The organism is Bartonella sp. AU55XJBT, from assembly GCF_028618525.1.
On record NZ_JAQITC010000002.1, the window covers coordinates 115,343 to 173,013 of the forward strand.

The window sequence follows — 57,671 nt, forward strand, 5'->3', positions numbered from 1 at the left end:
TACAGAAAAACCTCTCGTAACGCGACCTTTGGTTGCTATTTTTTCTGGAAATCATGGTATCGTAGAAGAGAATGTTACACCATTACCACAATCTATGACACAAAAGATGGTTCAAAATTTTGCATCTGGAGGAGCTGCTATCAACCAAATTTGTATAGCTTATGATCTTGGATTAAAAATTTTTGATTTAGCACTGGAATATCCAACAATGAATATTACGAAAGATGCCGCAATGGATGAGCGGAGTGCGGCTGCTACAATGGCATTTGGCATGGAATCCATTGCTGGTGGGACAGATCTTTTATGTATCGGTGAAATGGGGATTGGAAACACAATAATAGCTTCAGCTTTATGTTTTGCATTATTTGGAGGAGAAGTTGAAGAATGGACAGGAAATGGTATGGAATCGGAAGGGGATTTGTATCAGCGTAAAATAACAGCGGTTAAGACAGCTATTGCTTTGCATAAGGAGCATTTTAACGATCCTTTTGAGATAATGCGTCGCTTGGGAGGACGTGAAATTGCTGCTATGGTTGGCGCTATTTTAGCAGCAAGAATGGAAAAAATACCTGTTATTTTAGATGGTTTTGTGGCAACAGCTGCTGCTGCTATCCTTTATAAAATGCATCCAAGAGCTCTTGAACATACCCTTGTTGGACATGTTTCTTCTGAGAAAGCTCACCATAAACTTTTAAAAAAAATCGGCAAAGAACCACTTCTGGATTTGGGGATGCGCCTTGGTGAAGGGGCAGGAGCCGCTATGGCTGCTGGTATCGTCAAAGCTGCTGTTTTAACACATGCGCAAACGGCCATTTTGGAACAAGAAAGTTTAAATACTTAAAAAAGAATGATGAAAAGGATATAAAAAACTTTTAAGTTTGTTCATTCGCTTTTTCATGTAATTTAATATAATTAAGTGGAAGTTCTGTTGTATATTTAATCTGTTCCATTGCAAAAGAAGATGAAACATCACGGATATCAATTTTAGAAATTAATTTTTTATAAAAAAGATCATACGCTTCAATATCGGGAACGACAACACGCAATAAATAGTCAATATCTCCACTCATTCGATAAAATTCAATGACTTCACGGAATTCTTGCACAATCTTTGAAAAACGCTTAAACCATTCATGGCTATGGGTGTTTGTACGAATAGAAACAAAAACAGTAACGTGCGCATTTACTTTTTCTGGAGAAAGAACGGCAACGCGACGCTGAATAACACCATCTTCTTCAAGTTTTTGAATTCTACGCCAACAAGGAGTGGTCGAAAGCCCTACTTTTTTAGCAATATCAGCGACAGAAAGTGTTGCATTTTCTTGCAAAAGATGTAGAATTTTTCGGTCAAGACGGTCCATATTTTTTCTCAATATTTTAGTTTATAAAAATTTACGCACTAAATGACGCAAATAGACAATAAGCTCATCGTTAAACCATGGATTTTTCTGTAACCAAGAAGTATTTCGCCAGGATGGATGAGGTAAAGGCATAACATTATAACCTCGAGGCTGAGAAATAGAAAGGATATTTCTCCAATCACGAACGGTTGCTGAAACGGTTTTATGTTTTAATTCTGTAATATGCCACTTTTGCGCATAACTGCCAATAGCAAGAACAAGCTTTATTTGAGGCATAGCTTGAAATATCTTTTCATGCCATATTTCTCTACATTCACGTCTTGGCGGCAAATCAGCTTTATTTTTGTCATAACCTGGAAAACAAAATCCCATAGGAACAAGTGCAAAGAGAGATCTATTATAAAATTCTTCTTTCGTTACATTAAGCCAATCACGTAATCTTTCGCCAGAGCGATCATTAAAAGGAATAGATGTCTCATGAACACGCAATCCTGGTGCTTGTCCTGCAATTGCAATCGAAGCCGTATGGGATAAATAAACAACAGGATTTGGTTCATGAGGAAGAGGAGGAAAATAATGTGGCTCTTGGATACAAACCCGACAGGAATAGATTTTTTTTTCAAGTTTGATAATTGGGCTACTTTGTTTCATTGGTCAATAAAATTTAAAAATACTTTTTTATTCTGTGCGAGGATGTGCTTTGCGCCACTCTTTGGGGCGTTGAAAACTTGATGCCCATATTCCTCTTTTTTTTCTTTTGGCTTCTTGCTCTTCTTTGGGGTAATCATAATAGCTTACAGCCCAACCATTCTGTACAAGTGTGGCGTTGATATTGCCCACTTGTTTCGTTTGACATGTTGCAAGGATACGGTGATATTTATCTATTTTATGCCAGTGACATGTAACAGATTGGTTTTCTACCAATCGTTCTAGATATTTTTTTGCCTCAAGCCCACAAGGGTATCGTACATCTTTTTTTCCACAAAATTGGCGAAGTTCAGGAGCATCAATGCCAACCAGTCGAATCTTGATGGAAGAAATCATGATAGAATCGCCATCCATAATAAGTGGCTTTCCTTCAATAGAATTTTTAGAAGAAAATTTTTCTTGTTGAGGAAACGGTTGAGTCTGCTTAAAATAAGTTGCCATAATGATAAGAATGCTAGCAGTGACAAAAATGCTAAAACCGATGATTTTTTTTAAGCTTCTTAAATTAAAATGGGAAAAAAAATTTTTCATGAAATAAAGAAACTGCCACTATCATTATAACGCATTCTATTGAGCATTGCTTATAATCGTTTCAAAAATTTTATTCACATGACGAAAAAACATTCCGTTTTAATGATAAAATTTTTGTTAGATATCACAAAAATAAAATATGCACGCAGTATAATATGTAAGTAACTTAAACAATAAATCAACTTAGCAAAATCTGCATAAATCATATAAATTTAAAGTTATACAGATTTTAAAATAAAATTAAAAAAAACACTCCTCAGAAAATAACTTTGAAGAGCAATAATCTCACGTTTCTTTTGGAGTATAAAATCTATCGATAATAATTGGCTGATTTATTTAATTTTTGTTTCCTTAAATTCAACGTGCTTTTTTACAACTGGATCATATTTACGTTTGCTCATTTTATCTGTCATCGTACGGCTGTTTTTCTTTGTTACATAGAAAAAACCAGTATCTGCAGTTGATAAAAGCTTGATCTTAATGGTTGCTGCTTTAGCCATAATGTAAAAACCCTATTTATACTGAAAAAAATATTATCGCTGTCAGAACTTATTTCCGACATCATCAAATTTTCCGGCAACAGTACGGATGTTCTCAAAAAAGTCAAGAGCTGATTAATTTTTTCATAAGTTGGACAAAGACCAAAATGACATATAAACCAAAAAAAACAGCCATGGCTATTGAAAAACCAAAGAGATCAAAGATATCCATGGATTTTCCGATAAAGGTCGGTCCTATGAGCATACCAATTCCATAGCAAAAAATAAAAGCAGAATTAGCAGCAGCAAGTTCTTGCCCCCTAAGACGTGCTCCTAGATGTGCAAGACCAATTGTATAAAGGCTCGCTGATACACCACCTAGAATAAATAGATCAAACATCAGAATCCATGGATATTGAATAATCCATGGTACTATAAAAGTTCCCACAAAACCTAATATAGCACAACCTATCAGCGGATAGCGTCGATCTTTGGCATAGTCGCTTAACATGCTGATAGGAATTAAGAGGAAAATATTCCCGAGTGCAAGGGTTGCCATAAAGTGTGCTGCTTCATTCTCATTATAACCAATGGATAAACTAAAGGGAATTATAAGCGTTAATGTGCCCATTTGAATGGCTCCATAAACAAGGGCCGCCATCATCGCGCTTGGAACGTGAAAAAGATAACGAAAAAATGGCGTATATTGATTTTTTTGAAATTCTGGACTTAATTTCCAAGCTGCAAGAATTGGTATAGTAGCAAGTATAATAAGGCTACAGCCAACAGCAAAAGGAATAAATCCTTGTGTTCCTACTTTTGCTAGCAGTGTTAGACCTATCACAAACCCTAATCCTAAGACAATAGCATAAATAGACAGGATCAAACCGCGTTTTTTGGGGGGAGCATAACTGTTGATCCAAAACTCTGATAGGATAAACATAACTGTCATAGTAAAATGTAATATAAACTTTAAAATGAACCAAACCCATATGAATTCAAAAAAATAGAATCCTAAAAAACTTAAAGATCCTATCGCCATCATAAGCAATATTGTTTGAGCGATGCCTAAACATAAAGCAATTCGAGACGTAAAAATAGCGGCAATAATTGTGGCGATTCCACCAACTGTTCCACTATAGCCGATCGTACTGTTGGAAAGTCCTTTTTCTGCCATGAGAAGAGAGACAAGTTGTGTTCCCATTACTAATGCTGTTCCAACAATACCAATGGTTGCAATAGCGGCAATAATTGCATGTAAAGAATTATTTTGAAAGTCAAAATTTTTTTTCATGAAAATGGCTTAAGGTACTTTTGTTTATCCAAACAACGAAAAGGTGAGCTGAAATGAAAGAAAGATCAAATCAACTTTTGCAGATTTACTCACTTCATTGAGTATAAAAAATCTGCAATACTTTCAATACAAATTAAAATATATGCTCTTATATGTTAAAGAAAGCATATTGTATACATAAAATAATATAGATACTCAATATTATAGACAGTTTCTTAGTTTAAAGCATTATGAGTTTATTTATTATTAACCATTGAAGAGGAGATAAAAAGCTTAAATTATTTTCAATAAAACTTTTTATCATTTAAAATAAAAAAAGACGATAATAAAAATTTAAAGAATATTTTTTTATTTTTAACTAATATTTTCTTTTTCCATAAAAACGGCGCTTTTGTTGTTTTAATTTGTTTTTATGGTAGGATGTCGATGAAAATTTGATTGGACGAGGCTCTGTTAAGAGTTCAAAGCCTAAAGAACCAGCAAAAGGTTGTACAGTTATAAGTTTTACTTCTACAATATCACTGAGCTGATAGCCTTTATGGCTATGTTGTCCTACAAGAATATGTTGCGCTTCATCAAAATGATAGTAATCATTTTTAAGTGTAGAAATATGGACAAAACCATCTGTATTGAGTTTATCAAGTGAGATAAAAAGGCCTGCTTTTGTGACTCCAGAAATGCGGCCTGTAAAAACACGGCCGATTTTATTCGTTAAATAGTGAGCAACAAGCCGATCAATCGTTTCTCTTTCAGCCATCATTGCACGACGCTCATATAAAGAAATTTGCGTAGCAATTTCTGCAAGATTCTGTTCTTGTGTATCCGTTAATTGATCATTTCCTAGTTTAAGAGCTTTAATGAGTGCTCGATGAATAATGAGATCAGCATAACGACGAATTGGTGATGTAAAATGTGTATAGTTCTGCAAATTCAAACCAAAATGGCCACTATTTTTAGGATTGTATTCTGCTTGTGATTGTGAACGCAAAATAACTTGATTGACTAGTTCTTTTTGTTCGGTATGAGCAACCTTTTCTAAAATTCTATTAAGGCGTGCTGAAGTTAATTCTGCACTTTTGGAGAGGGATATCCCTAAACTTCGAAGGAAATTCCGCAATATTTCTTGTTTGGCAAGAGAGGGTTTGTCATGAATACGATAGATGAGGGGCTGATGATGTTTTTTTAATGTTTCAGAAGCAGCAATATTGGCTTGTATCATAAACTCTTCAATCAAACGATGAGCTTCTAAATGTTCTTCACTCACAACATCTTGGATGCATCCATTTTGATCAAGAATAATTTTTTTTTCTGCTATTTCTAATTCTAGTGGTTGTCGACGATCTCGCGCTGCTTCAAGGCATGTATAAGCTTCCCATAAAGGGTGCAAGATATTCTCAAGCAGGGGAGCGATTTTTTTATGGATATGTCCTTTTTTTGCCAATTGTACTTCTTGATAGGAGAGTTTAGCTCTTACACGCATCATAATACGATGAAAACTATGTTTTTGTTTATTACCGTTTGCATCAAAAATCATACGAACGGCTAAAGCTGGTCTTTCTTTTCCTTCATGCAGAGAACACAAATCATGAGAAAGGGGTTCAGGCAGCATTGGTACAACGGTATCGGGAAAATAAATAGAATTTCCGCGTTTTAATGCTTCTTTATCTAAAGCACTTCCTGTTTTGATATAATAAGAAACATCCGCAATGGCCACAATAATAATCCAACCACCATTATTTGTAGGGTCTTCATCCTTGCTTGCATAGACTGCATCATCATGGTCTTTTGCATCTGGTGGATCAATCGTAATAAATGGCAATTGTCGCCAATCTTCGCGATTATCCATATTGGCAGCTTTGATATGTTTAACTTGCTCAAGAACGCTTTCAGGAAAAATATAAGGAATTCCTTTTGAGAGAAGAGCAATCATTGAGAGCGTTTTCTCACTCTTAATATGCCCTAAAACATTTTTTATTTGCGCACTTTTCAGTCCATAACCAGTATTTTTTTTTATTTCAACTTCGACGAGATCACCCGTTTTAATCTTCATTTCTGGAGACATTTCAACGATGAGCTCATTGGTTTTTCGGTCTATAGGCTCAAGACGCCATTGATTATTTTCCAACTTGCGTACAATACCAAATGTGCTCTTTGGGGATACATCAATTTTACGAATAATTCGCCCTCTATAAGAGGGATTTTGAGAATTTTTATTTCGAAAAACTTTTACAAGAACATGATCTCCAACGCCAATGCTTCCTCCCTTTATGTGATGAAAAGAGTGTATTTCAATATTGGGCTTTGAAGTATCTTCCCATTCAAGAGGTTGTGCAATAAAATCACCATCTTTATCACGACCGCTAATTTTTACTAAAGCAACAGGGGGTAATTTTCCTTTGTTTATTCCTCTTTTGCGCTGTTTAGATATAAGATTTTGATCCTTTAATGCACGTAATATATCTTTAAGCCAGATATGAGAATCGCCTTTTAAATTAAAAGCTTTAGCTATTTCTCGTTTACTTAATCGATCAGGGTTTTCATTGATAAAGGAAAGAATTTCTTCCCTATTGGGCAATCTTTCTCCCCTGACTGAGGAGAGGAATTTTACGTTTTTTTCACCTTTAGCCAAATTTTATGTCTCTTTTGTTTTTGCTTTTGTTTTGGAAGAAGCTCTTTTTGACGTTGTCTTTTTACGCGATGCTTTAGCCGATATAAGTTCTAATGCCTCTGAAAGTGTTACACTAATGGGATCTTTATCTTTTGGCAATGTTGCATTAACTTTACCCCAATTGGCATAAGGACCATAACGTCCATTGCGCACGGTGACAGTTCCTCCTTCTGGATGCTCTCCTAATGTTGCCAATGCTGCAGATGTTGTTCTGCTTTGCTTTGTTTTATTTTCTTGTTGTTCTGCCAATACTGTAACAGCGCGATTGATACCAATATCAAAAACTTCATCTGCATGAAGAAGGCGCGCAGATTTTCCATTATGGCTAAGGTAGGGACCATATCGTCCAATTGTCGCCGTGATTATTTTTCCAGTTTCAGGATGGACACCAATTTCACGGGGAAGAGATAGTAAAGCCAAGGCTTTTTCAAGGGTTATATTTTCTGCCTGCCATTCTTTTGGTAGTCCTGCACGCTTAACTTCTTTGCTTTCACCCAATTGAATATAGGGACCAAAACGGCCATTGCGAAGAGAGATATCTTTTCCGGTTTCAGGATCAAGACCAAGCATAACAGGTTCGTCATTGCGCACAGCTTCATTCTCTTCTTCTGTATCTGTACCAAGTTGGCGTGTGTATTTACATTCAGGATAATTGGAACAGCCAACAAACGCACCATAACGACCGAGTTTTAATGATAACTGACCATTTTTACACAGAGGGCAGGAACGCACATCACTTCCGTCTTCGCGTTCAGGAAAGGCGAGAGGTGCTAATGTCACATTTAAAACATCAAGAACATTGGCGATACGGAGTTCTTGGATATTGCTAATAGATGCATTAAATCCATCCCAAAAATCGCGTAATACGTCTTTCCAAGAAAGTTTGCCATCAGAGATAAGATCCAGCTTTTCTTCAAGATCTGCTGTAAAACCATATTCTACATAGCGATTAAAGAAATTTTCAAGAAAGGCTGTAACAATACGTCCCCTAGCATCAGGAATAAGTTTGCGCTTATCAATGAAAATATACCCACGATCACACAATGTTGCCAATGTGGAGGCATAAGTTGAAGGACGACCAATTCCTAATTCTTCAAGCTTTTTAATTAAGGAGGCTTCAGAATAACGGGAAGGGGGCTCTGTGGTATGTTGTACAGATTCAACCTTTTCTTTTGTAAGTGCTTCACCCGTGTTTATTTGTGGTAAACGTGTTGATTCATTTTCTTCATTATTTTCTTCGTCTCGTTGATCCGTATAGACGGAAATAAACCCGTCAAAACGAACCACAGATCCTGTTGCACGAAGATTTGCACGGTTGTCTCCTTGTTGAGCCTCAATTTCAACAGTTGTACGTTCAATTTCAGCAGAACGCATTTGGCTGGCAATAGCGCGCTTCCATATCAGCTCATAGAGCTTTGCCTGATCACTGTCGAGAAAATTGCGGACTTGGTCGGGGGATCTTTGAAAATCTGTTGGACGGATTGCTTCGTGTGCTTCTTGCGCATTTTTTGCCTTTGTTGAATAAAAACGCGGTTTTTCAGGAACATAGTCCTTTCCAAAAGATTCATGAATTACCTTTCTTGCTGCATCAATGGCTTCTGGCGCTATTTGCACACCATCGGTACGCATATAAGTAATAAGTCCCGCCATTTCACCGTTAATTTCAATTCCTTCATAAAGCTTTTGGGCAATTTGCATCGTGCGAGAAGCTGAAAAGCCTAATTTTGAAGAAGCCGCTTGTTGTAGTGTAGAGGTTGTAAAAGGAGGAAAAGGATTTCTTTTTGTAGGTTTTGCTTCAACACTGAGTGTGTGATATTGGGCCTTCTCCAATATAAGGCGAATTTGATCTGCTTGTTCTTGAGATTGAATATCAAGTTTGCCAATTTTCCTTTGATTAAACATTGTCAATCTTGCTTGGAAATGATCATTTCGAATGGTTTTTAACTGTGTTGTAATGGACCAATAATCTTCTTTGACAAAATGTTCTATTTCTGATTCACGATCACAAATAATCCGTAAAGCAACCGATTGAACGCGCCCAGCTGAACGTGCACCAGGGAGTTTACGCCATAAAACAGGTGAAAGTGTAAAACCAACGAGATAATCGAGAGCACGACGTGCAAGATAAGCTTCGACAAGTGATGTATCGATATCACGTGGATTGTTCATAGCATCAAGCACAGATTTTTTGGTAATGGCATTAAAGACAACTCTTTTAATAGGTTTATCTTTTAAAACTTTTTTTTGATGAAGAACATCCAGAATATGCCATGAAATAGCTTCCCCTTCACGATCAGGGTCTGTTGCTAAGATAAGGCTATCAGCTTCTTTAACGGCTTTTGCTATTTCATTTAAACGTTTAGCAGCAGCAGAATCTATATCCCATTTCATCGAAAAATCTTGATCCGGTAAAACTGAGCCATCTTTTGCAGGCAAATCACGAACATGTCCAAATGATGCGACAACTTTGTATTGAGACCCAAGATATTTATTAATTGTTTTTGCTTTTGCTGGAGATTCAACGATAACGATATTCATAATTTTACCCGAATATTGAAATAAAGATTTTTTTTATAAACGCCTTTCACGCGAATAGCTAATAGCAATTGCTTAAGAACACATAAAAAAAATATTAGCCATATAAAAAACATGAATATTGTACAACTTGTGATTGTTATTATTAAAGTGCACCCTATATAGAATTACACGATTTATTTTCCACTGTTATTACAAAAACGTACGGCGAAATACTAAGATAACGTCTATTGAGAGGTAGGAGGGGAAATGCTCAAGGATAGAGGATTATGTTTATAAATCATTTGAAAGTTATCCAATATATTACAGACATGTCAAAGCAAATGAATCAGATGGCGCGTCAGGCGCATAGTCCGCTTTTAGCATTGCTTTTGGATATGGTTGCCAAAGAAGGGCAAAGTATTATTAATAGTGCTGAGGCTCTTGGGGAAGATCAAGATTCGACAATGACACACAACCACCAGAGTGTCGAATAAGCTTTCCAGCAAGCTCAAGTTCTACCAATAAGAGGTAGAGAGCTGGAAGTGGAACACCTGCGTGGGTACTGAGTGTATCTATGTCGATTGGCGTTGTTGAAAGAGCACAGAGAACTGCTGCGCGTGCTGCATCATCATCTGTTAAAGAGGGATAAGTTTTTTTTTCGTCTGCTGAATTAAAATTCTCCTTTTCAAGTTGTAAAGAGGATGGTTCCTCAAAAAAATTGAGTTGGGAATTTGGAAGCGGTGAAATTAATGGTGTAAGTGTTTCGATGATGTCAGAAGGATGTGTGGTGAGGAGAGCGCCGTCCTTGATGAGATTGTTTGTACCAACAGACCTTGGATCAAGTGGAGAACCGGGGATGGCAAAAATCAACCGTCCCATTTCAGCTGCTTGGCGTGCGGTAATTAAGGACCCTGAACGCAGGGCTGCCTCCACAACCAACAGACCAAGTGATAGAGCTGCAATAATACGGTTTCTTCTTGGAAAATCGATAGCACGCGGCTTCCAAGAGATGGGCATTTCGCTGATGATGGCTCCACCATTGGCGATGATATCTTCATGCAACTTTTTATTTTCAGGAGGATAAATATGATCAATTCCCCCAGCCATGACTGCAACAGTTCCTGTTTTTAAGCTTGCTTGATGCGCAATGCTATCAATTCCACGAGCAAGCCCAGAAATTGTTACAAAGTCTGCTTCTCCGAGAAAATGCGCAAATTGAACTGTAAGCTTTTTTCCAGCAGCTGAAGCATTTCGAGAGCCTATAATTCCAATCGAAGTTTTTTGAAAAATTGAAACATTCCCTTTGATAGCAATAAGTGGCGGAGGGGCTTCTGTAACTTTCAGAAAAGCTGGATAATCTGGTTCTCCCATACCGATAAACCGAACACCTAATCTTTCAGCTTCTTGTATTTCTTTTTCTGTATCTTCTAAGCTTGCTATTTTAATAGATGCAGAACCACCCCCTTTTCTAATAAGCTCTGGCAGCGCTGCTAAAGCATTTTCTGCTGTTTTATAATGATCAATGAGACTTCGAAAACTAACAGCTCCAATATTTTCACTGCGCAATAACCGTAACCAGCTTAGACGTTGACGATCAGTAAGCAGGATTCCTTTATTTATCTCTGTTGTGCGTACCAATCTTACTTTCTTCCCCACTTAATAATCTACTGATATTCGCAGAATGTTTTATGAACACAAATAGGCTCATCGCGATCAGCATACAACAGAAATAAGAATCGGAAAAATAAAAAACAAATATCGGCGTGACTGTAACGGCAATAAGCGCAGATAATGAAGAATAACGCGTGAGGAGAAAAATCGCACTCCATACAATAATAAAAATAATTGCTGCAGGCCAATAGATTCCTAAGCAAACTCCTAGATAGGTCGCAACACCTTTGCCACCTTTAAATTTAAGCCATACGGGAAAAAGATGTCCTAAGAAAGCGAAAAAACCCGCTAGAGAAACAAGGATACTATTGTCGAGCGGATCACTAAAAAACTTTATAACGAAAACAACGATAGCTCCTTTTAACATATCACAAAGAAGTGTTAGAGCAGCAACTTTTTTATTTCCTGTTCGTAAAACATTTGTTGCTCCAATATTGCCGGAACCAATTGTTCTTATATCGCCAAGTTTAGCTAATCTCGTAAACAGAAGACCAAATGGAATCGAGCCAATGAGATAAGATACGAGGAAAATAAACCATGGAGTGGACTGAAAAAATATTTCTGCTTCATTCATTCAAAAATCTCATTACGTTTGTTGGTCAAGTTTAAAAACGGATTTCCCTTTTACAAAGGTTTGGAGTACACGTCCTTGAAAACGTGCATTTTCAAAAGGGGTGTTTTTTGAACGTGAATGGAACTTCTCTGTCGAAACAACCCATGGTTCTTCAAGATCAACCATAATAAGGTCTGCATAAGCACCCTTTTTGAGTGTTCCTGCATTGAGTCCAAAGAGCTTTGCAGGCGTTGTTGACAAAAGTTCAGTTATCCGGAGAAGAGATAGGCTCTCATCATGATAAAGACGCAAAGTTGCACTCAATAAGGTCTCCATACCAATAGCACCAGCTGCTGCATCATTGAATGGTAAATGTTTTGTGTCGATACTCTGAGGGTCATGGGAAGAAACAATGATATCTATCGTCCCATCTCTTATTGCTTCAATCAGTGCTATCCGGTCTTCTTCTGTACGCAATGGGGGCATGAGGCGGAAAGAAGTTTGATATTGGCCAATGTCATTTTCATTGAGAGATAAATGATTAATCGATACACCGGCTGAAATTTTCTCACCGCGTTGTTTGCTCAAGCGAAGGGCATCAACAGAGAGCGCTGTCGAAATCTGAGCGGCATGATAGCGTGTTTGCGTTAATGCCGCTAAGCGCAGATCTCTTTCAAGTGGGATAACTTCTGCTTCGCGGGGGATGCCAGAAAGACCAAGCCAACTGGCAAGCAGTCCTTCATTCATTACGCCTTGTCCTGTAAGATCTTTATCTTGCGTTTCGTGGATCAATGGGACATCAAAATCGCGTGCATAAGTCATTGCACGTCGCATAACAGATGAATTTTGAAGTGTTTTTTTCCCTTCACTAAAAGCAACGACTCCTGCATCCTTGAGCAAACCAAATTCGGTTATTTCTTGTCCGTTGAAACCTTGTGTGATTGCCGCAACGGGATAAATATTGACCGATGACATTTCTCCTGCTGTGCGCTTAATAAATTGAACGAGAGCGACGTTATCAATAACTGGACGCGTGTCTGGCATCATAAGAAAGGAAGTAATACCACCGGCTGCGGCTGCTTGACTTGCAGATGCAATTGTTTCACGATTTTCATTTCCTGGTTCTCCAACAAAAACACGCGCATCAACAAGTCCAGGGAGAATTGCTTTGTTTTGTGCGTTAATAACTTCTGCTCCTTCAGGATTTCCCTGATTCAGTGCTTCTTTTCCAGCGGCTATAATCCGTCCATTTTCAACAATAACTGTACCAATTTCATCAATTGCGCGTGAAGGATCAATAATACGAGCCTGTTGAAAAACAATTGGTTTTATCATTTTTTTTCTCCATTGATCTTCAAGCGTGAATCTAACAAAGCTTCCATGACAGCCATACGCACTGCAATTCCCATTGCTACTTGTGTATGAATCATACTTTGTGATCCATCGGCTATATCGGATGCAATTTCCACACCACGGTTTATGGGCCCAGGATGCAAAATAATGCAATTGTTCTTGGCATAGGCTAAATTTTCTTTATGTAAGCCAAAATAATGAAAATATTCACGCGTAGAAGGAATAAAAGAACCAGTCATCCGTTCATGCTGTAAGCGTAACATCATGATAACATCAGCATCTTTCAGGCCTTCTTTCATGGTGTGAAAAACCTCAACACTCATATGATTAATTTCGGTGGGTAAGAGTGTTGAAGGGGCAACAGCACGAACACGAGCACCCAAAGCATTAAGACTAAGGATATTAGAACGTGCAACACGTGAGTGCAAGATATCTCCGCAAATGGCAACCGTTAATCCTTCAATACGACCTTTTGCTCTTTTAATGGTGAGAGCATCTAATAAAGCTTGAGTTGGATGTTCATGGGCACCATCACCGGCATTAATGACACAACAATCCACTTTTTGTGCTAATAAAGCTGCTGCTCCTGCACTGCTATGGCGAAAAACCAGTATATCTGGCTTCATCGCATTAAGCGTTGCAGCTGTATCAAGTAACGTTTCTCCTTTTTTTACAGATGAGTTGCCGATCGCGACACTCATCACATCTGCTCCCAACCTTTTGCCTGCTAATTCAAAAGAAGATTGTGTTCGCGTAGAGGCTTCAAAAAAGAGATTAATTTGAGTCCGTCCGTACAAAATAGACTTTGTTTTATCAATTTTGTTAGAAAGGATAACGTTTGCTTCTGCACGATCAAGCAATGTATTAAGGTCTTGGACGCTCAGATCTTTAATCGCTAAAAGATGTTGATGAGGGAAAAGTGAAAAAAAATTATCTTGAATCATAGCATTCTTCTTTATCTCTCTTTAAAACGGATTAAACAAGCATTTGTTTGAATATGATAAATGTTTCTTAACTCTAAAAAGACAAATAGTCTATGATATGAATGATTTGAATATAGGAATAGACCTATGAGTGCTGTCTCTGCGCAAAATGCTCGTCGAAAAAATACATTTCTTAGCGATACGCTTATGTTTCGTATGGCTTCTACTTTGCCTAAGTTTTTACTAGCAAGCTTTGAAGAAATAGGGGATTTTGCCGCGAGTCGAGAAGCATGGAAGCTTTCTTGCTCAGCGAATCGTTATAAGCCTTTATTGTGTTATAACGATGAATGGGGACAGCAGGTAGAAAAATTAGAAATACATTCTTCCTATCAAGACCTTCAACAATATTCTAGACAAGCGGGGTTGGTGACCTCGCTTTGGGAAAATACTTCTTCAGAAAATGGAGTACGTTATCAAGCACGTGCGATTCGTTTGGCTTTATCTGCTGGTTTAGAAACAGGGCATTTGAATGAGGTTATTATAACGAGTGCAGCGATTGCTGTCTTAATTAGTGATAGTGAGCTCTTCAAAAAATGGCAAAATGTCCTTTTGTCACGCCAATATGATTCTTCATCAAAGCCTATTCATCATAAAAAATCTGCTTCTCTGACGTGTGCCTTTGATGATATTGAACAATACGCTTTCAATTTTCCAAGTGTTAAGAAAATTTCTTTCGATGAAAATATGGAACGCGATCTGTATCGCTTAAATGTCGTAAAAACCAATGTTATTAATCCTACAGCTGATGGATACCTTGTTAGTGCAGATTTAAATGGTCATTTAAGTTGCTTTTTTGTTCCACGTATACAGGAAAATGGTGCATTAAATGGACTGATATCGATTCGTCATTTAATTCAGCGTTCTGGAGAACTTTTAACACCAGAGGGGGTTGTTGATTTTCAAGGCAGTTATGGCTGGCTTTTGGGAAATGCTGGAGAAGGTCTTAAAGTTATTAAAGATATCGAGACGATGATGCGTTTTGATCAATCTGTCATATCGGCAGGTGTTTTGCGCGCTGCCCTTCAATTTGGTATAGATTTTTTCCGGAAAAAAATGCCAAATCAGCCTTTACCACCACTGACAGAACGTATTTTTGCAGATATTGCATTAGATATTGCTGCTTCACAAGCATTGGTTTTGCGTTTAGCGCGAGCCTTTGACAATGCAGCAAATGACCGTTCTGAAGCCGCTTTCGCGCGCATTATGACACCTATTATTGCTTATCACGTCAGTCAGTTGGTTATGCCTATTATTGGTGAAATTATTGCACAACTTGGTATTGAAAGCTTTATAGAAAATAATCCATTATCACAAATGTTGCATAATGGGCCTGCGCGAATTGTGAGAAATAGTTCTGCTAATCAATTGGTAAAGGATGCCATTCTTATTGCTGAAAAGGCACCGGGATTGTTTCAGAAATTGTTGGAAAAAATTGCTCTTGATATTGGACCAGCAGGACCACGCGCCATTGAAATTATTAAGTCTGCCGGTGATATGGCCGCTGCAAATGAAGGTGCAGGAAGGTTTTTTGTTGAACAAGTAGCCTATGCAGCAGCTGCTGCGTCATTACGTTCTACGGATATAGAACATGTTGCAAATGCCTATATGGAAAGCCGACTTGGAGGACAATGGAGATCTTCTTACGGGATGCTCATTGCGCGCTATAATGCAGGGCATTTGCTTAATGTTCTCTATCCTTCCATATGATGAAAGTTTTGAATTCTATCGAGAGCACCTTGCAATATAAAAGCAGCTGCTGCCGAATCAATTCTGCTTGCTCTTTTAGTGCGCGATACATTCATTTCTAAAAGAGAACGTTCTGCGGCAATGGTTGATAAGCGTTCATCCCAAAAAATAAATGGAATTTCTGTATACGCTTTCATATTACTTACAAAAGCTTTAGTTGCTTGAACACGAGAGCCACTGCTTCCATTCATGTTAAGGGGTAAGCCAATGATAACAACGCCCACATTTTCATGATCAAAAATTTTAATCAGTGTGTGAGCATCTTCTGTAAATTTTTTCCGCTGGAGAACAGGACGCGGATTTGAAATAATTAGCCCCATATCAGAAATCGCAATTCCAATCGTTTTTGTCCCTAAATCTAAGCCTGCTATTGTTTGTCCAGGCAAAAGATGTGTCATAACTTCATTGATATTAATAACAGTCATAAGAATTATAATACGTTTTTTAATGTTTCAGATCTATAATTATATTCTTTATTCATGTTATCTAATATCCTTGCGCTTGTAAGCGCAGCCTTGTATAGCCAGAATAAAGATTAATAAATAAAAGAAAACAGAAAGGCGTAAAGAGTATGTCTGTTGATCAAGAAACCGTTAAGCGGGTTGCACGTTTAGCGCGGATTGCCATCCACGATGATGAGGTGGAACCTATGACAAAAAAATTTAATGCTGTTTTAGGTTTTGTAGAGCAATTGAATGAAGTTGATGTCAGTGAAGTTGAACCATTAACATCTCTGATACCGATGACTCTACGAATGCGTGAAGATCGTGTTACAGATGGCAATAAAGCAGCAGATATTGTCGCCAATGCCCCTGTTACAGAAGAAAATTTTTTTCTTGTCTCAAAAATTGTTGAGTAACTTTTTATATTTTTGAAATTTGAGAACCAATATGACTGATTTAACAACCCTCACAATTGCACAAGCTCGTGATGCTCTCGTAAAGAAAAAGCTCAAAGCAACGGAACTAACGGAAGCCTATTTAAAAGCCATAGAATTGGCTAATCCAACTTTGAATGCTTATGTAACAATAACAGCAGAACAAGCAAGAAAAATGGCTGTTGAATCGGAGGACCGCTTGGCGAGAGGAGAGGGGGGGCTTTTAGAAGGAATTCCCTTAGGAGTTAAAGATCTTTTTGCAACCCGTGGTGTTCATACTCAAGCTTGTTCAAATATCCTCGACGGTTTTAAACCCCATTATGAATCAACTGTTACTGCTAATTTATGGCAAGATGGTGCCGTAATGCTAGGAAAACTTAATATGGATGAGTTTGCTATGGGTTCCTCTAACGAGACATCGTATTATGGTCCCGTTATTAGTCCATGGAGAAAAAAAGGCTCGAATGAAAAACTTGTTCCTGGTGGTTCTTCGGGTGGATCGTCTGCCGCTGTTGCCGCACAAATTTGTGCGGGTGCAACAGCAACAGATACAGGTGGCTCAATACGTCAACCAGCAGCTTTTACGGGGACTGTAGGAATAAAGCCAACTTATGGACGTTGTTCACGATGGGGCGTTGTCGCGTTTGCTTCATCTCTTGATCAAGCTGGACCTATTGCTAGGGATGTTCGTGACTGTGCTATCTTACTCAGATCAATGGCCTCTTTTGATGAAAAAGATTCTACTTCCATGAATTTACCAGTTCCTGATTATGAAAGTTATCTTGGTCAATCAATTAAAGGAATTAAAATTGGTATTCCAAAAGAATATTATCTGGATGGAATGTCTTCTGAAATTATTGAACTTTGGCAAAAGGGTATAAATTGGTTAAAAGATGCAGGCGCTGAAATACACGATATTTCTTTGCCTCATACAAAATATGCTCTACCTTCTTATTATATTATAGCGCCTGCAGAAGCTTCTTCTAATTTAGCGCGTTATGATGGTGTCCGTTTCGGTTTGCGTGTGCCTGGAAAAGATATCATTGAGATGTATGAAAATACGCGTTCTGTTGGTTTTGGTGATGAAGTCAAGCGTCGTATTTTGGTTGGGACTTATGTTCTTTCATCAGGTTATTATGATGCCTGTTATCTAAGAGCTCAAAAAGTAAGAACACTCGTAAAACGTGACTTTGATCAATGTTTTGATTCAGGCATTGATGCTATTCTTACACCAGCAACACCAACATCTGCTTTTGGTATTGCTGATGAAAAAATAAAAAATGATGCTGTCGCAATGTATCTGAATGATATTTTTACGGTACCAATTAATATGGCTGGTTTACCAGGAATTTCTGTTCCTGCCGGTTTGTCATCAAATGGTTTACCTCTAGGATTGCAACTGATTGGTAAACCTTTTGCTGAAGAAATTATTTTTCAAATAGCATACATTATTGAACAAGCCGCAGGAATATTCTGTGCAGAAAAATGGTGGATATAATCATCAAATTTCACAAGAAGGCATTTCTCATCAATGCTGAAAAATGCCTTCTTAAAAGGAGGAGAAATAGCTTTATATTTTCTTAATTTCTCGCCCTTATCCACCAAGATAGGCTTCTTTAACACGCGGATCAGAAAGCATAGCTTTGCCTTCACCGTGAAATAAAATATGTCCTACTTCTAAAATATAAGCATAATCAGCGATAGAAAGTGCAGCAAATGCATTTTGTTCAATAAGAAGAACAGTTTTTCCCATATCATTAATTTTGCGAATAATCGAGAAAATCTCCCGAACAAGAAGGGGGGCTAACCCCAACGAGGGCTCATCTAAGATGACCATATCAGGATTGCTCATGAGGGCGCGCCCTACAGCAACCATTTGTTGTTCCCCACCTGACATTGTTCCTCCCAATTGTTTTGATCTTTCACGCAGGCGCGGGAAAAGATCAAATATCCATTCAATATCACGAGAAATTCCCTGTTTATCATGACGGATATAAGCGCCTAAATGGAGATTTTCTAAAACAGTGAGATGGGGCATAATACGCCGCCCTTCAGGACTAAGAGCAATCCCTAATCGCAAAATCTCTTCTGGTGATTTTTTAACAATTGATTCGCCATTATAGGTAATTTCTCCATAAACAGAGCGATTAAGTCCTGTAATAGAACGTACAATACTGCTTTTTCCTGCACCATTGGCTCCAATTAAAGTAACAATACTTCCTTTTTTTATGGACATAGAAAGATTTTGTACAGCTTTAATGGCGCCATAATGAACGTGAAGATTTTTTATTTTAAGAATATCCATAAACATCTCCGCCAAGATAAGCTTCAATAACTTTAGGGTTATTACGAATTTCATCTGGTGTGCCATTGGCAATGCAACAGCCATGTTCCATAACCAAAATATGTTGACAAAGCCCCATAACCACTTTCATATCGTGCTCAATAAGAAGAATTGTAAGATCGAAGTCTTTTTGCACTTTTGCTATGAATTTTCTAAGATCTTCACTTTCTTGTGGATTCATGCCAGCGACAGGTTCATCAAGAAGAAGCAATTTAGGCTTTGTGGCTAACGCGCGTGCAATTTCTAAACGTCGTTGCACACCATAAGGTAAAGCTGTTGCCAATTGATTGGCAAGATGATCAAGTTGTAACCGTTCAAGAAGTTCCATGGAATTTTTATAAACTTCCTTTTTTTCTTTCATTGCTTTTGAAAAAAAGAGAGCTGAAGAAAACCAAGGATATTTTTGTCGAACATGCGCCCCCACCATAACATTCTGCAAAACCGTTAATCCTGAGAAAAGGCGAATATTTTGAAATGTCCTGGCAATATGACGCCTACAGATAATATAAGGAGGTTCTCCAGAAATTTTTTGTTCATCAAAAAGAATGGTGCCGCTTGTAGGGGCATAAAACCCAGAAATCATATTGAAAACTGTTGTTTTTCCAGCACCATTGGGACCAATTAACCCAGTAATACTCCCTCGTTTAATGGCCATATTAACTTTATTGACAGCCACTAATCCGCCAAAACGCATTACAATATCATTGAGTGAAAGGATGGCGTCGTTCATAGCTTTCCCTCAGTATTAGAAAGCTTTTTGCGTGTCAAAAAGCTATAAATTCCATTCCATGAGAATTCACGTTGTCCCATCAACCCTTTTCTCCAAAATAAAATAATTACCAGCAATAAAAGAGAAAAAACAACCATGCGAAGTCCTGGTGTTTCTGGAATATGTATAAAACCTAAGTCAAAAGGACTTTCAATAATACGAAGCCATTCAAGCATGACTGTAATAATAATGCTCCCAATAATGCTTCCTGTAATTGAACCAAGACCACCAGCAACAACGATCATCAAAATATTAAAAGTGAGCAAAAAATTAAACATTTTCGGATCAATGGTTGAAATAAGAGCAGCCATTAAGGCGCCACCTATACCTGCAAAAAATGCTCCAACAGTAAAAGAAAAGCTACGATAGAAAAAAGCGTTAATTCCCATAGTCTTCGCAGCGATTTCATCATCACGAATAGCACGTAATACGTTACCAGTATTGCTTCGCAGTAAGAGGACAATAAAGAGAACTGTAAATGCTAACCAACCATAGTTCCACCATAATGTTGCATTTTGAGGTATTCCTTTGATTCCCAAAGAGCCGTTTGTGAGTGATGTTGCGTTCGTAATGATGATGCGAATAATTTCCGCAAATCCCAATGTTGCAATTCCAAGATAATCGCCACCAAGACGCAATATTGGCAAAGCAATCAATAAACCAATAACAGCAGCACACAAACCGCTTACAACAACAGCGACAAAAAAAGGTAACTGCAGATAATACAATGGTTCAGCGATAGGCTCCAAAATCCACATCATCTCTTTTTGTTCAGGAGAAAGAAGTAAAATTGCGCAGACGTAAGCACCAATAGCCATAAAGCCGGCATGTCCAAGAGAAAACATACCTGTGAAACCATAAATCAAATTAAGCGAAATTGCCAATATAGCATTAATAGCAATCAGATTGATGATACGAAGCGTATAGTCATTAAAATGGCTGTCCGCATAAAATAAAAAACCTATAAGAACTAAAATACTGACACACGATAAAAAAGTTGTCGCTGACTTTGCCATTAGATTTTCTCCTGATTTTTTTTACCCATTAATCCCGTGGGCAATACCAATAAAATCAGAATCAATAAAATGAAAGCGAAGGCATCACGATATCCAGATAGCGCGGGAAAAAATGCGATAATCATAATTTCAATAAACCCTAATAACAATCCTCCCAACATTGCTCCTGGTATTGAACCAATACCTCCAATAACAGCAGCAATAAAGGCTTTAAGACCCGGGAGAACGCCCATATAAGGCTGAATTTGAGGATAACGTAAAGACCACATAATGCCAGCTATAGCGGCAAGCGCCGAGCCTATCCCAAATGTAAATGCAATGACTTTATTGACAGAAACCCCCATCAAACGCGTTGTTTCAATATCATGAGAGATTGCACGCATAGCAAGACCAGGTTTTGTTTTATGGATAATCCATAACAGTAAAACAATAAGAATCAATGATACAATGGGAACAATCAATGACATGGGAGCAATTCTAATGATAGCTTCTGCTTCTGATCCTAGGTGCCATAAAAATGGTGTTACCAGAAAATCTGGTTGTTTTACACCTTTGGGAACACCACTAAAGAGTACAGTAGCAAGATTTTCAATAAAAAAAGAAACACCGATTGCACCGATAAGTGCCGAAATACGCGGTGCATGGCGTAAAGGTCTATAGGCAAATTGATCAACAATAATTCCCACTGCACTTGTAATAAAAATGGAAAAACAAAGAGCTAAAACCCAGATTGGTGTAAAATTTTGTGGGGAAATTTTAAAATAATAAACACATCCTAACGCAAGAATTAAAAAGACAGCAATCCAGTAAGTTGGAGGACGCCTTTTAAATCCTATAAAGACTGAATAGTAAATAAGAGCAGCAAGAAATAAAAGAAGAAATGCTGCCCAAGCCGGCATAAAGCTAATTGTGGAAAAGAAAACAAAATAAGCCCCCAGCATAAAAATATCACCGTGAGCAAAGTTAATCAGTCTCAATATACCGTAAACCATGGTGTAACCAATTGCGATAAGTCCATAAAGAGACCCCAATGCCAGTGCATTAAAAAAATACTGGATGAACATTTCAGTGCTCATCTCTCATCCTTCCACATTTGTTAATTTACATAGGATAATAAGAAATCCCTCAGCTCTTGGTTGAGAAAAACCTTCTCAACCAATTCTTGCGTTCCAATTTCAATAAGTACAACTTTAAATTAAAAAGCAGGTTTAACTTCTTCTAAATAAACACGTTTTCCATCCTGTATTTTAATGATACCAATCGGAATCGTAGGGTTGTGATTTTCATCCATTGACATATCACCAAAAGGCGTTTGAAAGTCTTTTAATTTGCTCAGTGCAATCGTGATTTTTTCACGATCAGCGCTACCAGCATTTTCAATAGCCTTCATGAACATCATATAACTTGTATATCCCAAAACTGAATTGATATTTGGCTCTTTGTCAGGATAAGATTTTTTCCATTCTTCTGTAAATTTTTGGGCAGCAACTGACATATTTGGCATATCCTCACTATAGGGAAGTGTTGTATGTAAGAAACCTTCTGCAGCACTTCCTGCAATCGTAATGGTTTCTGGATTATCCATTGCATCTCCACCCATAATCTGAAACTTCGCCCCTAATTCACGCGCTTGTTTCATGATGATTGCACCTTCAGAAAAGTAAGATGGAATGAATAAGATATCAGGTTTTTGCGCGATAATTTGTGTGAGAACAGCTGAAAAATCCTGATCTCCTGAATTATAATTTAAATTTGAGATAACTTCACCCCCTAATTTTTTGAAAGCACGTGCAAAATAACTTGCAAGACCAATGGCATAATCGCTTGAAATATCTTTGAGAATAGCTGCCTTTTTTGCATGTAAAATCTGGCTTACATAAGTCGCGATTCCTATGCCTTGATAGGAATCAATAAAACAAGCGCGGAAATAATATTTTTTACCTTGTGTAACAAGGGGACTCGTTGAAGAAGTTGCAATGGTCGGAGTCTTTGCCTTTTCAGATATTTCACCACCTGCTAGTGAGAGTGAAGAACCATAGCTACCAATGATTCCACTTACCTTTTCACTTGCTGTTAAACGCATAACAGCATTAGCCGCTTCCACTTTATCAGACTTGTTATCAATAATAACGAGTTCTACTTTACGTCCCAAAATTTCTGGAACTTGTTTATGGGCTAATTCGATACCTCGAATTTCAAGCTGACCTCCAAAAGCATTTTGACCACTTAACGGAAGATAAACACCAATTTTGATAGGTTCACTCGCATAAACATTTGCTGTAAGTGCCATGAAAGCGGTGATTGTCGTAAGGATTTTCTTCAATTGCATTGCGCACTTTCCTTAATTGAATTGTCGTTTTTGCACCTTATATTGAACTTCTTCATCATGCAAGTTACACATTAATGAAAACATCATTATGTAAAAAAACTTTTATATGACCTTTTTTCTAGCGCACTCTTTGTAAGATATGTAAAGCGTACAATCAAATAGTTTTATAAATATTTTTTATAAATTTCATGTTGATATTAACATGTAAGAGAGACGACAATATGGGGAAATCTTATCTTGGGACTTGCGTGTTGATACAAGAGCAATGTTTACTTAAACCTAGAGAATCAATATCGTGCAATTTATAAGCTACAGGATCACTTTATTATGACGAGTAAGGATGCATTAAAGGATTGTTCCCTATCTGAGGATAGTATAGGTGCTTATGGGGAGATTATCGAAATCAGTGGTGTCATTAAGTGGTTTGATGGAAGTAAGGGATATGGGTTTATTGTACCTGATTTACCTCATTTCCCCGATATATTATTGCATGTTACAGTCATGCGAAGGGATGGCTTTCAAACAGCTTTGGAGGGTGCTAAAATTATTTGTGCAGTGGAAAAGACGGAACGAGGATTAAAGTGCGTTCAGGTGAAATCTATCGATTGTTCTTCAGCGGTTCATCCATCAGAAGTTCCAGCTCGTACTCATGTTGTTGTTACTCCAGAAAGTGGACTAGAACGTGCAATTGTTAAATGGTTCAATCGTGACAAAGGTTTTGGTTTTCTTAGCCGTGGGCAGGGAACAGAAGATATTTTTATTCATATGGAAACGTTGCGCCGTTTTGGTTTAGCAGAGCTTCGTTCAGGACAAGTTGTTCTTGTCCGGTTTGGTAAAGGAGAAAAAGGCTTAATGACAGCAGAAATTTATCCAGATATAGGGTTTCCTTTTGCAACACACTAAATCTCTGCGCATTGAACTTTACGAGTGATATCTGTATTTTTTGCATTTTTTAAGGGTGGTTATTGCATAAATAACTAGAGGGAGTCTTTGTTATGCCTCTCGTGAATCTATGAACTAAATAAAAAAAATGTGCGTATTCTATTGAATAAAATAAAGAAAATAAGGGAAGAGCTCTCTTGTTTTTTTGCTTTTAAACTCTGATATTTTTTATTTTAGAACAAAATTAAAATTTTTCTGTGGTGGAGACAAGAATGTTAAAGCCTTTTAAAAAAGGGTATATTGTTTTATTGGCGATACTTTTTATGTTAGAAATGCCTGTTATTGTCGCGAAGGAGCCTATGAAGATTCCTGTTCATCCGATTCCTTTAGAAATACACACAAACCAAGGTACGATTTCTTATAAGGTAGAGATTGCTTTTACTCCCTCTCAAGCAGCAGCTGGTTTAATGTATCGGACTGATTTTCCACGCGATCGTGCAATGCTTTTTAAGCAGCAAAAGAGTTATCAATCGGAAGAGGAACAGAAGTTTTTTATGTGGATGGCCAATACACCTTTGCCCTTAGATATGATTTTTTTAAACTCTGAAGGGATTATTGTATCGATTATTGAAAACACTTCTCCATTTTCAAAAAAGACCATTTCATCAGGTGTTCCTGCAGCTTTTGCACTTGAGATTAGCGCTGGTGAAGTTTCTGAAAAACAGATACAAAAAGGGCAACGTATTATTCATCCTGTTATTTGTGGAAAATGTGATAAAAAATGACAGCTGAGGACGTTTGTTTTTTTGAATATGATGGTTTGCGATTTGCTTATCGAGAAGAAGGGCAGGGCGCACCTATTTTGTTGATTCATGGTTTTGGATCTTCTGCTCGGGTGAATTGGTATGCGACGGGTTGGTTTCGTATTCTCACTGAAGCAGGGTATCGTGTTATTGCTCTTGATAATCGGGGCCATGGGGATTCAGTTAAAAGTTATGATCCTAGCTTTTATACACCTCAAGCTATGGCTGGCGATGCGGTCAAACTCTTACAGCATTTAGAATTATCTAAAGCTCATGTTATGGGATATTCTATGGGAGCTCGTATTAGTGCTTTTATGGCTCTTTTACATCCAACATATGTGAACAGTGTTATTTTTGGTGGTTTAGGTATTGGTATGGTAACGGGAGCAGGAAATTGGGAACCTGTTGCTGAGGCCCTTCTAGCCGAAGATCCCTCTACCATCACTAATACACGTGGTTTAATGTTCCGTAAATTTGCTGATCAAACAAAAAGTGATAGACGTGCTCTGGCTGCTTGTATTATCACATCAAAACAGGAATTAACGGCGTCCGAAATTTATAAAATCAAACAACCTGCACTTGTTGCCGTTGGTTCATTAGATGAGATTGGCGGTGCTGCAGAGCCATTAGCAGCTTTATTGCCTTGTGGCGAAGCTTTATCAATCCCTAGTCGAGATCATATGCTTGCTGTAGGTGATAAAGTTTATAAAAAAGGTGTTATCAATTTTCTTTCTCGTTATCCTATAAAATAAAAATTTTTGATAGATCTTAGCATTTATAAAAATACCTAATGTTTTCGCGTATAAACTGAAAAGCTTATTTAAAAACTTTTCTATTTTGACGTAAGTTTTTATAAAAAATAGGCAGAAAAATAAACTCTTATTCATTTATTTTGTATACTTCTTAAACTATGTAATTATTTTAAGGTTAGATAAATATATTTAAAATTCGTTGAAAAGAATTATTTTTGGGTAATGTAATAATATTTTTTTGTTAAAAATGTAGTTTTAAATAAAAAATTATCATTATTTTAATTTTTTATAGAAAGGACAAAATTATAAATCGTTGATTAACTTTTCTTCTAAACATGCCTCATAAATGCAGATGCTAAAATTGGAGATAAAGTAAAAATTATTTAAAATATACAGTTTTCTGCCATTTTTTTATCTATACGGGTATATTTAATAATGATAGACTCCTCTTATAAAAGTTCTTTATGAATATATAAAGAAAGAGCTGTAAATATATGTAATATTAAGCCAATATTCAGATTAAGCTTTTTTACTGCCTTTACAGAATCAGAGAAATATCTTATTCGCGCGATGCGCAATTATTTTAATCGTCTCAAAAAACAGGAGAGCATAGTGAATGCTGATGAAATAAAAAAACTTGATAATTATTTAAAAAATACATTCCAAAACTCAGCATTGCAAGTCAGAGCACGGCCTAAAAAGGATGATTCTTGTGAGGTTTATATGGGGGATGAGTTTTTAGGCGTTATCTATCGAGATGAAGATGAAGATGAGCTATCCTATAATTTCTCAATGGCTATATTGGATATTGATTTAGAGAATTGATTGGCTATTCGTCCTTGAATGAAGTCTTTTTTCCCATAAGGTTTATATGAGTTTTAATGCTTTAAAACTTGTGTGATTATGGCGTGCGATAATAAGGTGATCATGGATTGTGATCCCTAATGCATTTGCTGCGTCTTTTAATCTGTATGTCATTGTTATATCTGCATCGGAGGGGGTGGAATCACCAGAAGGATGATTGTGGACTAAGATAAGTCCTGATGCGGATAATTCTAAAGCTCGAGAAATAACTTCACGAGGATAAACAGGGGTATGATCAATGGTTCCAGTTTGTTGTACTTCATCGGCAAGTAAGCCGTTTTTCTTATCGAGAAATAAAATACGAAATTGTTCACGTGTTTCGTGAGCCATAACCGCTTTACAATACGCTAACACTTTATCCCATGATGAAAAAATATCACGTTTAAACAATTGCGCACGAGCAAGACGTCCAGCAACATCTGAAATAATTTTTAAATCAATTGCCGTTGCGGGACCACATCCTTGAACCTCTTGAAGTCGATGAATATCAGCGCCTAACACATCAGCTAATGAACCAAAATGTGCTATCAAATTTTTAGCTATAGGTTTTGTGTTTGTGCGGGGTATTGTGCGAAAAAGCAATAATTCAAGATATTCATAATCTTCAAGTGCATTTCCTTTTGATTTTAAATAGCGTTTTCGAAGACGCTCACGATGTCCTTGATAATGTTTATCAAGCTGTGTGTTTTTCTTAGGATCTTTACTTTTTCTTTCTGATACTGGGGTGAGTGGAGAACTTGATGTTAATGCAAAGTGATTACTTTGAATATCTTCCTTTTGATTTATTTTTTTAGCCATAACATCTCTACAGTGGATTAGGTCTGAGAATTTTGAATATAAAAGATATTTTTAGGCGATTGTGTAAATATTTCATACCCTTCATTTGTAACACCAATTGTATGCTCATATTGTGCTGTCAGAGAGCGGTCACGAGTAACAGCAGTCCAACCGTCCGATAAAATCTTAACTTGTGGCTTACCAAGGTTAATCATAGGCTCAATTGTAAATATCATCCCTTTTTTTAATTCGATTCCTTCTCCAGGATTTCCATAATGGAGAATATTGGGGGCATCATGAAACAGCTGACCGATACCATGTCCGCAAAAATCTCTCACAATTGAGCACCGTTCAGATTCTGCATATTGTTGAATGGCTGCACCAATATCACCTGTCGTTGCTCCAGGTTTAACCACAGCGATTCCTCTCATAAGACTTTCATAGGTTATTTGTAAAAGGCGTTCTGCAGCACGTCTGATTTTTCCAACAGGGTACATGCGGCTTGAATCACCATGCCAACCATCAAGAATAAAGGTTACATCAACATTCACAATATCGCCTTCTTGCAAGGGTCTTTTATTGGGAATACCATGACAGACAACGTGATTGATAGATGTACAGCATGAATGGCTATATCCATGATAATTTAGGTCAGCAGGAAGAGCTCCTTTTTGGGCACCAAAAGTAAATACAAAATCATCAATTTCTTGCGTAGTGACGCCAGGTTTAATAATATCCATAAGAGCATCAAGGCATTCTGCCGCAATAAGACCAACTTCACGCATTTTAGCGAAAGCATAGTCATCGAAAATGCGAATTTTCCCGTTAAATTTTAAAGGGATTTTATTATATTCAATATACTCAATCATTGTCTTTTCTATTTTCTATTTTTACTCTCTGAATCGGAAAAATACCTTCTACACTTACGTGACACTTTACAGCATAACATTCTACCCCTGATTTTAATGCTAAATCAAACTTACGTCCATAGAGTGGATCAAGATCGTGACAGATTGTAAAAGCTGCACAATCCTCCCGTTGAATAACATAAAGCATAGCAGCTCGTTTTCCTTGTTGTACGACTTGTATGAGTTCTTCAAGGTGACGGGCGCCCCGTTTTGTTTCGCTATCAGGAAATTCTGCTAATCCTTTTTGACGAATAAAATGAACATTTTTGATTTCTAGGTAACAATCAGGAAGAATGTCATCCCGTAAAAGAAAGTCAATGCGTGATTGTGTCCCATAGCGTTGTTCTTTTAAAATTGTTTTATATCCCTTTAATTCTGGTAGTAATCCGTTTTGAATTGCTTCCAATGCAAGTTTATTAGGTAAAGCGGTATTAATACCAACTAAAATATTATCGGATTCAACAATTTCTAATTGATAGGCATATTTTCTCTTGGTGTTTTTATGATATGAAAGCCAAACATTGGCGTTGGAAGCCGTCAATCCAAGCATTGATCCTGTGTTTGGTACCGACACAGTGAAGATATGTTGGTCATCCTGTTTAACATCTGCAAGGAAACGTTTATAACGACGGATAAGCTTTGCAGGAAAAAGTTTGGGAATAAAGTACATATTTCTTTTTTAGGATTTATGATTTCATAATTCAACTGAGATTATGATTTGTAGGTACTATTCCCTATTAAAAAAGATAAAATGGATGTAAAAAAACGCTACGATATCTTATATAAATTGTTATAAACTTCATCGTTCACTTTAATGGCTTTTTAAATTTTTATGAGAGAATCTACACTCATTGAGTGAAAATATTTTGAGTAAAAAATAGCATTGTCTATAATTTATTATTAAACAGTATTAGCGTACTGTGAAGAAGATTGCATTAAAAAATAGGGGAGAGGGAGATTATTTAAGTGAAACTAGGTAAGGTTGATGGCTGGAACGAATAAGAATCGTGAAAATTTAACAAATGGACCCATTATTATTTTAGTTGAACCGCAGCTTCCGGAAAATATTGGTATGGTCGCAAGGGCAATGGCAAATTTTGGGCTTTCTAAGCTTCGGCTTGTCAAACCGCGAGAGACATTTCCAAATGAAAAAGCTAGAGCCGCTGCTAGTAAAGCTGATCATGTCATTAACAATACCGTGATTTTTGACACATTGCGTGATTCAATTGCAGATTTGCATTATGTTTTTGCTACAACAGCCCGTGAAAGATGTGGCTTTAAAACTGTAAAAAGTGCTATCGAAGCAGCAAATGTACTCCGTCAGCGTGAGAATATCGGACATAAAACAGGTATTGTCTTTGGAAGAGAAAGATGGGGACTAGAAAATGATGAAATCAGCCTTGTTGATGAAATCATCACTTTTCCGGTTAATCCTGCTTTTGCATCACTTAATATTGCACAAGCGGTTCTTTTGATGTCTTATGAATGGATGAAAGCAGGTCTAGAACATGTGAGCGATACGGCATTTCGTGCAGTGGAGATGGAGCCTGCAAATAAAGCAGTGCTTCATGGTTTTTTATCTCAATTGGAAGAGGCTTTGGATATCCGTGGGTATTTTAGACCCCGAGAACGAAAAGAGGTTATGCTTACAAATTTACGCTCTGTTTTTACACACGCTAACTTTAGTGAATCTGAGATTCGCTTATTGCGAGGTGTTATATCTTCATTGGATCATTTTTCTCCACAATATCCACGGGGAAGTAGAGCGCCTCAAGAGCGCGATCGTCAAAAAATTAAAAACAAGTGTGAAAACTGATGGATGAGAGGCCTGTTCTTTTTTTTGATAGTGGTGTTGGTGGTTTAACAGTGTTGAGGGAAGCGCGCATTTTTATCCCTGAAATACAATTTATTTATGTGGCTGATGATGCTGGATTTCCTTATGGTATTTGGGAAGAAAATGTTTTAAAAGAACGTATTTTAAAGATTTTTACAAATCTTTTAACACACTATAATCCCGCCTTATGTGTGATTGCTTGCAACACTGTTTCTACATTAATGATGGCAGATCTACGACAGAATTTTCCTCATGTCCTTTTTGTGGGAACGGTTCCTGCAATTAAATCAGCTGCTGAACAAACGAAATCTGGTTTTATTTCCGTATTAGCGACTCCTGGAACAGTTAAACGTGCCTATACAAATGAATTAATTAACTCTTTTGCTGGACAGTGTCATGTTCAGCTTGTAGGAAGTGAAAAGCTTGCTGGATTTGCTGAAGATTATTTACGAGGAAAATCTATCGATTTAGAAGAGTTAAGAAAAGAAATCATGCCATGTTTTGTAGAAAAAAATGGCAAATATACTGATGTTATTGTTTTAGCCTGCACTCATTATCCTTTTTTGATTAAATTCTTTCGTGAACAAGCTTTATGGTCCGTTAAATGGATTGATCCAACAAAAGCGATCGCCAAACACATCAGATCATTATTACCTTTGTCGGAAAAAATACATCAGCACCCTATAAAAAAATATCAAGATTTTGCGTTGCTGACATCGAAAAATATCACCTCTTCAACGGAGCATATGTTAAAAGGATTTGGCTTAAAACTTATGAAAGGTGTTGACTTTGAGATACAGGATCAATAAAGATACTCCAGCTTTTTCTTTCAAGAAAATGGCTGTCATTGACGTGTCCCGTGGATAACTTCGCATCATTGGTATGTTAAGTTATTCTGTCAGTCTTTTGTGTTTAAAGGCAGAGGAGGGCGCGTTTCCTTGGGATCTTCAGGTCTCGTGTTTTATTTTAAAGGAAATGCGATGAGTAAACGCGAAACAACAAAATATAAAATTGATCGACGTATGGGAGAAAATATTTGGGGTCGTCCAAAATCTCCTGTCAATCGTCGTGATTATGGTCCAGGTCAACATGGACAGCGCCGTAAAGGAAAACTTTCTGACTATGGCGTGCAATTGCGCGCTAAACAGAAGTTGAAAGGATTTTATGGCGATATTTCAGAAAAGCAATTTCATAAAACTTATGTGGAAGCTGCTCGTCGTCGAGGTGATACAGGTGAAAATCTTATCGGTCTTTTAGAATCACGTTTGGATGCTGTTGTCTATCGTGCAAAATTTGTGCCTACGATTTTTGCTTCTCGCCAATTTATTAATCATGGTCATGTGAATGTAAATGGGCGACGTACAAATATTCAATCGTATCGTTGTAAGCCAGGTGATGTTATTGAGGTTCGGGAAAAATCAAAACAACTTGTGTTGGTTTTAGAATCGGTGCAATTAGCAGAACGTGATGTCCCCGATTATATTGAAGCAGATCATAAACAGATGAAAGCGACCTTTACACGTATTCCTGCTTTTGCAGATGTTCCTTATGCTGTGCAAATGGAACCTAATTTGGTCGTTGAATTTTATTCTCGATAATTCTTTATGAGAAAAGTTATTTCTCTTCTATTATTATAATTTTTTGAATTAACAAATATTTTCAAATGGTTCTATATTAAGCTTATTGCATTATTTTAGTGTTATAAGCTTATATAGTTCCATTTCTTTTTCTTATATCTGTTTTTATAAATTCAAAAAATTTAAATGTAAGCTTACTTTATATTTGTTTCTGTCTTTGCAAAATGAGCTATTACTTGTGCAGGATATGGTCTTATGAATGATGTTTCCGTTGAATATCAGACAATAGAAGAAAACGAAGAGAAAGATGATCTTTTGGCAAGCAAAGCAGATGATTATCATCCAATATTTCGGCGTGCTCCTTCAAGTGTAGAATTTAATAAATTGCGCAAACGACTTTTGCGTCATATGCGGCAGGCTTTGGAAGATTTTTCTATGCTCTCTACTGGAAAAAAATGGCTTGTTGCTTTATCAGGCGGAAAAGACTCTTATGGTTTATTAGCACTTCTTTTAGATTTAAAGTGGCGTGGTCTTTTACCCATTGAAATTCTTGCTTGTAATCTTGATCAAGGACAACCAGGTTTCCCTAAACATATTCTTCCAGACTTTTTGAGTTCTTATAAAATTCCCTATCGTATTGAATATCAAGATACTTATTCCATTGTTACAGATAAATTGGCAGAAACACAGACATATTGTTCACTTTGTTCTCGATTGCGACGTGGTAATCTCTATCGCATTGCACGTGAGGAGGGTTGTTCGGCATTAATTTTAGGGCATCATCGTGATGATGTTTTGGAAACATTTTTTATGAATTTGTTTCATGGTGGCCGATTAGCCGCTATGCCCGGAAAACTTAAAAATGATGAAGGTGATCTTTTTGTGTTACGTCCTCTTGTCTATGCTGCTGAGGAAGATATGGAAAAATTTTCTCAAGCAATGCAATTTCCGATTATTCCTTGTAATCTTTGCGGTAGTCAAGATGGTTTACAACGTAATGCAATGAAAGAAATGCTGAAAAATATCGAAAGACAAATGCCAGGACGTAAAGATACAATGATTCGCGCTTTAACGAATGTGCGCCCAAGTCATTTACTTGATAAGAAATTCTTTGATTTTAAAATGTGTTGATAAAAATGATATATTAAAAAATAAGTTCAATGACTTTAAGATAAGCTCCTTATTTATAATGATAATTTATTACTTTGCAATTTAACAATCGTAGGAGTTTTATTTCAAATTTTCTTGTTGTATCCATAAAAAACATCCTCCCGCATATCACAAGTGGAGCTCTTGTATGTATAAACACAATTTAAAAAGCTTCCTTTAAATAAGCAATGACTGTCGCAATATGGAAAAATGCGAAATGGTATAATGATCGTTTTTCTCTTCTATTAAGTAAAAATGAGAGAGCTTTGTAGATTTTATATTATCCTGTTGTGCCGTAAAATACCATTATTTAGGGCAGCAAACTAAGAGAATATATATTATTATTTTAACAGTCTATAGTGAACATTTAGGCAAGAATTACCCGTAAATTTTCATGAAATGAGTTACATAAGTGAACAGGCTCGATTGTGAACAACCAATTTTATAAACTGAAATCTTATAGGAATCTTCATCATTGAGAAGGGGGAAGAAATTCAATTTTTAAACGGCTATACCATAAAGGTCATAGGCATCTGATTGTTCGATTTTAACGGTGACAAATTCACCGACACGCAAGGGGCGTCGTGATGATATATGGACAACACCATCTATTTCTGGAGCATCGTATTGACTACGTCCTTTGGCGGCTTTTCCTTGACTTTCATCTATAAGCACTTGGAGTCTTTTTCCAATTTTTTTCTTTAAAAGATGTGTAGAAATTTGTTGTTGTTTTGCCATAAAACGATGCCAGCGGTTTTCTTTTATGTCTTCAGGAATATTTTCTAAGCCCAAATCATTTGCAACCGCTCCTTTTACTTCTTCATATTTAAAGCATCCAGCGCGTTCAATTTTTGCTTCTTCTAACCATTCTAGCAGCATATTAAAGTCCTCATTTGTTTCGCCTGGAAAACCAACAATAAATGTTGATCGCAAAGTAAGATCTGGACATATTTTTCGCCATTTTTCAATTCTACGGTTTGTTTTTTCCATAAGAGCAGGACGCTTCATATGACGCAAAACTGTCGGTGATGCATGCTGAAAAGGTATATCCAGATAAGGGAGAATTTTTTTTGCAGCCATAAGTTCGATAACTTCATCAACATGGGGATAAGGATAAACGTAATGCATACGTACCCAAATGCCCATATCACCCAGTTCGCGACACAGATCAAAGAATTTCGTTTTGATTGTGCGATCTTTCCAAGAATTTTCGAGATATTTAAGATCAATACCATAAGCACTCGTATCTTGTGAAATAACTAAAAGTTCTTTTACACCCGCTTTTACTAATTTTTCAGCTTCGCGAAGAACATTACTGATAGGACGTGAAGTGAGATCACCACGCAGTGTAGGAATGATACAAAAACTGCATCGGTTAGAACATCCTTCAGAAATCTTTAAATAGGCGTAATGGCGAGGTGTTAAACGAATACCTTGAGGAGGAACTAAATCAAGAAAAGGATTATGAACAGGGGGAATCGCTGTATGAACAGCTTGTATAACACTTTCATAAGCTTGTGGTCCTGTAATGGCCAATACATTAGGGTATGCTTGGCGAATAACATCAGGATCTGCACCAAGACACCCTGTTACAATAACTTTTCCATTTTTTTTGAGAGCTTCATCAATATTGGCTAGTGATTCTTTTCTGGCAGAGTCGAGAAAACCACAGGTATTCACAATAACAACATCAGCTCCTTGATGTTGACGTGAAATTTCATACCCTTCAGAGCGGAGACTTGTAATAATTCGTTCAGAATCTACCAGTGCTTTTGGGCATCCAAGGGAGACAAAACTAATACGAGGTGCTACCATGATAATCCTATAATTACTATGAAAATTGCGTTCCGCTTTTATTGACTTAAAAAATAAAAAAATGTTCTTTATTTTTACAGATAACAATCTGTTATAAACTGATTTGATTTTTTTCTACAATATTTTGTGTATGCTTACAATTTTATCTTATTATACATACTATTATTGAGAGCGATGATATAAGATAGACTCCTGCAAAGCATTCAAGCTCTTTTTAATACAATAAAAAATACTCAATAGTTTTTTACTGCACTTTATTAGCGTATGTATAGCGGATTATAATAGGATTGTTTTTTAATATTTGCGAATAAGTCCGGTAAGTTTTCCTTGTATTTCTACACGCTCGGATTTGTATGTACGTACTTCGTAGTGAGGATTAGCGGCCTCTAATGCAACAGAGGTTCCTTTGCGTCGATAACGTTTTAATGTTGCTTCTTTTTTATCAATAAATGCGACAATAATTTCACCTGATATTGCTGTATTTTGGCGTTTTACAATAATCGTATCTTTATCAAGGATACCAGCCTCCACCATAGAATTATCTTTAACTTCTAATGCATAGTGCTCACCTGTATTAACCATATCGTGTGGGAGAGAAAGTGTGCTTGTTTGTTGCAGTATAGCAGAGGCAGGCACACTCGCAGAAATACGTCCCATAATGGGGATCGTGATATTTTTTTTTTCTTCCTCCTCAAAACTTCCAAGATCAGCTAAGTTTTTTGATATTTCTCTTTTATTTTTTTCTATCATACTGGGAGAAATCTTACGGGCTAAAGAAAGGTTAAATGTTATTTTTTCAGGGAGTCGAATCACCTCCACTGCACGAGCACGATTGGGCAAACGACGTATAAAACCCCGTTGTTCCAAGGCGATAATGAGCTTATGAATACCAGACTTTGAAGAAAGTTCTAAAGCATTTTTCATTTCTTCAAAAGAAGGAGGAACACCTGTTTCTTTTATATGATTGTGAATAAACAAGAGGAGCTCATATTGTTTACATGTCAGCATTCAATGTTCCAATCAAAAGAATAAAAAAATTACACTAAAAAATACGTATATATATAATAATTCTACAATTTTTTTCGCTAAATAAAAATCATTTGCTTTATTTTTGATCTTATAAGTAAAGTTAATTAGGCAATATGTTTATTTATAGACATATTTAATATATGATAAGTATGAAATTTTACTTTTATAAATTTATCATAATATTGTTTATATATTATAAAACTACACTAATATTAAATGATATATAAAAATATTTTATAGCTCTAACTGAATTATACGACACTCAATTTTATGGCCAGTGTTATCCTTCTATTTTTTTAATATATCTATGTGTTTTATCATTTTTTCATATAAAAAGTTAAATAAAATATATTCTTTCAATAGCCTAACGGATCACTTTATGTGTATTCAGAATCATTTTGCACATTGTTTCTGTTTTTTTATTGTTTAGTTAAATTATCTACAACGACAATAATGAGCATCAGTTATAGTCATGCCTGATATTTTCAATAAGACTAATTTTTTTGTTTTACGTTTGCTTTATTCTATAGAATAATTGACTGTTGTTATAGAATCATTGCACGTTAATAAAAATTTACGTCCTCAAAATGCTATTGTTGCTCATTGTCATATTTATTTTAAAAAGAGATCTCTCAGTGTGCTTGCTTCCCTCAAGATGGTCTTGCAAATCACGTAAAATCTATTAGGCAATGGCTCTTCTCTTCACATCTCAATAGTCTACAGCCCCCCGCCGTACTTATTTTGCCCATCCCTTATGTTGCAATAATTTTTGGTTATTAAAAAAATACAAGAGGTATTTTCATTTTTTTTAATCGTTTTATTCTTCTCTTTATATTGAGCAAACAAATGATTTTTATGAGTTCAATATAAAAGGAACAAAAAAAATCAGAAATAAGAAAACCTTACGCTATTCAGATCTCTCATTCGAGTGAGAAAAAATAATTATTATAAATCTCTATTCATATTTAAAATTAAAAACTAAAACATAAAGTATAAAAAATAACATAATAATATAGAGTAGGAAGTATTTTCTCTGTTCTCCCCATGATGCTTAACAAGCCATGTGTGGAGGAAGAGGGGTGCTTCTTATATTTTAGCACTTCGAATCTATGAAATGTTTTTATCATTAGATTACTTCTTTATCGAGATTTCAAAAAGAAGCTCAAAAAACTCTATCTACAATGACGAAGAAAGGGGAGAAAACGGAAAATTATTGATAACTGGCAAAAATAATAATATTTTTTTCCAAAAGGTGTTGACCAAATGAAAAGTCAACCGTATGTTCCCTTCACTTTCTACAAATTAGATAGTCTGCAAACTAGATAGCTTGTGTGAGAGCGCGTAGCTCAGCTGGTAGAGCAACTGACTTTTAATCAGTAGGTCCAGGGTTCGAATCCCTGCGCGCTCACCAAATTTATATGATATGGATGAGCTATACAGAAGTTTGAGAATCTTTGTTATTTTGATTCTTTTTGGTTTTTTGATTGATTCTACACTCAATCGTTTTCTGCCATTATTTTTACGTAGAGTGCTCTTTTCTCCACCCCCAAAGTGCTTTTTGTTTATGACACAATCACACCCGCGGTGATAGCGCGTATAGCTGCTCGTTTTCGTAATTCATGGGCTGTGTTTTAATGCCCACCGCATTATGAAACAAATTGGTAAAATCATCATACTTATTTACAGTTTGTGTTTATTCACAGCTTATCTTATAAGATGATTTTCTATAACATATTGATTTATCTATCTTTTATCTTCTAACGTTTTTATATAGTGCATTTATTTCTTATAACAATCACAAAATGGTTAACAATGTGTTAATTTTTTGATAAAAGAAGCGAATTCAAGGTGGTATATGCGCGAGGGATGTCATTTAGAAACGTGAATACTCCTCTCGCGTACAAAAAGCGTGACGTGGTTTTTACAGTAGTGCTTAACAAAAATAAGTGGACTGAATAGATGCCTTCAAATAGTGAAAATAAATTTACTTCTATTATCAAACAGACATTTCAGTTATTTTCTATGATCGTTATTTCTCAATCATTGGTGTCTTGTTGCGCAAGCGAAACCGCACATTTTTCAATAAAAGATTCCTATCATAATAAACCAATAGACGTAAATACTTCTGTTCTACCAAAACAAATATCCAATAATAAAAATCAATCAGAAGCAAAAAAACGTGGGCGGGCGATTGTTGGTAAACCTTACCAGATAAAAGGAAAGTGGTATTATCCTGAAAATGATCCAACGTATAAACGTGTTGGTGAGGCATCATGGTATGGTTCAGATTTTCATGGGCGTTTAACGGCAAACGGTGAAATTTATGACATGAATCTTTTGACTGCTGCTCATCCTACAATGCCTTTACCTAGCTATGCTCGTGTTACTAATTTAAAAAATGGATCTTCACTCATTGTTAGAGTGAATGATCGCGGACCTTTTATGAAAGAACGTATCATTGATTTATCAAAGCAAGCTGCGACAATACTTGGTTATGTAGATAGGGGCGTCACAGATGTTAAAGTAGAATATATTGCTGAAGCACCCATTGGTTATTATGATGGTGCATATTTAATGGCCTCTTATACTCCTGGAAATCCTGGAAATAATGCCTCATACTCATTAGCGTCAGGAAACATTTCGAAAAAAAGAGAAACTGTTTTGTTCAAGGAGCGCAATACAGAGAAAAAAGAAGAATTAGCTAAAGAAAATCCTGTTTCACAGGAACAACGTAATACAAATGTTGCAGTGAAATTGCCAGAAATTGGTCCTATCATGGTTGATAAGCCGGTGCCATTCGATCAAGTTGCTTCTGTAAATAAGCTCAACAAAAGAACCAAGGTCAACTGGCTACAACTGTTTTAAGAAAAAATGCGTTAATTTTTAATCAATATCATTTTCAAATAGAAAGAGATAAAAAGGGGGGGAGTGTTATTGTTAATAATGATTTAATGCGTCTCTCCAATTGATTGCCAGTCTATTCTTGCTTTTATGACAGTGTGTGCTGATAAAGCGCGTGTTTTTTCTGTTGTAATAGCTTTTGCCAAATTGAGGGAAAGTAAACTGCGTGAACCTGTTTATGTAATCTCTGAAATGATTACACAATCTAATCAAGAAAGAATATAAAATCTAAAAAGAAAAACAATATTCCCTTTTGATTCGTCTTTGCGACCCTCAAAAGCATATAAGGTAATTATGAAGAGATTACGTGTTGCCTCATGCTTTTTTCTCGATTTCTTAATGGAGTAACTCCCTTCACGTAAACTGGAAACCTCATACAAAATACACTTTTTATTGCCAATTCACACGTGCTCATTTCAAAGAAACATATATGGCTCTCAAAGCTATTTTATGACAGCGTCCATGAAGAGGAGAACTGTAAAGCTATTAGGTATGACTCTCTTTACACGTATGAAAATATAAAGATACATCACACATTTTGCAAAGCTCTTATGTTTTGCAAAAATCCTTAGTATTTAAGAGATTTATAAAAAGTATTTTTACCCTCTCTTTAATAATCTTAATCTTTACCCTGTCCTAATCTTACTTATGAAAGGTAAAAAGTGATCATTTATTATAAATAAAGCAATATACTACTAATAAAAAAGTTTTTTCCTATATAATAATTCTTGATGCTGATCTTTGGATGGGAGGAATGGCTCATGTATACAGTATTAAGGATCTTATTGACCTTATGCGGAATATTGGCATTTAACACGTGGGGGAAAGCGCAAGATTTTCAAATTTCCGCTTCACAAGTGTTGTTACTCGATGATGATACGGAGACAATACTTTATGAAAAACAAAGTGATATTCCTTTTTTTCCTGCTTCATTAGCAAAATTGATGACAGCGGAAGTTGTCTTTCATCAATTAAAAGAAGGATTGTTAAAAAATACCCAAAAATTCAAGGTCAGTGAAAATGCTTGGCGCAAGGGTGGGGCCCCTTCCGGTACAACCACGATGTTTGCAAAAATAAAGACAGAAATCAGTGTTTCTGATCTTTTGCGTGGTTTAATTATTATGAATGGAAATGATGCTGCTATTATTCTTGCTGAAGGAATATCAGGAAATGAGGACCATTTTGCGCAACTGATGAATCAGCGCGCTAAAATAGTAGGATTATCTCAGAGCCATTTTGTTAATGCAACAGGGCTTCCCGAAGAGGGACAATTTGTAACAGTGCACGATATGATTATATTAGCACGTCATATTGCTCAGGAATATCCAGATTATTATGCACTTTATCGTGAGCCTCATTTTACGTGGAATAATATTTTTCAACGAAATAAAAACCCTCTTATTTCTAAGGAAATTGGTGTAGAAGGTTTTGGTTTTGGCTATAGCCAAAAAGAAGGATTTTCAATGGTTGCCACCATTTATAAAAATCATCGGCGTCTTTTTTTAGCAATCAATGGTTTGCAAGATAGTAAAAAACACACAAAGGAAATAGAACGCATTCTTCAATGGGGAATAACAGCTTTTGATCTCAAAAGGATTTTTACAAAAGGAGAAACGGTTGGTCGTGCTTCTGTTTATGGCGGGAAAGAAAATTTTGTTCCACTTATTGTTAAAAAACCGATAAGTTTTATGCTTTCAAATGAAAAAGAAGTTAATGTTAAGGCAAAAATTAAATATCATGGTCCATTGAAAGCGCCCATCCTTTCAGGGCAATTAGTTGGCGTTATTCAAATTTTGGAAGATAAAAAGATTCTTTTGGAAAAACCAGTTTTTGCTGGCGTGAATGTTCAGGAAGGAAGTTTCTTTACAAAAGTAAAAGATGCATTCTATGAAATAACAATTGGATGGTTACGGAAATATTTATAGTTACGCGCTAATAAGATTAAGGTTTATACGTGTCAGGTTATTTTATCACATTCGAAGGAGGGGACGGGGTAGGAAAGACAGTGCAGATTGCTTTACTTGCTGAATATCTCTCTTGCCAAGGTTATGATGTTGTTACAACACGAGAACCAGGCGGAACACCAGGAGCAGAAGCAATCCGGCATATTTTGTTGTCAGGGCAGACACAACAATATGGACCGTTGATTGAAGCTGTTTTGTTTACAGCCGCACGCACCGACCATGTTGCTGAGATTATTGCGCCTTCTTTGCAAAAAGGTAAAATCGTTTTATGTGACCGCTTTATTGATTCTACACGCGTTTATCAAGGACTCAATGAAACCGTTAATTCTTCTCTTCTTTCTGTTTTAGAGTGTATTGCGCTCAATGGTATCATGCCTCATTTAACATTTTTATTAGATATGCCAGCAGAGTTTAGTATAAAGCGTGCCAATTTGCGAAGAAAACAAACAGAAGAAATCGATTATTTTGAAAAAGATCTGTTGGAAATTCAAGAACAAAGGCGTGAAGCTTTTCTTCGATTGGCCAAACAGGAACCCTATAGATTTCGAGTCATTGATGCGACTGGCTCAGTAGAAGTCATTGCGCATCAGATAAAAAATATTTGTCATCAGGTGTTGTTGGATCAATTTTCATGAATGATGTCATAAATATCTTACGCCAATATGATGATATTGATACAATTTTATCTCCATCCCAGAATAATGTTATCTTTGGTCATGAGGATGTTCGTCACTTTTTGACACAAATGCTTAAAGAAGAGCGTTTGCACCATGCGTTATTATTTGAAGGAGAATATGGAATTGGAAAGGCGACGTTCGCCTTTCATCTTGCTTGGAATATTTTAAGTTCTCAAAAAGGAAATTTCTTAGAACCCGATCCTCATTCTATTCCATGGCGCCAAATTACACAGGGGAGTCATCTTGGTTTTTTGTATATTTCACGTCGATTTGATGTCAAAACACAAAAGTTTAAAACAGGAATACTCATTGATGATATCCGTGATATTATGCATTTTTTAAGCCGGACATCGCAAGATAATGGATGGCGTATTGTTATTATTGATTCTGCAGATGATATGAATAGAAATGCTGCAAATGCACTTCTTAAAATACTTGAAGAACCTCCTGCAAAGACGCTCTTTATTATTATCGCACATTCTTTAGGAAAATTACTTCCAACCATTCATTCACGGTGTCAAAAAATTTCTTTTCGCCCGTTGAGTCATGATGAAATGAAAAAAGTCATTACACATATTTTTACTAATCAGGATTTACCTGATGAAAAAACGATTGAAATGATTATTAAAAAATCTAAAGGAAGTCCTCGAAAAGCAGCTTTACTTATTCGCCACGGCGGTCTTGAAATTATTAAAACAATTGATGCCCTCCTAGAGAAACCTGTTTGTAACGCAACGATTGTACACACGCTTGCACAAACATTTTCATCTGTTTCTTCCCCATTCCAATTTCAACAATTTTGTGATGAAATTCTTGATAAAGTTCAACAAAAAGCTATCACGCTCGTTGAAAAAGGAAATTTATTTCTCTCAAAAAAATATGCGCAAAAATGGCAGGAGATTCATAAAGAAATAGAGGAGATACAACTGTTTAATCTCGATAAGAAGCAGTTTGTTATTAACTTACTCTTTAGAGTTCATAAGCTCATTCATGAGGATTAGTTTTTCCGTGACAATGTGATAAACAGACGTTATGTCATTATATCTTTTATTCAATATATTTTATTTATAGCGTTTTACAACGAGTATGACATGCGTGACACATATTACATAACAACCCCCATTTTTTATCCTAATGGTAATCCACATATTGGGCATGCCTATAGTGCCATTGCAAGCGATGTCTTAGCCCGCTTTCAACGATTAAACGGAAAAAATGTATTTTTTCTTTCTGGTACAGATGAGCATGGTTTAAAGATGCAACAAACCGCAGCAACATTAGGCATGACACCTCAGCAACTTGCAGATCGTAATAGTGCTGTGTTTCAAAAAATGCTTGCGGTATTAAATTGTTCTAACGATGATTTCATCCGCACAACAGAAGAGCGCCATTATCAAGCTTGTCAAAAAATTTGGAAAAAAATGGAAGAGAATGGCGATATTTATCTTGGTCGTTATAAGGGATGGTATTCGGTTCGCCAAGAAGCCTACTATGAAGAGAAAGACACGGAAATTGGACCCGATAATATTCGTCGCGAGAAGGAATTAGGCTCTCCTGTTGAATGGAATGAAGAAGAAAGTTATTTTTTTAGACTTTCTCGTTATGAAAAAGCTCTTCTTGAATATTATGACAAATATCCTGATTTTATTGCTCCCATTGAGCGGCGTAATGAGATTATAAGTTTTATCAAATCGGGGTTAAAAGATATTTCTATTTCACGCACAAGTTTTAATTGGGGAGTTGCTGTTCCTGATAATCCCAAACACGTGATGTATGTTTGGGTTGATGCTCTGACAAATTACCTATCAGCAATTGATTTTTTTAATGAAAATTCAAAAAAGCGTGATTTTTGGCCTGCAAATACGCATATTATTGGTAAGGATATTATTCGTTTTCATGCAATCTATTGGCCAGCATTTTTAATGTCTGCTGGAGTTGAATTGCCCCAAAATATTTTTGCACATGGTTTTTTACTTAACCGTGGTGCAAAAATGTCAAAATCTGTTGGAAATGTCGTTGATCCTTTTGAAATGGTTGATCATTATGGTCTTGATCAGGTCCGTTATTTTCTTCTCCGTGAGGTGCCCTTTGGACAAGATGGGAGTTATAACCATGAAAGCCTTGTGAACCGTATTAATGCCGATCTTGCTAATGATCTTGGTAATTTAGCACAGCGTTCTTTATCTATGATTGCCAAGCATTGTGATGCAAAAGTTCCTAGACCCGCTGCATTTTTAGTTCAAGATAAACAGCTTTTAGAACAATCTCTTCAAGTGCTTGAAACTGTACACCAAGCAATGTCTTCTCATAGTATGCATTTAGCCCTTTCAGCTATTTTTTCACTTGTGGCAGATGCCAATCGCTATTTTGCCAACGAACAACCTTGGAGTTTACGAAAAAATGATCGAGAAAGGTTTTTTACAGTTCTTTATATAACTGTCGAAATCTTGCGACGAATAGGAATTATGCTTTTGCCTTTCATCCCCCAATCCGCAGCAAAACTTCTTGATAGCCTTGCGGTTGCTGAAGATGATCGGTTGTTGTATCATATAAGCCATACAAAAATTCAAGAAGGGTTTGATCTTCCAGCACCAGAACCGATTTTCCCTCGTTATGTCTCGAAGAAAGAAGATTCTCATCATGCTCATTGATACACATTGTCATCTTGATTTTGAAGATTTTTCACAAGATTTGGATAATGTTATCCAACGGGCTTTGGATGCTGACGTTAAACGTATGATCACAATTTCAACCCATGTTCGTAAGTTAGATAAGCTGTTAGCTATTGCGCAAAGCTATGATCAAGTCTTTTGTTCCGTTGGAACCCACCCTAATCATGCGCATGAAGAACAAGATATTACAGCCAAAGAGCTTATACAGCTCTCAAAACACCCTAAAGTTGTTGCGTTTGGGGAAGGGGGGCTTGATTACCATTATGATTATTCTACTCCAGAAGAGCAACAGAAAGTTTTCCAAGAACATATCATTGCTTCTCGAGAAACACAGATTCCTCTCGTTATACATTCACGCAACGCAGATATCGATATGGAAGACATCTTACGCAAACAGATAAAGGAAGGAGCTTTCCCCTTTATTCTTCATTGTTATTCGTCTGGAATGAAACTTGCTCGTGCTGGCATTGAACTTGGTGGTTATCTTTCTTTTTCAGGTATTCTTACTTTTAAAAACGCATTTGAAATCCGTGAAATAGCAAAAATTGTGCCCCATGAACAGTTGCTGGTGGAAACAGATGCACCATTTTTAGCCCCCACTCCTCATCGGGGAAAAACCAATGAACCATCTTTTGTATGCTATACAGCAGCCGTTTTGGCTGAAACAATTGGCTTAAGCATTGAAGAAACAGCTCAAATAACAACCCAGAATGCTTTTCGTTTATTTAGCAAAATGAAATAAGGCAAAAAGCTATGTACGATCAGTACCGATTTACAATATTAGGCTGTGGTCCCTCTCCAGGCGTTCCACGACCTAATGGCGATTGGGGTATATGTGATCCCAATAACCCTAAAAATAAACGCTACAGAAGTTCTTTATTAGTTGAACGCATTAAACCATCAGGAAAAAAAACAACAGTCGTTATTGATACAGGTCCAGATTTTCGCTCACAAATGATTGATGCGCGTGTGAGTCATCTTGATGCTGCTCTTTACACGCATTCTCATGCAGATCATATCCACGGTATTGATGATTTACGCAGCTATGCACTTGCACAAAAATGTTTAATCGATATCTATGCAGACAGGTTTACACTAGAGCATCTCAAAAATGCTTTCGGATATTGTTTTCAAACACCAAAAGATTCCTCTTATTCACCTATCTTAAAAGAGCATCTTATCGATGAAGATAGCCAGTTTATTATTCAGGGGCAGGGGGGAGCAATAAGCGTCACTACGCATTTACAATACCACGGAAATATTCATTCCTTAGGTTTTCGTATTGGGAATGTCGCCTATTGTACAGATGTTAGTGAATTTCCTGAAAAAACATTACCCAGATTAATGGATTTGGATGTTCTTATTATTGAAGCCCTTCAATTTAAACCTCATCCGAGCCATTTTTCTGTTGATCAAGCATTACAATGGATAGAATATTTAAAGCCAAAACGAGCCATACTTACGCATATGGACAGATCGCTAGATTACAATGAGGTTGCCAATTACGTTCCAGCCTATGTAAAACCGGCACATCAAGGTCTTACTTTTGAAACAAAGGCATAAGTCTATTTAACGCAATATTATTCTACGTAAATAAAAATGCTTTCTAACAGATTATCCTTTATTTTGTTTTATTTTTGTCGTAGTTAGTGCTTTTTCATATCGAAAGTGAGGTTTTTATGCATAAGAGTTTTAAGCGGGGAATATGTATTGTGGTTTTAGCGGTTTCCTTGACAGCATGTGGGGGACGTTTAGAAAAAAATATTTCAACGACAACATTACATGATGGAACAATGAGTTGTGCCGATATTCAACGGGAATTTTTTGCTAATAAGCGTCAGATTAATGATACAATTGCGGAGCGTTCTAAAGCAAGAAATAAAAATGTAGCTTTAGCAGCAGCAAGTGTTATCTTTGTACCTGCTTTGTTTTTTATGGATGTAAAATCAAACGAAAGTAATGAAATTGCAGCTTTAAATAATCGTAATGCTGTTTTGAGTGATCTTGCACGTATAAAACGTTGTAAAATAGCACAATAATTTTTCTTATTTATTTTAATATTTAAGAAAGATAATTTAAATACCTATTTTTTTAATAGTTTATTTAAATTAAAAGGATAAAATACTTTATTGTATTATTTTTGCCTAATTATCGCCATAATTTTACTTTAAAAGGGAAACATGCGACGTAAATATGATGCATCTATCAAAAATGGAGTCGCTTGTTTCTATTGGGATCAGATTTTTGTTTTTGCATCATATTATCGCATAATATATATTATGGAACTTTTATAGAGAGGGAGTTATTTTATGGCAATGGCACTTTGGGGAACAATAGCATCATTACTATGGATATTCTGTACAAAGGCAGAGAGTCCTTGGCAATTATGGTGGGTACCTTTTATTTAAAAAAAACTTATAAAAAAGATTAAAAAAAACTTAAAGACGGGCTAGTCATTCTGGCCCGATTTTTAATTATAATTGTTTTTTATTTTTTATTCTTTTAAAAAAAATCATCATAATTTGTAGGATGACAAAGACTAAAAATAATATCCCATGAAATAATGGTACAAATGGCTGATCAACAAAATTGGAATAATAAAGTGTTATTGTTTCAATCAATGCTGCAAGACACCATAAAATGATGCCCCATAAAGAGTACATCCAAAGTCCAATTAAGGCAATAGGATAGAGAATAGCCAATATCGCTGATGCAAATTGCCACTGCCAAGGCATAAGGTCAAAACGCCATAGAATACCTGGAAAAACACCAACAAGGCGTATCCAATAAAAAATACTCAAACTCAAGCAAATAAGCGCCAAAAACCGTAAATAACAATTATAAATTAAGTTGATTTTTGAAATCCGTTTGCGAGAACTATTTTTCACAATAATAACTCTTGTTCAACAGGTTGAAAATAAGAATCTACCATTTCATCTGTTACATTTGAAAGTTTGTCAGGCTGCCATTGAGGTGTTTTGTCCTTATCGATTAACATAGCCCGTATTCCTTCATAAAAATCGTGTGAATTAATCATATGATGTGCAATGCGGTTTTCAATTTTCATACAATCTTCCAAAGTTTGAGCTGTATTTTGTCTCATTTGTTTCCAGATAACTTTTAAACTTATCGGAGAACGTGACTGCAAAATATCATAACATTCTTTAGCAAATAAAATACTTTCATTACTTTTTTTATGAAGCAATTCAAGACATTCTTCTAATGTCTGGGCACTAAAACAAGTGTTAATAATACAACGTATTTCATGACTCGTTTCATAGTCTTTTGTAACTGCGTGCTCATTTAAAGCTAAAGTAGGATCTCCCTGTTCAATAACTGCTTTCCTAATCATATCGAACTTAACTTCAGGAACGGCATGTGTTGCTAATCCTAAATTAAAACAATCCCCCCATTTTATATGTGCACCAGTCAATGCAAGATAAATACCAAAATAACTGGGAAGAGATGGTAAGAAAAAACCTGCACCAACATCTGGAAAAAACCCAATCGCAGCTTCTGGCATAGCAAAAACTGTATTTTCTGTAACAATTCGATGAGAACCATACAGAGAGATACCTACCCCTCCTCCCATCCAAATACCATTTAAGAAAGAAATATAAGGCTTTGAAAAACGTTTAATATAAGCATTTAAACTATATTCCTCTCTAAAATATTGATAAGCAGAGGCACTTTTCCTCATATGATAGATTTCTACAACATCTCCACCTGCACAAAAAGCACGTCCCTCCCCTTCAATTAAGACACATGAAATATCATTATCCGTTTCCCATGTCTTGAGAGCTTTTTTTAAAGCGGAAACCATTCGCCCATTAAGAGCATTTAATGCTAAAGGGCGTGTGAGCTTTATAATACCAGCACACCCTTCTTTCGTAAAGGAGATATCATTATCTGCTCCAAAATCAATTTGCATCTCACACCCTTCTTAAAACAATTACTCTATTGTTTTTTTTATATTTTTAGCCCCGAGTTGGGGAAATATTTGCATGATCGCGCCAATACAATATATATAAATCCCTGTTATTGAAATTCCTATTTTAACCCAATAGGGAGCCTCTAATTGATAAAAGAAAGCCGCAACACCAAAGAAACACCATAAAAGGAAAATTGGAAAATTAATTCTCCGTAAACGACGGACTCTTACAGGATGGATGAAATAAATTGGTAAGAAAGATATAATGGCCGATAAAATAATGATGATAAAGGTAATCCACTCCTCTGGTCTTACGACAAAAAGTGTAAAAACCATCATGTTCCAAACGACAGGAAATCCTTTAAAGAAGTTTTCTTTGGTTTTCATACCCGTATCGGCATAATAAATAGCCGATGAAATAACAATGACTGCACTCAATGAAAACGATAATCCTACCCCCATAAAACCACTTTGATAGAGGGCAAAAGCAGGAATTAAAACATAAGTTACGTAATCAATGATATTATCTAACAACTCTCCAGACCATGTTGGAAGTACATATTTAACATCAAGTTTGCGTGCAATGGGTCCATCTATACCATCAACGAGAAGTGCAAGCCCAAGCCAACAGAACATAGCTGTCCATTCTTTTTGAGAAGCCGATATAAGAGAAAGAAATGCTAAAAATGATCCCGAAGCTGTTAGTAAATGAACAGAAAAAGCTTTTGCTTGTGGCATTGTTACTTTTTTATGGCGTAATAATTTAGCATTTGTTTTGATTTTTTTTGTTAGTTTACGTTTCAAGGTTTTCTTATCCTCGTTTTTAAAGTCTTCATCCATCTACCAATACGCCATTTTTACCCATGATATGACTCAGCATAAAAAAAGATCATAAAAAGGTTACTTTTTTATATCGCATTATTTATTACATAATATAATAGAAGAGCTTCATACAATAAAAAGAGAGCAATCATTTGGAAATATTAAAATATTTGCTCATTGAGGAAAGGCTTAACTCGTTGTGATACTTGAAAAGAAAACGTATAAAGCTATTACTGTTATTGGTGCAGGCCCTGTCGGGATGTTAGCCGCATTGAGGCTTGCGCATAAGGGGTTTTCTGTTTTTCTCGTTGGCCCCCCTGCTCGTACAGACGAGTTAAGGACAACAGCTCTTATGATGCCTGCAATACGCACGCTCCAAAAACTTAATATTTGGAATAATCTTCAAAAAAAAGCTGCAGCTTTATCGTACATGAGAATTATTGATATAACTTCTAGGATTGTGCGTGCGCCTACGGTGCATTTTTCTTCTGCTGAAATTGGTGAAAAAGCTTTTGGCTATAATATACCCAATGTAGAATTGAACTCTGCTTTAGTCGATGCTGTTACACAGATGCCTAATATTAAAAGATTTGTTTCTGAAGCTAAATCTTTTCATCACACAAAAAGCCATGTATCTATTACTCTTGCTGATGGTAGAATCATTCAATCACCCCTTGTTATTGCTGCTGATGGACGGCTCTCTCTTGCGCGTGCGGCAGCAGGGATAACTGTCAAACAGTGGAACTATCCACAAAAAGCACTTATTCTCAACTTTTCTCATGAATTTTCTCATCAAAATACATCAACTGAATTTCATACAGAACATGGTCCGTTTACACAGGTTCCGCTCCCTGGGCGAAGATCTAGTCTTGTATGGGTTGTGCACCCTTCTCGTGCTGAGGAATTATTGAATATAGCATCAAAAGAAATTGCAAAAATAATTGAAAATCAAATGCAATCGATGCTTGGAACGCTAACCTTAGAAACATCAATTCAAGCATGGCCGCTTTCAGGACTTCTCGCTCATCATTTTGCTGCAAATCGAACGATTTTAGTGGGTGAAGCTGCTCATGTTTTTCCCCCTATTGGGGCACAGGGATTAAATTTAGGATTCCGTGATATTCAAACTTTGATTGATATTTTACCCAATCAAATATCCGATTCTAACTCTGAAATGATTGTTACACAATATAACCAATACCGCAAACCAGATATATTAATTCGCAGTGGAGCTGTTCATACCCTCAACTCTGCTTTACTTTCTCATATGTTGCCTGTTCATATCATGCGCAGTATTGGGCTTGGTCTATTACATCATTGCTCGCCATTACGTAATTTATTTATGCGTGAAGGAATGTATCCCGGTCATGGATTCAAGGAAATGATGTCAATATTTTCAACAAAATCACCTAAACAACTCTATTGAGAAGTAAGAGATAATATAATTTAAAGCCTTTTTACCAATTTTGTAAAAATTCATATTAGAATATTCATTCTATTGATTTACGTGCTTGTTTTAAAATAACATCTCGCACTTAAACTCGTTTCGCAATAGCGCCTGCATTAATAGTATAAACAGAAAACTATTAAACACTATTATTTTTACGTTTATGGCGGTTGCAAATCTGTACACTTCAGAGCTGTTTGTCATCCTTTAATGTTCAGAGCTCCCTTATATTTGAGATCATTGCTAAGCGACATTTTATTCCTTTATAGCTTTTTACACATACAGCAGCTTCTTTGAGTTTATATCATAATATATTGTACAATTAATATTTCTACATCTCATATCATCTAAAAAATTACTCTATATATTTATAGTGTATTGATATGAAATAGTTAAAAACTATAATATATATTTCTTATAATCCTGTATAAAAATATCAAATTTATAGATAAAAAATAATAAAAAACACTTTTATTTAATCAATAAAATTTCATTTTTTTTATTAAGTATAATTTTAAAAATAAAATCATCTTGGGAACCTGTTAGCAATAGAACTGTTAATGAAGTGTTGTTTCAACAGAGAGTGCAAGATGAAACTAAATAACATTTTGAAACTAAGTGTTTTTTTTATGATAATTGTATGTGTTTCATTGATTGTCACGGCTTCAATCAGTAAAGTTTTTCATCTTCCTTATTGTCAAACCTTTAACTATAGCTCTACCCAAGGTGTCACTAAAATAGGGCAGAACTCATTTACTGCTTCACAAGTTAAAAATTGTCTTATGCAAAATGGTTTTGAGAACATTAAACGATTGCGTTTAGATGACAAAGGCATTTGGCGTGCTTTAGTAAAATTTAAAAAGTCCCATTTTTTCGTGTCCGTTGACTATTCAGGAACAATTAGCATTCAAAATGAAAGAAAAAAGTATGATTGATTTTAAAACTTACAGCAACGTTTCTATTCATCGTTTTAAGAAAAATTTTTTCAAAAAGTGCTGCCATTCCATTAAAGAATTTGCTTTCATTGGTGGTTTAAATGGTAGCATCTCAGGAGCAATCGCAGTCACTCTTGCTACTTATGGCTATATTGCTCTTCCAGGATTTGGTCCATTTATCGCAATGGGTATAGGAGTAGCGCTTTCTGCCGGAATGATAATAGGAGCGCTAATAGGATTAGGAATGGGAGGGAGTGTCGGTATATGCTGTATTGTATGGGAAATTTATATGAATCATAATAGTTCTTTCTCTTATAAATTTCACAATGAATAGAAAACTATTGTCATTTTTTCTATGAACAAAACATTAAAATTATCAACAAATTATATGCTCTGTTTTTTGCTAAAATGATCATCATATTACTAGCTAACTTATTAATATTACTTGATTAATTCATTATCACACCTCAAAAAAATATATTTTTTTAAGCATCTCTTGAAGAAAGATAAGCGAGCTATAATTATCTGTCTATAAAGACTACATTTTTTATAGATCAAAAAATTTTATAGATCAAAAAACGAGAGTTATGTTAAGAAATATATAATAATATACTTTAATTTATTTATTCTTTATAAGTAATAATATTTATATATAAATTATTTTTATAGATAAATTATTTAAAGTAATTATAAAGGTATTTTATGAAAACGATATTATTATCATTATTCATTTTTATAGCATTTTTAATGCACAAAAACTTTGCATTAGCACTATCAACAAAAGTAAATATTTATAAACTAGAAGATAATAATTCCAAAAAGTTTATTGGTAGCATTAAAATTGAAGAAAACACATACGGTTTAATTTTCGTGCCAAACTTATCTACTTTACCAGAAGGGATGCATGGTTTTCATGTACATGTAAATCCTTCATGTGATACAAAAGATGGCATAATTGGTGGAAACGCAGGTGGACATTATGATCCTGAGCATACCAAGAAACATTTAGGACCTTATAACGTCAATGGTCATCTTGGTGATTTACCCCCACTTTATGTTGATAAGCAAGGGAATGCCATGATGAGCGTTCTTGCTCCACGGTTGAAAAAAATCTCTGAAATTACAGAGCACTCATTAATGGTTCATCTAGGGGGTGATAATCAATCAGATAAGCCATTACCGCTTGGGGGCGGTGGTGCACGTCTAGCGTGCGGCATTATTGAATAAATAAAGAGAGTATTGTGGTAAAACTATGACAGTAAACACTCCCTTTATCATAAGGATGTGATAGAAGCTTGTTGTTTTAAATTCACTTTAAGAGATTAAATAAATTACGGGAATATTTTATTAAAATTCATATTTCTTTTTAACTGTTTAATGCCAATGATGAAGCACTAAAAAATAATCAAAACCAACAACACTCGGAAATAAATACATAGCAGTATAAATTCTCGGTAAGAAGACTCCAATATGAAAAAGCAATATTTTCAATAAATCTAATATCTAATGAAATTATGCCTCAGGGATAAAATAAAACAGGTCGAAAACAAAATTTACTCACCACCGCTTGATGTGTACGCAAAAATTTTGATTGATTCAATATCAATATAAGATTCAAACGATTGAATGCTACAATATACTGATCTGTAATTTAATTTAAAAAAGATTAATTATTATTATAAATCAATATAATCAGTAAAATAAAATAGTTAGAGTCATTTTTTGTCACTCTGAATGAAAAATCTTTTAAACAATAGAGCTTTTTTGAATACCTCTCATGGATACATATGATCCCAATCGGATGGACGCATCTCACCGGTTTGATAAAATTGACGAATGAGCTTAATATAATGAAGAAAGTCTTTGTTTTCATACACTAATCTATTAGCAGTATCCCAATCAATATCCCTCCGCTCTTTCGCTGGAATTATGATTTCACTCTCAGAAGCAATTGCCCTTGTCGAGCCTTATAAATCCAATCCCATGCAAACTTGAAAGCATCCGAAGCTCTTTTTTAATGTATCAACACCTTCAACTTCACTTGCAACTAAATAACTAAAATTAGCTCATAATGATTGATGAGAATTTTGACTTCAAAAGACCAAAGCTTCGTCTTTTTATCAAAATATTGCAAAACGCAGTTTTTTTACTCAATAGCTGATAAACGCGCCCATAAGCCGCGTTTCCCCCACACCCGTTGCTAAGGCAAAACAAAAAGAAGGAAAGTTTCGTTCAAAGTCTTGTACAAAAAGGATAAAGACTTTTTATCTTATCACTTCTCATTCTGCAACCAAATCAGCATTTTTAGAAAGCTCTAACTTTTCTAAGATGTTCACCAAAATATTTAAAGATTCACGTTGAAGGGTCACGCAAGGATAGGCGAGCAGAAATCCTTTTTTCAACAGTGTTCATGAGAAACTCTGCTTTTTATATATTATTCAAATAAATCTAATTTTGCTTGCGCATTATCTTTATCTTTGTTGCTTTCTTTTACCACAATCATTGGTTCAAGATTGGCTATATTTAAACTGTAATCATCCCTCCCCCATTCACATTTTTCCAATACTGCACGGGGAATTTTGGTCAGTGTCAAATTCTCAAAGGATGTTTCTTTTGTATCAAAGGTAGTACAACAAATCAGTAATGTGCGATGGGAACCTACCTCTTCGCTCATAAGACGGAGTTGTTCGTAGGTCATAGTACTTGTTGTTACATAAATATAATCTGTTTCGGTTGAATACCCTTGCATCCAATAATGATTTTCATCCGGTGCATAGGTAAATCCCATATGTTTACACATCGTTTCTGAAAGCATCGCAGCATTATATTCGCGACTAATAATCCATTGTCCCCATGGATCTTTTTCTAACAGAGAAGGTGCAAGACGATAATAACGGAATCCACCACCACCTTGCCAATTGACACTTTTGGAAATTCCCCCTTGATCCGTTCCATCAATCACTTGTTTTAAACGAGGAATAATGTGGGTATGACAATGTTCACCAAGTTCAATCATAATCCACCGTGCGTCCCATTTTATGAGCAACAGCACCAGTCGTGCCAGAACCTGCGAAGGAATCTAGGACAAGATCACCGGGTTTAGTTGCAAGTTGAATGATGCGTTCTATTAACCGTTCAGGTTTGGGAGTTGTAAAGACATCATCAGAATTAAAAGCTTTGACTTCTCTTTTGGCATCTTGATTGTGCCCTATTTCCGTATAAGGACAAATGGTCATTGAAACCATACCGTTTTTTACTTCTGATAAAAAACGCTTCAGAGAAGGAACATTGCTTCCTGTTGGACCAAACCAAATGCGATTATCTTTCAATAATTCAGAGAATTTTTTTTCACTTATAGCCCAACTTCTACCATGAGGAGGAATCACTTTGCGTCCAGAAGGTGTGGTGATTTCATAAATATCTTTAAGAGTCTCCCTTTTTACGGATAAGTCACCAGATTTCCAAGGACCACGCGGATCATTATCAGGATTTTTATAGCGCGCATCCATATCTGTTGAACGAGGAATCAAGTAAGGGCGCCAAATCGTTTTATCTTTGGCATAAACCATTATAAAATCATGGTTATCGGAAAGCCATTTTGTATCATTTTGTGGAGCGTATTTCTTTTGCCAAATAATATTATTGATGAAATTTTGGCGACCAAAAATTTCATCCATCATCACTTTAAGATAGGTTTGTTCATCATCATCAATCGATATCCAGATACTTCCATTATCCGCAAGCAAATGATGTAACAATTCTAGCCTGTCTCTCATAAGACTGAGCCATATGGAGTGCTCCAAACCGTCTTCATAGTGTTCAAAAGCATTGCCTGTATTATAAGGTGGATCAATATAGATACACTTCACCTTCCCCGTATATTCTTGCTCAAGTGCTTTGAGTGCGAGTAAATTATCACCAAAAATAAGTTTATTATCAAAAATATCTTGGGATGATATTTGATGCGAAGCATGATAAGACTTTTCAAGATCTTCTAATAAGATACGAGATTCTAGTTTAGAGCGTTTTTCTTTTCCAACCCAGTTAAGTTCTAATTTTTGTTTATTATAATGTATGTAATCGTTTTTAAATCCAACTGTTTACGAAAAACGATGTACTCACGAACAGTATTGTTAGTACCATCCTACGGCAATTTGCGCTTCTTCTGACATACACTCAGGTGTCCATGGTGGATCAAACGTCATTGTAACTTCAACATGCGAAACCCCTTCAACGGCACTGACAGCATTTTCTACCCATCTTGGCATTTCACCAGCAACAGGACAGCCTGGCGCTGTCAGAGTCATTTCAATTTTTACTGAACGATCATCTTCAATATCAATACGATAAATCAGTCCTAGCTCATAAATATCAGCAGGAATCTCTGGATCATAAACTGTTTTAAGAGCAGCAATAATATCATTCGTCATACGATCAATTTCATCTGCAGGAATTGTTGATATATAAGATTTCTTATCTTCACTTACAGTTTCAACAGATTCTGTAGAATGACGCTCTTCTATTAACCTAGCCATTAAAAAATGTCCTTGTTTCTTTCAATGCTTCGACTAATTGATCTATATCTTCTTGAGTGTTATACATAGCTAACGATGCACGACAAATAGATGTTAGACCAAAGCGCTGTAATAAAGGCTGTGCACAATGAGTTCCCGCACGTATTGCAACTCCTTTTCTATCAATAAACATCGCGATATCATGAGCGTGAATACCTTCAATGATAAATGATATAATAGCGCCTTTATTGGGAGAATGCCCATAAATACGCAATGTCTCAACCGTTTTAAGTTTTTCATGCGCGTAAGCTGAAAGGGACATTTCATGGGCATGAATTGCACTGAGACCTTTCTCTTGTATATAATCAATAGCTGCAGCTAATCCAATAGCCTCAACGATAGGAGGCGTGCCTGCTTCAAAACGATAAGGAGGAGCATTATAAAGAACTCTATCGGTTGTTACCTCCTCAATCATTTCCCCTCCCCCTTGAAAAGGACGCATTTCCTCTAACCGGTGTTCCTTACCATAAAGAACACCAATACCAGTGGGACCATAAAGCTTATGTCCTGTAAAGACGTACCAGTCACAATCGAGATCTTGTACATCAACAGTTAAATGTATTGCTCCTTGAGAACCATCAACAAGAACAGGAATGGAATTTTGATGTGCTCGCTTAATCATCTCTTTAACAGGAGGCACAGTTCCTAATATATTAGACATATGAGTTATAGCGACAAGCCGTGTTTTTTCGCTTAAAGCCTTTTGAAAATCTTCAATATGCAGAACACCATTTTCATCAACAGGAACAAAAATAAGTTTAACCCCTTTTTGCTCACGCAGAAAATGCCAAGGGATAATATTGGCATGATGTTCCATGATCGTTAGAACAATCTCATCACCTTCCTTGAGTTTGGGCATAGCCCAACCATAAGCAACCGTATTAATCGCTTCCGTTGCATTTTTCGTAAAAACAATTTCCTCAGCTTTTTGAGCATTTAGAAAAATACGAACGGTTTCACGAGCATTTTCATAGGATTGCGTTGCTGTATTGGCTAAAAAATGTATTCCCCTATGTACATTCGCATAACGATAGTGATAATGATTATTCATTGCATTGAGTACTGATTGTGGTTTTTGAGCAGAAGCACCACTATCAAGGTAGGCTAACCGTTTTCCATGAATTTGATGATGCAAAAGAGGAAAATCACGTCGAATTTCATCAACATTATAATTAAGTGTTTGTACGTTATTTTCCATTTTCTCTCTCTTAAACATTTTTTTCAAGCCATTGACCAATGATATTCTCCAAAACAGTCTGGATATTCTCTTGCTTGATGTCATCAATAAGCTCAGCAATAAATCCTTTAATCAAAAGAGCTCGAGCCGTTTTAAATGGAATACCACGCGCCATGAGATAGAAAAGATAATCATGATTAATATTAGCAACTGTTGCGCCATGACCACAGGCAACATCATCGGCAAAAATTTCCAGCTCAGGTTTTGCGTTAAATTCTGCATCATCTGAAAGGATAAGGCTATTACAAGCCATGCGTGCATCTGTTTTTTGCGCTTTTTGAGCAACACGTATGATCCCTTGAAAAACCCCCACTGCTTTATCGGTAACCACATTGCGTATAATTTCGGTTGATGTTGATTTTTCTTCCACGTGACGAACAGTCATTGTAAGATCACTATGAGTTTGTCCTGATAGTAAATTTATAACGCGTAATTGAAAATCAGATTTTTCTCCCTGTAACTCAATATCGACTTCCTGACGATTGAGTTGACTCCCTATATTAATGACATAAAGTGATAATTTTGCTCCTTGAGCGAGAACAGCACGCAATCGACCAAACTGCGTAGAATTAAAACCACGATTGCGAATAAGAATCCATGTAACATCACTATGAGCGGTAATATTTAATGAAAATATTGAACTGACAAAGGTCTCTTGATCATTGCCAACCTGATGTTCAACAAACATAACTTGACTATTTTTATCAACTTTTATGTCTGAAAAAGTATGGGATTGTCCTCCCATTTGTATATTTTGTAATTCAATAGGTCTATTTAACTTTGTATTTTCAGGAATATGGAAAAGCCAGCCATCCGTAACAAAAGCTGTATTTAACTGTCCAATAAAATCTTCATCAGAAATGTTTTGATCTATTTTTATAGAATTCTCTTCTAATGCATCTGAAAGGCGTTTTACTGTAAT

At 36.0% G+C, this 57,671-nt stretch carries 53 protein-coding genes, 1 tRNA gene and 2 pseudogenes (2 of these 56 running past the window's edge); 26 read left to right on the forward strand and 30 right to left on the reverse strand.

Annotated elements, in window-relative coordinates:
* Positions 1-841, forward strand: partial view of a nicotinate-nucleotide--dimethylbenzimidazole phosphoribosyltransferase gene (cobT, locus tag PVV70_RS01740; protein ID WP_273757693.1) — the 3' portion only. The gene continues 167 nt to the left of window position 1, outside the view; the window shows 841 of its 1,008 coding nt (coding positions 168-1,008); the start codon falls outside the window, past its left edge; the stop codon is at positions 839-841.
* Positions 842-872: 31 nt separating this feature from the next.
* On the opposite strand, the gene PVV70_RS01745 is transcribed toward cobT, so the two are convergent.
* The 7 genes from PVV70_RS01745 to topA form a co-directional block, all read right to left on the reverse strand.
* Positions 873-1,361, reverse strand: a complete 489-nt coding sequence (locus PVV70_RS01745) for an Lrp/AsnC family transcriptional regulator (RefSeq protein WP_005773501.1) — start codon at positions 1,359-1,361, stop codon at positions 873-875.
* Positions 1,362-1,382: 21 nt separating this feature from the next.
* Positions 1,383-2,012, reverse strand: coding sequence for a uracil-DNA glycosylase family protein (locus PVV70_RS01750; protein WP_273757694.1), 630 nt, complete (start codon positions 2,010-2,012; stop codon positions 1,383-1,385).
* 27 nt (positions 2,013-2,039) lie between these two features.
* Positions 2,040-2,600, reverse strand: a complete 561-nt coding sequence (locus tag PVV70_RS01755; protein WP_273757695.1) for a thermonuclease family protein — start codon at positions 2,598-2,600, stop codon at positions 2,040-2,042.
* A 332-nt stretch (positions 2,601-2,932) separates the two neighbouring features.
* Positions 2,933-3,100, reverse strand: coding sequence for a 50S ribosomal protein L33 (gene rpmG / locus PVV70_RS01760; RefSeq protein WP_004864083.1), 168 nt, complete (start codon positions 3,098-3,100; stop codon positions 2,933-2,935).
* A 103-nt stretch (positions 3,101-3,203) separates the two neighbouring features.
* Positions 3,204-4,373, reverse strand: a complete 1,170-nt coding sequence (locus PVV70_RS01765) for an MFS transporter (protein WP_273757696.1) — start codon at positions 4,371-4,373, stop codon at positions 3,204-3,206.
* Positions 4,374-4,731: 358 nt separating this feature from the next.
* Entirely contained in the window at positions 4,732-7,002 is a 2,271-nt protein-coding gene (gene rnr / locus PVV70_RS01770) for a ribonuclease R (RefSeq protein WP_273757697.1), read from the reverse strand.
* A 3-nt stretch (positions 7,003-7,005) separates the two neighbouring features.
* Positions 7,006-9,579 carry a type I DNA topoisomerase gene (gene topA, locus PVV70_RS01775; RefSeq protein WP_273757698.1) on the reverse strand — a complete coding sequence of 858 codons (2,574 nt, stop codon included), beginning with the start codon at positions 9,577-9,579 and terminating at the stop codon, positions 7,006-7,008.
* Positions 9,580-9,845: 266 nt separating this feature from the next.
* Between topA and PVV70_RS01780 the strand changes: the two genes are divergently transcribed.
* Entirely contained in the window at positions 9,846-10,052 is a 207-nt protein-coding gene (locus PVV70_RS01780) for a hypothetical protein (RefSeq protein WP_005773510.1), read from the forward strand.
* Here PVV70_RS01780 and dprA read toward each other — a convergent pair.
* Genes dprA through PVV70_RS01800 form a run of 4 tightly spaced genes read right to left on the reverse strand, consistent with a single transcriptional unit; the run spans position 9,982 to position 14,079 of the window.
* Complete coding sequence (dprA, locus tag PVV70_RS01785) at positions 9,982-11,196, reverse strand: DNA-processing protein DprA (RefSeq protein ID WP_273757699.1); 1,215 nt, start codon at positions 11,194-11,196, stop codon at positions 9,982-9,984. The genes PVV70_RS01780 and dprA overlap by 71 nt on opposite strands.
* Positions 11,171-11,803, reverse strand: a complete 633-nt coding sequence (gene plsY / locus PVV70_RS01790; protein ID WP_273757700.1) for a glycerol-3-phosphate 1-O-acyltransferase PlsY — start codon at positions 11,801-11,803, stop codon at positions 11,171-11,173. The genes dprA and plsY overlap by 26 nt, the downstream gene beginning before the upstream one ends.
* Before the next feature lie 12 nt (positions 11,804-11,815).
* The gene (locus tag PVV70_RS01795; protein WP_273757701.1) at positions 11,816-13,117 is read right to left on the reverse strand and encodes a dihydroorotase; all 1,302 of its coding nucleotides are present in this window, start codon (positions 13,115-13,117) and stop codon (positions 11,816-11,818) included.
* Entirely contained in the window at positions 13,114-14,079 is a 966-nt protein-coding gene (locus tag PVV70_RS01800) for an aspartate carbamoyltransferase catalytic subunit (protein ID WP_273757702.1), read from the reverse strand. The genes PVV70_RS01795 and PVV70_RS01800 overlap by 4 nt, the downstream gene beginning before the upstream one ends.
* Positions 14,080-14,205: 126 nt before the next feature.
* Between PVV70_RS01800 and PVV70_RS01805 the strand changes: the two genes are divergently transcribed.
* Positions 14,206-15,825 carry an acyl-CoA dehydrogenase family protein gene (locus PVV70_RS01805; protein ID WP_273757703.1) on the forward strand — a complete coding sequence of 540 codons (1,620 nt, stop codon included), beginning with the start codon at positions 14,206-14,208 and terminating at the stop codon, positions 15,823-15,825.
* Here the strand turns inward: PVV70_RS01805 and ruvX are convergent.
* Positions 15,810-16,289, reverse strand: a complete 480-nt coding sequence (gene ruvX / locus PVV70_RS01810; protein ID WP_273757704.1) for a Holliday junction resolvase RuvX — start codon at positions 16,287-16,289, stop codon at positions 15,810-15,812. The genes PVV70_RS01805 and ruvX overlap by 16 nt on opposite strands.
* A 146-nt stretch (positions 16,290-16,435) precedes the next feature.
* On the opposite strand from ruvX, the gene gatC reads away from it, so the two are divergent.
* Both gatC and gatA read left to right on the forward strand, forming a co-directional pair.
* The gene (gene gatC / locus PVV70_RS01815) at positions 16,436-16,723 is read left to right on the forward strand and encodes an Asp-tRNA(Asn)/Glu-tRNA(Gln) amidotransferase subunit GatC (RefSeq protein WP_273757705.1); all 288 of its coding nucleotides are present in this window, start codon (positions 16,436-16,438) and stop codon (positions 16,721-16,723) included.
* Between the two features lie 31 nt (positions 16,724-16,754).
* Positions 16,755-18,239, forward strand: coding sequence for an Asp-tRNA(Asn)/Glu-tRNA(Gln) amidotransferase subunit GatA (gene gatA, locus PVV70_RS01820; RefSeq protein WP_273757706.1), 1,485 nt, complete (start codon positions 16,755-16,757; stop codon positions 18,237-18,239).
* A gap of 96 nt (positions 18,240-18,335) precedes the next feature.
* Here gatA and PVV70_RS01825 read toward each other — a convergent pair whose 3' ends face one another.
* From PVV70_RS01825 to PVV70_RS01845, 5 genes are all read right to left on the reverse strand, one after another.
* Positions 18,336-19,046, reverse strand: coding sequence for an ABC transporter ATP-binding protein (locus PVV70_RS01825; RefSeq protein WP_273757707.1), 711 nt, complete (start codon positions 19,044-19,046; stop codon positions 18,336-18,338).
* Positions 19,033-19,815 carry an ABC transporter ATP-binding protein gene (locus PVV70_RS01830; protein ID WP_273718429.1) on the reverse strand — a complete coding sequence of 261 codons (783 nt, stop codon included), beginning with the start codon at positions 19,813-19,815 and terminating at the stop codon, positions 19,033-19,035. Before PVV70_RS01830 ends, PVV70_RS01825 begins: the two co-directional genes overlap by 14 nt.
* Entirely contained in the window at positions 19,812-20,870 is a 1,059-nt protein-coding gene (locus PVV70_RS01835; RefSeq protein ID WP_273757708.1) for a branched-chain amino acid ABC transporter permease, read from the reverse strand. The genes PVV70_RS01830 and PVV70_RS01835 overlap by 4 nt, the downstream gene beginning before the upstream one ends.
* Complete coding sequence (locus tag PVV70_RS01840) at positions 20,870-21,946, reverse strand: branched-chain amino acid ABC transporter permease (RefSeq protein ID WP_273757709.1); 1,077 nt, start codon at positions 21,944-21,946, stop codon at positions 20,870-20,872. Before PVV70_RS01840 ends, PVV70_RS01835 begins: the two co-directional genes overlap by 1 nt.
* Before the next feature lie 119 nt (positions 21,947-22,065).
* The gene (locus PVV70_RS01845) at positions 22,066-23,199 is read right to left on the reverse strand and encodes an ABC transporter substrate-binding protein (protein ID WP_273757710.1); all 1,134 of its coding nucleotides are present in this window, start codon (positions 23,197-23,199) and stop codon (positions 22,066-22,068) included.
* 327 nt (positions 23,200-23,526) lie between these two features.
* Between PVV70_RS01845 and PVV70_RS01850 the strand changes: the two genes are divergently transcribed.
* The 4 genes from PVV70_RS01850 to PVV70_RS01865 all read left to right on the forward strand — a co-directional run bounded on the left by PVV70_RS01850 (position 23,527) and on the right by PVV70_RS01865 (position 26,461).
* Positions 23,527-24,102 (forward strand): cold-shock protein, encoded by a 576-nt coding sequence (locus PVV70_RS01850; protein ID WP_273757711.1) that lies wholly within the window; start codon positions 23,527-23,529, stop codon positions 24,100-24,102.
* A 251-nt stretch (positions 24,103-24,353) separates the two neighbouring features.
* Complete coding sequence (locus PVV70_RS01855; protein ID WP_273757712.1) at positions 24,354-24,866, forward strand: DUF192 domain-containing protein; 513 nt, start codon at positions 24,354-24,356, stop codon at positions 24,864-24,866.
* Entirely contained in the window at positions 24,863-25,636 is a 774-nt protein-coding gene (locus PVV70_RS01860; RefSeq protein WP_273757713.1) for an alpha/beta fold hydrolase, read from the forward strand. Before PVV70_RS01855 ends, PVV70_RS01860 begins: the two co-directional genes overlap by 4 nt.
* A 612-nt stretch (positions 25,637-26,248) precedes the next feature.
* Entirely contained in the window at positions 26,249-26,461 is a 213-nt protein-coding gene (locus tag PVV70_RS01865; RefSeq protein WP_005773530.1) for a DUF3126 family protein, read from the forward strand.
* A 42-nt stretch (positions 26,462-26,503) separates the two neighbouring features.
* Here PVV70_RS01865 and radC read toward each other — a convergent pair whose 3' ends face one another.
* The 3 genes from radC to sfsA are packed head-to-tail and all read right to left on the reverse strand — an operon-like array spanning position 26,504 to position 28,855.
* Positions 26,504-27,298 (reverse strand): DNA repair protein RadC, encoded by a 795-nt coding sequence (radC, locus tag PVV70_RS01870; protein ID WP_273757714.1) that lies wholly within the window; start codon positions 27,296-27,298, stop codon positions 26,504-26,506.
* Between the two features lie 17 nt (positions 27,299-27,315).
* On the reverse strand, positions 27,316-28,146 hold the full coding sequence (gene map, locus PVV70_RS01875; RefSeq protein WP_273757715.1) for a type I methionyl aminopeptidase: 831 nt from the start codon (positions 28,144-28,146) through the stop codon (positions 27,316-27,318).
* Complete coding sequence (gene sfsA, locus PVV70_RS01880; protein ID WP_273757716.1) at positions 28,139-28,855, reverse strand: DNA/RNA nuclease SfsA; 717 nt, start codon at positions 28,853-28,855, stop codon at positions 28,139-28,141. The genes map and sfsA overlap by 8 nt, the downstream gene beginning before the upstream one ends.
* A 315-nt stretch (positions 28,856-29,170) precedes the next feature.
* Here sfsA and PVV70_RS01885 point away from each other — a divergent pair.
* The 4 genes and pseudogenes from PVV70_RS01885 (at position 29,171) to ttcA (ending at position 32,727) form a co-directional block, all read left to right on the forward strand.
* A pseudogene (locus tag PVV70_RS01885) lies at positions 29,171-30,008 on the forward strand (RNA methyltransferase).
* The gene (murI, locus tag PVV70_RS01890) at positions 30,001-30,828 is read left to right on the forward strand and encodes a glutamate racemase (RefSeq protein ID WP_273757718.1); all 828 of its coding nucleotides are present in this window, start codon (positions 30,001-30,003) and stop codon (positions 30,826-30,828) included. Before PVV70_RS01885 ends, murI begins: the two are co-directional and overlap by 8 nt.
* 171 nt (positions 30,829-30,999) lie before the next feature.
* The gene (rpsD, locus tag PVV70_RS01895) at positions 31,000-31,617 is read left to right on the forward strand and encodes a 30S ribosomal protein S4 (protein ID WP_012231733.1); all 618 of its coding nucleotides are present in this window, start codon (positions 31,000-31,002) and stop codon (positions 31,615-31,617) included.
* Positions 31,618-31,851: 234 nt separating this feature from the next.
* Entirely contained in the window at positions 31,852-32,727 is an 876-nt protein-coding gene (gene ttcA, locus PVV70_RS01900) for a tRNA 2-thiocytidine(32) synthetase TtcA (protein WP_273757719.1), read from the forward strand.
* Positions 32,728-33,246: 519 nt separating this feature from the next.
* Here the strand turns inward: ttcA and rimO are convergent.
* Together rimO and lexA are read right to left on the reverse strand one after the other, a co-directional pair.
* Complete coding sequence (gene rimO / locus PVV70_RS01905; RefSeq protein ID WP_273757720.1) at positions 33,247-34,560, reverse strand: 30S ribosomal protein S12 methylthiotransferase RimO; 1,314 nt, start codon at positions 34,558-34,560, stop codon at positions 33,247-33,249.
* Positions 34,561-34,854: 294 nt separating this feature from the next.
* Positions 34,855-35,568: a transcriptional repressor LexA gene (lexA, locus tag PVV70_RS01910; RefSeq protein WP_273757721.1), complete on the reverse strand. Its 714-nt coding sequence runs from the start codon at positions 35,566-35,568 to the stop codon at positions 34,855-34,857.
* Between the two features lie 1,356 nt (positions 35,569-36,924).
* On the opposite strand from lexA, the gene PVV70_RS01915 reads away from it, so the two are divergent.
* The 9 genes from PVV70_RS01915 (at position 36,925) to PVV70_RS01955 (ending at position 45,842) form a co-directional block, all read left to right on the forward strand.
* A tRNA-Lys gene (locus PVV70_RS01915) sits at positions 36,925-37,000 on the forward strand.
* A gap of 548 nt (positions 37,001-37,548) precedes the next feature.
* Positions 37,549-38,454 carry a septal ring lytic transglycosylase RlpA family protein gene (locus PVV70_RS01920; protein ID WP_273757722.1) on the forward strand — a complete coding sequence of 302 codons (906 nt, stop codon included), beginning with the start codon at positions 37,549-37,551 and terminating at the stop codon, positions 38,452-38,454.
* A gap of 797 nt (positions 38,455-39,251) precedes the next feature.
* A complete protein-coding gene (locus tag PVV70_RS01925; protein ID WP_273757723.1) occupies positions 39,252-40,415 on the forward strand; it encodes a D-alanyl-D-alanine carboxypeptidase family protein in 1,164 nt (387 codons plus the stop codon).
* A 29-nt stretch (positions 40,416-40,444) separates the two neighbouring features.
* Positions 40,445-41,089 (forward strand): dTMP kinase, encoded by a 645-nt coding sequence (gene tmk / locus PVV70_RS01930; protein ID WP_273757724.1) that lies wholly within the window; start codon positions 40,445-40,447, stop codon positions 41,087-41,089.
* Positions 41,086-42,132 (forward strand): DNA polymerase III subunit delta', encoded by a 1,047-nt coding sequence (locus PVV70_RS01935; RefSeq protein WP_273757725.1) that lies wholly within the window; start codon positions 41,086-41,088, stop codon positions 42,130-42,132. The genes tmk and PVV70_RS01935 overlap by 4 nt, the downstream gene beginning before the upstream one ends.
* Before the next feature lie 90 nt (positions 42,133-42,222).
* Positions 42,223-43,782 carry a methionine--tRNA ligase gene (metG, locus tag PVV70_RS01940; RefSeq protein ID WP_273757726.1) on the forward strand — a complete coding sequence of 520 codons (1,560 nt, stop codon included), beginning with the start codon at positions 42,223-42,225 and terminating at the stop codon, positions 43,780-43,782.
* On the forward strand, positions 43,772-44,545 hold the full coding sequence (locus PVV70_RS01945; RefSeq protein WP_273757727.1) for a TatD family hydrolase: 774 nt from the start codon (positions 43,772-43,774) through the stop codon (positions 44,543-44,545). Before metG ends, PVV70_RS01945 begins: the two co-directional genes overlap by 11 nt.
* Before the next feature lie 11 nt (positions 44,546-44,556).
* Positions 44,557-45,366, forward strand: a complete 810-nt coding sequence (locus PVV70_RS01950) for an MBL fold metallo-hydrolase (protein WP_273757728.1) — start codon at positions 44,557-44,559, stop codon at positions 45,364-45,366.
* Positions 45,367-45,482: 116 nt separating this feature from the next.
* Entirely contained in the window at positions 45,483-45,842 is a 360-nt protein-coding gene (locus PVV70_RS01955) for a hypothetical protein (protein WP_273757729.1), read from the forward strand.
* Positions 45,843-46,277: 435 nt separating this feature from the next.
* Here the strand turns inward: PVV70_RS01955 and PVV70_RS01960 are convergent, their stop codons facing one another.
* The 3 genes from PVV70_RS01960 to pcsA are packed head-to-tail and all read right to left on the reverse strand — an operon-like array spanning position 46,278 to position 48,574.
* Positions 46,278-46,691 carry a DUF6163 family protein gene (locus PVV70_RS01960; RefSeq protein ID WP_273757730.1) on the reverse strand — a complete coding sequence of 138 codons (414 nt, stop codon included), beginning with the start codon at positions 46,689-46,691 and terminating at the stop codon, positions 46,278-46,280.
* On the reverse strand, positions 46,688-47,734 hold the full coding sequence (locus tag PVV70_RS01965) for an enoyl-CoA hydratase/isomerase family protein (RefSeq protein WP_273757731.1): 1,047 nt from the start codon (positions 47,732-47,734) through the stop codon (positions 46,688-46,690). Before PVV70_RS01965 ends, PVV70_RS01960 begins: the two co-directional genes overlap by 4 nt.
* 21 nt (positions 47,735-47,755) lie before the next feature.
* On the reverse strand, positions 47,756-48,574 hold the full coding sequence (gene pcsA, locus PVV70_RS01970) for a phosphatidylcholine synthase (RefSeq protein ID WP_273757732.1): 819 nt from the start codon (positions 48,572-48,574) through the stop codon (positions 47,756-47,758).
* A 181-nt stretch (positions 48,575-48,755) separates the two neighbouring features.
* Here pcsA and PVV70_RS01975 point away from each other — a divergent pair, with 181 nt between their 5' ends.
* The 4 genes from PVV70_RS01975 (at position 48,756) to PVV70_RS01990 (ending at position 52,165) form a co-directional block, all read left to right on the forward strand.
* On the forward strand, positions 48,756-49,982 hold the full coding sequence (locus PVV70_RS01975) for a UbiH/UbiF family hydroxylase (protein WP_273757733.1): 1,227 nt from the start codon (positions 48,756-48,758) through the stop codon (positions 49,980-49,982).
* A 611-nt stretch (positions 49,983-50,593) separates the two neighbouring features.
* Positions 50,594-50,938 carry a hypothetical protein gene (locus PVV70_RS01980; protein ID WP_273757734.1) on the forward strand — a complete coding sequence of 115 codons (345 nt, stop codon included), beginning with the start codon at positions 50,594-50,596 and terminating at the stop codon, positions 50,936-50,938.
* Positions 50,916-51,272: a hypothetical protein gene (locus PVV70_RS01985; protein ID WP_273757735.1), complete on the forward strand. Its 357-nt coding sequence runs from the start codon at positions 50,916-50,918 to the stop codon at positions 51,270-51,272. The genes PVV70_RS01980 and PVV70_RS01985 overlap by 23 nt, the downstream gene beginning before the upstream one ends.
* 413 nt (positions 51,273-51,685) lie before the next feature.
* Positions 51,686-52,165, forward strand: a complete 480-nt coding sequence (locus PVV70_RS01990; protein WP_273757736.1) for a superoxide dismutase family protein — start codon at positions 51,686-51,688, stop codon at positions 52,163-52,165.
* Between the two features lie 1,052 nt (positions 52,166-53,217).
* On the opposite strand, the gene PVV70_RS01995 is transcribed toward PVV70_RS01990, so the two are convergent.
* The 5 genes and pseudogenes from PVV70_RS01995 to sufD form a co-directional block, all read right to left on the reverse strand.
* Positions 53,218-53,340 carry a hypothetical protein gene (locus tag PVV70_RS01995; protein ID WP_273757737.1) on the reverse strand — a complete coding sequence of 41 codons (123 nt, stop codon included), beginning with the start codon at positions 53,338-53,340 and terminating at the stop codon, positions 53,218-53,220.
* A gap of 32 nt (positions 53,341-53,372) precedes the next feature.
* Positions 53,373-55,014: pseudogene (locus PVV70_RS09780) on the reverse strand (site-specific DNA-methyltransferase).
* Positions 55,015-55,071: 57 nt separating this feature from the next.
* Positions 55,072-55,473, reverse strand: a complete 402-nt coding sequence (locus PVV70_RS02010) for an SUF system Fe-S cluster assembly protein (protein WP_273757740.1) — start codon at positions 55,471-55,473, stop codon at positions 55,072-55,074.
* Positions 55,466-56,710, reverse strand: coding sequence for a cysteine desulfurase (locus tag PVV70_RS02015; protein WP_273757742.1), 1,245 nt, complete (start codon positions 56,708-56,710; stop codon positions 55,466-55,468). The genes PVV70_RS02010 and PVV70_RS02015 overlap by 8 nt, the downstream gene beginning before the upstream one ends.
* A 10-nt stretch (positions 56,711-56,720) precedes the next feature.
* Positions 56,721-57,671: the 3' portion of a Fe-S cluster assembly protein SufD gene (gene sufD / locus PVV70_RS02020; protein ID WP_273757743.1), read on the reverse strand. It continues 312 nt past the right edge of the window; only the last 951 of its 1,263 coding nucleotides appear in the window; the start codon falls outside the window, past its right edge; it ends in the stop codon at positions 56,721-56,723.

Excerpts from the sequence above, each read along its gene's own strand:
- PVV70_RS02010 (WP_273757740.1), bottom strand. The coding sequence starts at position 55,473 with ATGGCTAGGTTAATAGAAGAGCGTCATTCTACAGAATCTGTTGAAACT.
- PVV70_RS01745 (WP_005773501.1), bottom strand. The coding sequence starts at position 1,361 with ATGGACCGTCTTGACCGAAAAATTCTACATCTTTTGCAAGAAAATGCA.
- radC (WP_273757714.1), bottom strand. The coding sequence starts at position 27,298 with ATGGCTAAAAAAATAAATCAAAAGGAAGATATTCAAAGTAATCACTTT.
- ttcA (WP_273757719.1), top strand. The coding sequence starts at position 31,852 with ATGAATGATGTTTCCGTTGAATATCAGACAATAGAAGAAAACGAAGAG.
- rpmG (WP_004864083.1), bottom strand. The coding sequence starts at position 3,100 with ATGGCTAAAGCAGCAACCATTAAGATCAAGCTTTTATCAACTGCAGAT.
- ruvX (WP_273757704.1), bottom strand. The coding sequence starts at position 16,289 with ATGACTGTTATTAATATCAATGAAGTTATGACACATCTTTTGCCTGGA.
- metG (WP_273757726.1), top strand. The coding sequence starts at position 42,223 with ATGCGTGACACATATTACATAACAACCCCCATTTTTTATCCTAATGGT.
- PVV70_RS01965 (WP_273757731.1), bottom strand. The coding sequence starts at position 47,734 with ATGCAAATTGATTTTGGAGCAGATAATGATATCTCCTTTACGAAAGAA.
- PVV70_RS02015 (WP_273757742.1), bottom strand. The coding sequence starts at position 56,710 with ATGGAAAATAACGTACAAACACTTAATTATAATGTTGATGAAATTCGA.
- pcsA (WP_273757732.1), bottom strand. The coding sequence starts at position 48,574 with ATGGATGAAGACTTTAAAAACGAGGATAAGAAAACCTTGAAACGTAAA.
- PVV70_RS01845 (WP_273757710.1), bottom strand. The coding sequence starts at position 23,199 with ATGCAATTGAAGAAAATCCTTACGACAATCACCGCTTTCATGGCACTT.
- PVV70_RS01950 (WP_273757728.1), top strand. The coding sequence starts at position 44,557 with ATGTACGATCAGTACCGATTTACAATATTAGGCTGTGGTCCCTCTCCA.
- gatA (WP_273757706.1), top strand. The coding sequence starts at position 16,755 with ATGACTGATTTAACAACCCTCACAATTGCACAAGCTCGTGATGCTCTC.
- rimO (WP_273757720.1), bottom strand. The coding sequence starts at position 34,560 with ATGGTAGCACCTCGTATTAGTTTTGTCTCCCTTGGATGCCCAAAAGCA.
- PVV70_RS01805 (WP_273757703.1), top strand. The coding sequence starts at position 14,206 with ATGAGTGCTGTCTCTGCGCAAAATGCTCGTCGAAAAAATACATTTCTT.
- PVV70_RS01840 (WP_273757709.1), bottom strand. The coding sequence starts at position 21,946 with ATGAGCACTGAAATGTTCATCCAGTATTTTTTTAATGCACTGGCATTG.
- PVV70_RS01855 (WP_273757712.1), top strand. The coding sequence starts at position 24,354 with ATGTTAAAGCCTTTTAAAAAAGGGTATATTGTTTTATTGGCGATACTT.
- PVV70_RS01765 (WP_273757696.1), bottom strand. The coding sequence starts at position 4,373 with ATGAAAAAAAATTTTGACTTTCAAAATAATTCTTTACATGCAATTATT.
- PVV70_RS01755 (WP_273757695.1), bottom strand. The coding sequence starts at position 2,600 with ATGAAAAATTTTTTTTCCCATTTTAATTTAAGAAGCTTAAAAAAAATC.
- PVV70_RS01955 (WP_273757729.1), top strand. The coding sequence starts at position 45,483 with ATGCATAAGAGTTTTAAGCGGGGAATATGTATTGTGGTTTTAGCGGTT.
- PVV70_RS01750 (WP_273757694.1), bottom strand. The coding sequence starts at position 2,012 with ATGAAACAAAGTAGCCCAATTATCAAACTTGAAAAAAAAATCTATTCC.
- PVV70_RS01835 (WP_273757708.1), bottom strand. The coding sequence starts at position 20,870 with ATGGCAAAGTCAGCGACAACTTTTTTATCGTGTGTCAGTATTTTAGTT.
- rpsD (WP_012231733.1), top strand. The coding sequence starts at position 31,000 with ATGAGTAAACGCGAAACAACAAAATATAAAATTGATCGACGTATGGGA.
- PVV70_RS01920 (WP_273757722.1), top strand. The coding sequence starts at position 37,549 with ATGCCTTCAAATAGTGAAAATAAATTTACTTCTATTATCAAACAGACA.
- murI (WP_273757718.1), top strand. The coding sequence starts at position 30,001 with ATGGATGAGAGGCCTGTTCTTTTTTTTGATAGTGGTGTTGGTGGTTTA.
- PVV70_RS01935 (WP_273757725.1), top strand. The coding sequence starts at position 41,086 with ATGAATGATGTCATAAATATCTTACGCCAATATGATGATATTGATACA.
- map (WP_273757715.1), bottom strand. The coding sequence starts at position 28,146 with ATGATTGAGTATATTGAATATAATAAAATCCCTTTAAAATTTAACGGG.
- PVV70_RS01850 (WP_273757711.1), top strand. The coding sequence starts at position 23,527 with ATGACGAGTAAGGATGCATTAAAGGATTGTTCCCTATCTGAGGATAGT.
- plsY (WP_273757700.1), bottom strand. The coding sequence starts at position 11,803 with ATGAATGAAGCAGAAATATTTTTTCAGTCCACTCCATGGTTTATTTTC.
- PVV70_RS01945 (WP_273757727.1), top strand. The coding sequence starts at position 43,772 with ATGCTCATTGATACACATTGTCATCTTGATTTTGAAGATTTTTCACAA.
- PVV70_RS01800 (WP_273757702.1), bottom strand. The coding sequence starts at position 14,079 with ATGATTCAAGATAATTTTTTTTCACTTTTCCCTCATCAACATCTTTTA.
- PVV70_RS01925 (WP_273757723.1), top strand. The coding sequence starts at position 39,252 with ATGTATACAGTATTAAGGATCTTATTGACCTTATGCGGAATATTGGCA.
- PVV70_RS01980 (WP_273757734.1), top strand. The coding sequence starts at position 50,594 with ATGAAACTAAATAACATTTTGAAACTAAGTGTTTTTTTTATGATAATT.
- PVV70_RS01825 (WP_273757707.1), bottom strand. The coding sequence starts at position 19,046 with ATGGATATTCTTAAAATAAAAAATCTTCACGTTCATTATGGCGCCATT.
- PVV70_RS01795 (WP_273757701.1), bottom strand. The coding sequence starts at position 13,117 with ATGATAAAACCAATTGTTTTTCAACAGGCTCGTATTATTGATCCTTCA.
- PVV70_RS01990 (WP_273757736.1), top strand. The coding sequence starts at position 51,686 with ATGCACAAAAACTTTGCATTAGCACTATCAACAAAAGTAAATATTTAT.
- PVV70_RS01780 (WP_005773510.1), top strand. The coding sequence starts at position 9,846 with ATGTTTATAAATCATTTGAAAGTTATCCAATATATTACAGACATGTCA.
- PVV70_RS01985 (WP_273757735.1), top strand. The coding sequence starts at position 50,916 with ATGAAAGAAAAAAGTATGATTGATTTTAAAACTTACAGCAACGTTTCT.
- lexA (WP_273757721.1), bottom strand. The coding sequence starts at position 35,568 with ATGCTGACATGTAAACAATATGAGCTCCTCTTGTTTATTCACAATCAT.
- sfsA (WP_273757716.1), bottom strand. The coding sequence starts at position 28,855 with ATGTACTTTATTCCCAAACTTTTTCCTGCAAAGCTTATCCGTCGTTAT.
- topA (WP_273757698.1), bottom strand. The coding sequence starts at position 9,579 with ATGAATATCGTTATCGTTGAATCTCCAGCAAAAGCAAAAACAATTAAT.
- gatC (WP_273757705.1), top strand. The coding sequence starts at position 16,436 with ATGTCTGTTGATCAAGAAACCGTTAAGCGGGTTGCACGTTTAGCGCGG.
- PVV70_RS01860 (WP_273757713.1), top strand. The coding sequence starts at position 24,863 with ATGACAGCTGAGGACGTTTGTTTTTTTGAATATGATGGTTTGCGATTT.
- PVV70_RS01830 (WP_273718429.1), bottom strand. The coding sequence starts at position 19,815 with ATGAACGACGCCATCCTTTCACTCAATGATATTGTAATGCGTTTTGGC.